General features: G+C 68.7%; 56 protein-coding genes (2 of these 56 running past the window's edge). 19 read left to right on the plus strand and 37 right to left on the minus strand.

Annotated elements, in window-relative coordinates; all coding sequences use genetic code 11:
- The 3 genes in view from ACIBTM_RS42570 to ACIBTM_RS42580 are tightly spaced (at most 54 nt apart) and all read right to left on the minus strand, a layout consistent with a single transcriptional unit that may run on beyond the window.
- Nucleotides 1–102, minus strand: the 5' end (the start) of a protein-coding gene (locus tag ACIBTM_RS42570) for a sensor histidine kinase (RefSeq protein WP_395882815.1). 1,188 nt of this gene lie to the left of the window's left edge; only the first 102 of its 1,290 coding nucleotides appear in the window; it begins with the start codon at nucleotides 100–102; its stop codon lies beyond the left edge, outside the window.
- 54 nt (nucleotides 103–156) lie between these two features.
- Entirely contained in the window at nucleotides 157–966 is an 810-nt protein-coding gene (locus tag ACIBTM_RS42575; protein ID WP_395882816.1) for a uroporphyrinogen-III synthase, read from the minus strand.
- Nucleotides 959–1,927 (minus strand): helix-turn-helix transcriptional regulator, encoded by a 969-nt coding sequence (locus tag ACIBTM_RS42580; protein WP_395882817.1) that lies wholly within the window; start codon nucleotides 1,925–1,927, stop codon nucleotides 959–961. The genes ACIBTM_RS42575 and ACIBTM_RS42580 overlap by 8 nt, the downstream gene beginning before the upstream one ends.
- 60 nt (nucleotides 1,928–1,987) lie before the next feature.
- Between ACIBTM_RS42580 and ACIBTM_RS42585 the strand changes: the two genes are divergently transcribed.
- From ACIBTM_RS42585 to ACIBTM_RS42595, 3 genes are all read left to right on the plus strand, one after another.
- Entirely contained in the window at nucleotides 1,988–2,383 is a 396-nt protein-coding gene (locus ACIBTM_RS42585) for a DUF3224 domain-containing protein (protein ID WP_395882818.1), read from the plus strand.
- A 9-nt stretch (nucleotides 2,384–2,392) separates the two neighbouring features.
- The gene (locus tag ACIBTM_RS42590; RefSeq protein WP_395882819.1) at nucleotides 2,393–3,511 is read left to right on the plus strand and encodes a DNA glycosylase AlkZ-like family protein; all 1,119 of its coding nucleotides are present in this window, start codon (nucleotides 2,393–2,395) and stop codon (nucleotides 3,509–3,511) included.
- Nucleotides 3,512–3,604: 93 nt separating this feature from the next.
- Nucleotides 3,605–4,786, plus strand: a complete 1,182-nt coding sequence (locus ACIBTM_RS42595; RefSeq protein WP_395882820.1) for a Kelch repeat-containing protein — start codon at nucleotides 3,605–3,607, stop codon at nucleotides 4,784–4,786.
- A 59-nt stretch (nucleotides 4,787–4,845) separates the two neighbouring features.
- Here the strand turns inward: ACIBTM_RS42595 and ACIBTM_RS42600 are convergent, their stop codons facing one another.
- The 6 genes from ACIBTM_RS42600 to ACIBTM_RS42625 are packed head-to-tail and all read right to left on the minus strand — an operon-like array spanning nucleotide 4,846 to nucleotide 13,675.
- Nucleotides 4,846–5,949, minus strand: coding sequence for a uroporphyrinogen-III synthase (locus ACIBTM_RS42600; RefSeq protein WP_395882821.1), 1,104 nt, complete (start codon nucleotides 5,947–5,949; stop codon nucleotides 4,846–4,848).
- Nucleotides 5,946–6,293: a nitrite reductase small subunit NirD gene (gene nirD, locus ACIBTM_RS42605; protein WP_395882822.1), complete on the minus strand. Its 348-nt coding sequence runs from the start codon at nucleotides 6,291–6,293 to the stop codon at nucleotides 5,946–5,948. Before nirD ends, ACIBTM_RS42600 begins: the two co-directional genes overlap by 4 nt.
- Nucleotides 6,290–8,794 (minus strand): nitrite reductase large subunit NirB, encoded by a 2,505-nt coding sequence (gene nirB, locus ACIBTM_RS42610; protein ID WP_395882823.1) that lies wholly within the window; start codon nucleotides 8,792–8,794, stop codon nucleotides 6,290–6,292. Before nirB ends, nirD begins: the two co-directional genes overlap by 4 nt.
- The gene (locus ACIBTM_RS42615) at nucleotides 8,794–10,152 is read right to left on the minus strand and encodes a nitrate/nitrite transporter (RefSeq protein WP_395882824.1); all 1,359 of its coding nucleotides are present in this window, start codon (nucleotides 10,150–10,152) and stop codon (nucleotides 8,794–8,796) included. The genes nirB and ACIBTM_RS42615 overlap by 1 nt, the downstream gene beginning before the upstream one ends.
- Before the next feature lie 29 nt (nucleotides 10,153–10,181).
- Nucleotides 10,182–11,609: an FAD-dependent oxidoreductase gene (locus tag ACIBTM_RS42620; RefSeq protein WP_395882825.1), complete on the minus strand. Its 1,428-nt coding sequence runs from the start codon at nucleotides 11,607–11,609 to the stop codon at nucleotides 10,182–10,184.
- The gene (locus tag ACIBTM_RS42625) at nucleotides 11,606–13,675 is read right to left on the minus strand and encodes a molybdopterin oxidoreductase family protein (RefSeq protein WP_395882826.1); all 2,070 of its coding nucleotides are present in this window, start codon (nucleotides 13,673–13,675) and stop codon (nucleotides 11,606–11,608) included. Before ACIBTM_RS42625 ends, ACIBTM_RS42620 begins: the two co-directional genes overlap by 4 nt.
- Before the next feature lie 194 nt (nucleotides 13,676–13,869).
- Here ACIBTM_RS42625 and ACIBTM_RS42630 point away from each other — a divergent pair, with 194 nt between their 5' ends.
- The 3 genes from ACIBTM_RS42630 to ACIBTM_RS42640 are packed head-to-tail and all read left to right on the plus strand — an operon-like array spanning nucleotide 13,870 to nucleotide 17,330.
- Complete coding sequence (locus ACIBTM_RS42630) at nucleotides 13,870–14,394, plus strand: PadR family transcriptional regulator (protein WP_395882827.1); 525 nt, start codon at nucleotides 13,870–13,872, stop codon at nucleotides 14,392–14,394.
- Nucleotides 14,395–14,409: 15 nt separating this feature from the next.
- Entirely contained in the window at nucleotides 14,410–15,090 is a 681-nt protein-coding gene (locus tag ACIBTM_RS42635) for an ABC transporter ATP-binding protein (RefSeq protein WP_395882828.1), read from the plus strand.
- Nucleotides 15,087–17,330: an FtsX-like permease family protein gene (locus ACIBTM_RS42640; protein WP_395882829.1), complete on the plus strand. Its 2,244-nt coding sequence runs from the start codon at nucleotides 15,087–15,089 to the stop codon at nucleotides 17,328–17,330. Before ACIBTM_RS42635 ends, ACIBTM_RS42640 begins: the two co-directional genes overlap by 4 nt.
- 1 nt (nucleotide 17,331) lies before the next feature.
- On the opposite strand, the gene ACIBTM_RS42645 is transcribed toward ACIBTM_RS42640, so the two are convergent.
- Nucleotides 17,332–18,129 (minus strand): TIGR02569 family protein, encoded by a 798-nt coding sequence (locus ACIBTM_RS42645; protein ID WP_395882830.1) that lies wholly within the window; start codon nucleotides 18,127–18,129, stop codon nucleotides 17,332–17,334.
- A 105-nt stretch (nucleotides 18,130–18,234) separates the two neighbouring features.
- On the opposite strand from ACIBTM_RS42645, the gene ACIBTM_RS42650 reads away from it, so the two are divergent.
- Entirely contained in the window at nucleotides 18,235–19,203 is a 969-nt protein-coding gene (locus ACIBTM_RS42650) for a hypothetical protein (RefSeq protein WP_395882831.1), read from the plus strand.
- 134 nt (nucleotides 19,204–19,337) lie between these two features.
- Here the strand turns inward: ACIBTM_RS42650 and moeZ are convergent, their stop codons facing one another.
- The 3 genes from moeZ to ACIBTM_RS42665 form a co-directional block, all read right to left on the minus strand.
- On the minus strand, nucleotides 19,338–20,516 hold the full coding sequence (gene moeZ / locus ACIBTM_RS42655) for an adenylyltransferase/sulfurtransferase MoeZ (RefSeq protein WP_016331501.1): 1,179 nt from the start codon (nucleotides 20,514–20,516) through the stop codon (nucleotides 19,338–19,340).
- Nucleotides 20,517–20,633: 117 nt separating this feature from the next.
- Nucleotides 20,634–21,806, minus strand: a complete 1,173-nt coding sequence (locus ACIBTM_RS42660) for a DUF3152 domain-containing protein (RefSeq protein WP_395882832.1) — start codon at nucleotides 21,804–21,806, stop codon at nucleotides 20,634–20,636.
- Between the two features lie 81 nt (nucleotides 21,807–21,887).
- On the minus strand, nucleotides 21,888–22,745 hold the full coding sequence (locus tag ACIBTM_RS42665; protein ID WP_395882833.1) for an alpha/beta fold hydrolase: 858 nt from the start codon (nucleotides 22,743–22,745) through the stop codon (nucleotides 21,888–21,890).
- Between the two features lie 244 nt (nucleotides 22,746–22,989).
- Between ACIBTM_RS42665 and ACIBTM_RS42670 the strand changes: the two genes are divergently transcribed.
- Complete coding sequence (locus tag ACIBTM_RS42670; protein WP_395882834.1) at nucleotides 22,990–23,613, plus strand: TetR/AcrR family transcriptional regulator; 624 nt, start codon at nucleotides 22,990–22,992, stop codon at nucleotides 23,611–23,613.
- A 72-nt stretch (nucleotides 23,614–23,685) separates the two neighbouring features.
- Here the strand turns inward: ACIBTM_RS42670 and ACIBTM_RS42675 are convergent, their stop codons facing one another.
- Nucleotides 23,686–25,107, minus strand: a complete 1,422-nt coding sequence (locus ACIBTM_RS42675; RefSeq protein ID WP_395882835.1) for an amidohydrolase family protein — start codon at nucleotides 25,105–25,107, stop codon at nucleotides 23,686–23,688.
- A 35-nt stretch (nucleotides 25,108–25,142) separates the two neighbouring features.
- Nucleotides 25,143–26,183 carry an amidohydrolase family protein gene (locus tag ACIBTM_RS42680; protein ID WP_395882836.1) on the minus strand — a complete coding sequence of 347 codons (1,041 nt, stop codon included), beginning with the start codon at nucleotides 26,181–26,183 and terminating at the stop codon, nucleotides 25,143–25,145.
- Nucleotides 26,184–26,285: 102 nt separating this feature from the next.
- On the opposite strand from ACIBTM_RS42680, the gene ACIBTM_RS42685 reads away from it, so the two are divergent.
- Nucleotides 26,286–26,822 carry a carboxymuconolactone decarboxylase family protein gene (locus tag ACIBTM_RS42685; RefSeq protein WP_395882837.1) on the plus strand — a complete coding sequence of 179 codons (537 nt, stop codon included), beginning with the start codon at nucleotides 26,286–26,288 and terminating at the stop codon, nucleotides 26,820–26,822.
- Between the two features lie 217 nt (nucleotides 26,823–27,039).
- On the opposite strand, the gene ACIBTM_RS42690 is transcribed toward ACIBTM_RS42685, so the two are convergent.
- Together ACIBTM_RS42690 and ACIBTM_RS42695 are read right to left on the minus strand one after the other, a co-directional pair.
- The gene (locus ACIBTM_RS42690; RefSeq protein ID WP_395882838.1) at nucleotides 27,040–27,963 is read right to left on the minus strand and encodes an alpha/beta fold hydrolase; all 924 of its coding nucleotides are present in this window, start codon (nucleotides 27,961–27,963) and stop codon (nucleotides 27,040–27,042) included.
- Entirely contained in the window at nucleotides 27,960–28,868 is a 909-nt protein-coding gene (locus ACIBTM_RS42695; protein ID WP_395882839.1) for a diiron oxygenase, read from the minus strand. The genes ACIBTM_RS42690 and ACIBTM_RS42695 overlap by 4 nt, the downstream gene beginning before the upstream one ends.
- Nucleotides 28,869–28,918: 50 nt before the next feature.
- On the opposite strand from ACIBTM_RS42695, the gene ACIBTM_RS42700 reads away from it, so the two are divergent.
- A complete protein-coding gene (locus ACIBTM_RS42700) occupies nucleotides 28,919–29,686 on the plus strand; it encodes a TetR/AcrR family transcriptional regulator (RefSeq protein ID WP_037332089.1) in 768 nt (255 codons plus the stop codon).
- On the plus strand, nucleotides 29,683–30,009 hold the full coding sequence (locus ACIBTM_RS42705; protein WP_016331491.1) for a DUF4873 domain-containing protein: 327 nt from the start codon (nucleotides 29,683–29,685) through the stop codon (nucleotides 30,007–30,009). The genes ACIBTM_RS42700 and ACIBTM_RS42705 overlap by 4 nt, the downstream gene beginning before the upstream one ends.
- Nucleotides 30,010–30,121: 112 nt before the next feature.
- Here ACIBTM_RS42705 and ACIBTM_RS42710 read toward each other — a convergent pair whose 3' ends face one another.
- The 3 genes from ACIBTM_RS42710 to ACIBTM_RS42720 all read right to left on the minus strand — a co-directional run bounded on the left by ACIBTM_RS42710 (nucleotide 30,122) and on the right by ACIBTM_RS42720 (nucleotide 32,461).
- On the minus strand, nucleotides 30,122–31,402 hold the full coding sequence (locus ACIBTM_RS42710; RefSeq protein ID WP_395882840.1) for a heparan-alpha-glucosaminide N-acetyltransferase domain-containing protein: 1,281 nt from the start codon (nucleotides 31,400–31,402) through the stop codon (nucleotides 30,122–30,124).
- Nucleotides 31,403–31,516: 114 nt separating this feature from the next.
- Nucleotides 31,517–31,747 carry a DUF3107 domain-containing protein gene (locus tag ACIBTM_RS42715; RefSeq protein ID WP_005167610.1) on the minus strand — a complete coding sequence of 77 codons (231 nt, stop codon included), beginning with the start codon at nucleotides 31,745–31,747 and terminating at the stop codon, nucleotides 31,517–31,519.
- Between the two features lie 60 nt (nucleotides 31,748–31,807).
- Entirely contained in the window at nucleotides 31,808–32,461 is a 654-nt protein-coding gene (locus ACIBTM_RS42720) for a ferritin-like fold-containing protein (protein WP_034313407.1), read from the minus strand.
- Between the two features lie 462 nt (nucleotides 32,462–32,923).
- On the opposite strand from ACIBTM_RS42720, the gene ACIBTM_RS42725 reads away from it, so the two are divergent.
- Together ACIBTM_RS42725 and ACIBTM_RS42730 are read left to right on the plus strand one after the other, a co-directional pair.
- Nucleotides 32,924–34,510, plus strand: coding sequence for a DEAD/DEAH box helicase (locus ACIBTM_RS42725; protein WP_395882868.1), 1,587 nt, complete (start codon nucleotides 32,924–32,926; stop codon nucleotides 34,508–34,510).
- 35 nt (nucleotides 34,511–34,545) lie between these two features.
- Nucleotides 34,546–35,940 carry a hypothetical protein gene (locus tag ACIBTM_RS42730; protein WP_395882841.1) on the plus strand — a complete coding sequence of 465 codons (1,395 nt, stop codon included), beginning with the start codon at nucleotides 34,546–34,548 and terminating at the stop codon, nucleotides 35,938–35,940.
- A gap of 27 nt (nucleotides 35,941–35,967) precedes the next feature.
- Here the strand turns inward: ACIBTM_RS42730 and ACIBTM_RS42735 are convergent, their stop codons facing one another.
- The 7 genes from ACIBTM_RS42735 to ACIBTM_RS42765 all read right to left on the minus strand — a co-directional run bounded on the left by ACIBTM_RS42735 (nucleotide 35,968) and on the right by ACIBTM_RS42765 (nucleotide 40,488).
- Entirely contained in the window at nucleotides 35,968–36,633 is a 666-nt protein-coding gene (locus ACIBTM_RS42735) for a hypothetical protein (protein ID WP_395882842.1), read from the minus strand.
- A gap of 118 nt (nucleotides 36,634–36,751) precedes the next feature.
- Complete coding sequence (locus tag ACIBTM_RS42740) at nucleotides 36,752–37,090, minus strand: hypothetical protein (RefSeq protein ID WP_395882843.1); 339 nt, start codon at nucleotides 37,088–37,090, stop codon at nucleotides 36,752–36,754.
- A 34-nt stretch (nucleotides 37,091–37,124) separates the two neighbouring features.
- Nucleotides 37,125–37,985, minus strand: coding sequence for a RecB family exonuclease (locus tag ACIBTM_RS42745; RefSeq protein ID WP_395882844.1), 861 nt, complete (start codon nucleotides 37,983–37,985; stop codon nucleotides 37,125–37,127).
- A 216-nt stretch (nucleotides 37,986–38,201) separates the two neighbouring features.
- Complete coding sequence (locus tag ACIBTM_RS42750; protein ID WP_016331481.1) at nucleotides 38,202–38,831, minus strand: MarC family protein; 630 nt, start codon at nucleotides 38,829–38,831, stop codon at nucleotides 38,202–38,204.
- Nucleotides 38,828–39,691, minus strand: coding sequence for a PHP domain-containing protein (locus ACIBTM_RS42755; RefSeq protein ID WP_395882845.1), 864 nt, complete (start codon nucleotides 39,689–39,691; stop codon nucleotides 38,828–38,830). The genes ACIBTM_RS42750 and ACIBTM_RS42755 overlap by 4 nt, the downstream gene beginning before the upstream one ends.
- Nucleotides 39,692–39,742: 51 nt before the next feature.
- A complete protein-coding gene (locus ACIBTM_RS42760; RefSeq protein WP_016331479.1) occupies nucleotides 39,743–40,303 on the minus strand; it encodes a PH domain-containing protein in 561 nt (186 codons plus the stop codon).
- Between the two features lie 23 nt (nucleotides 40,304–40,326).
- Nucleotides 40,327–40,488 carry a hypothetical protein gene (locus ACIBTM_RS42765; protein WP_005167589.1) on the minus strand — a complete coding sequence of 54 codons (162 nt, stop codon included), beginning with the start codon at nucleotides 40,486–40,488 and terminating at the stop codon, nucleotides 40,327–40,329.
- A 185-nt stretch (nucleotides 40,489–40,673) separates the two neighbouring features.
- Here ACIBTM_RS42765 and ACIBTM_RS42770 point away from each other — a divergent pair, with 185 nt between their 5' ends.
- Nucleotides 40,674–41,087, plus strand: a complete 414-nt coding sequence (locus ACIBTM_RS42770) for an NUDIX hydrolase (protein WP_395882846.1) — start codon at nucleotides 40,674–40,676, stop codon at nucleotides 41,085–41,087.
- A 262-nt stretch (nucleotides 41,088–41,349) separates the two neighbouring features.
- Here ACIBTM_RS42770 and ACIBTM_RS42775 read toward each other — a convergent pair whose 3' ends face one another.
- Both ACIBTM_RS42775 and ACIBTM_RS42780 read right to left on the minus strand, forming a co-directional pair.
- Nucleotides 41,350–42,453, minus strand: a complete 1,104-nt coding sequence (locus tag ACIBTM_RS42775; protein ID WP_395882847.1) for a DUF2332 domain-containing protein — start codon at nucleotides 42,451–42,453, stop codon at nucleotides 41,350–41,352.
- Between the two features lie 33 nt (nucleotides 42,454–42,486).
- A complete protein-coding gene (locus ACIBTM_RS42780) occupies nucleotides 42,487–43,065 on the minus strand; it encodes a MaoC family dehydratase (protein ID WP_395882848.1) in 579 nt (192 codons plus the stop codon).
- 250 nt (nucleotides 43,066–43,315) lie between these two features.
- Here ACIBTM_RS42780 and corA point away from each other — a divergent pair, with 250 nt between their 5' ends.
- The 3 genes from corA to ACIBTM_RS42795 all read left to right on the plus strand — a co-directional run bounded on the left by corA (nucleotide 43,316) and on the right by ACIBTM_RS42795 (nucleotide 46,065).
- Nucleotides 43,316–44,404: a magnesium/cobalt transporter CorA gene (gene corA, locus ACIBTM_RS42785; protein WP_395882849.1), complete on the plus strand. Its 1,089-nt coding sequence runs from the start codon at nucleotides 43,316–43,318 to the stop codon at nucleotides 44,402–44,404.
- A 177-nt stretch (nucleotides 44,405–44,581) separates the two neighbouring features.
- Nucleotides 44,582–45,229 (plus strand): metallophosphoesterase, encoded by a 648-nt coding sequence (locus tag ACIBTM_RS42790; protein WP_395882850.1) that lies wholly within the window; start codon nucleotides 44,582–44,584, stop codon nucleotides 45,227–45,229.
- Complete coding sequence (locus ACIBTM_RS42795) at nucleotides 45,226–46,065, plus strand: chromosome partitioning protein ParB (RefSeq protein ID WP_395882851.1); 840 nt, start codon at nucleotides 45,226–45,228, stop codon at nucleotides 46,063–46,065. Before ACIBTM_RS42790 ends, ACIBTM_RS42795 begins: the two co-directional genes overlap by 4 nt.
- 222 nt (nucleotides 46,066–46,287) lie before the next feature.
- Here the strand turns inward: ACIBTM_RS42795 and ACIBTM_RS42800 are convergent, their stop codons facing one another.
- Nucleotides 46,288–47,811, minus strand: a complete 1,524-nt coding sequence (locus ACIBTM_RS42800) for an MFS transporter (protein ID WP_395882852.1) — start codon at nucleotides 47,809–47,811, stop codon at nucleotides 46,288–46,290.
- Nucleotides 47,812–47,933: 122 nt separating this feature from the next.
- On the opposite strand from ACIBTM_RS42800, the gene ACIBTM_RS42805 reads away from it, so the two are divergent.
- A complete protein-coding gene (locus ACIBTM_RS42805) occupies nucleotides 47,934–48,614 on the plus strand; it encodes a TetR/AcrR family transcriptional regulator (RefSeq protein ID WP_395882853.1) in 681 nt (226 codons plus the stop codon).
- Nucleotides 48,615–48,638: 24 nt separating this feature from the next.
- On the opposite strand, the gene ACIBTM_RS42810 is transcribed toward ACIBTM_RS42805, so the two are convergent.
- Nucleotides 48,639–49,565 carry a hypothetical protein gene (locus tag ACIBTM_RS42810; protein WP_395882854.1) on the minus strand — a complete coding sequence of 309 codons (927 nt, stop codon included), beginning with the start codon at nucleotides 49,563–49,565 and terminating at the stop codon, nucleotides 48,639–48,641.
- 203 nt (nucleotides 49,566–49,768) lie between these two features.
- Here ACIBTM_RS42810 and ACIBTM_RS42815 point away from each other — a divergent pair, with 203 nt between their 5' ends.
- A complete protein-coding gene (locus ACIBTM_RS42815) occupies nucleotides 49,769–49,969 on the plus strand; it encodes a PspC domain-containing protein (RefSeq protein WP_063774594.1) in 201 nt (66 codons plus the stop codon).
- A 9-nt stretch (nucleotides 49,970–49,978) separates the two neighbouring features.
- Here the strand turns inward: ACIBTM_RS42815 and ACIBTM_RS42820 are convergent, their stop codons facing one another.
- The 6 genes from ACIBTM_RS42820 to ACIBTM_RS42845 all read right to left on the minus strand — a co-directional run.
- Entirely contained in the window at nucleotides 49,979–50,740 is a 762-nt protein-coding gene (locus ACIBTM_RS42820; protein ID WP_395882855.1) for an NPP1 family protein, read from the minus strand.
- 141 nt (nucleotides 50,741–50,881) lie between these two features.
- On the minus strand, nucleotides 50,882–52,060 hold the full coding sequence (locus tag ACIBTM_RS42825) for an ABC transporter ATP-binding protein (protein ID WP_395882856.1): 1,179 nt from the start codon (nucleotides 52,058–52,060) through the stop codon (nucleotides 50,882–50,884).
- A gap of 3 nt (nucleotides 52,061–52,063) precedes the next feature.
- Nucleotides 52,064–52,906, minus strand: a complete 843-nt coding sequence (locus ACIBTM_RS42830) for a carbohydrate ABC transporter permease (RefSeq protein WP_395882857.1) — start codon at nucleotides 52,904–52,906, stop codon at nucleotides 52,064–52,066.
- Entirely contained in the window at nucleotides 52,906–53,856 is a 951-nt protein-coding gene (locus ACIBTM_RS42835; protein WP_395882858.1) for a carbohydrate ABC transporter permease, read from the minus strand. Before ACIBTM_RS42835 ends, ACIBTM_RS42830 begins: the two co-directional genes overlap by 1 nt.
- Nucleotides 53,853–55,175, minus strand: a complete 1,323-nt coding sequence (locus ACIBTM_RS42840; protein ID WP_395882859.1) for an ABC transporter substrate-binding protein — start codon at nucleotides 55,173–55,175, stop codon at nucleotides 53,853–53,855. Before ACIBTM_RS42840 ends, ACIBTM_RS42835 begins: the two co-directional genes overlap by 4 nt.
- Before the next feature lie 241 nt (nucleotides 55,176–55,416).
- On the minus strand, nucleotides 55,417–55,838 hold the 3' portion of the coding sequence (locus ACIBTM_RS42845) for a general stress protein (RefSeq protein ID WP_395882860.1). 94 nt of this gene lie beyond the right edge of the window; 422 of the gene's 516 nt are visible here — the last part of the coding sequence; its start codon lies beyond the right edge, outside the window; it ends in the stop codon at nucleotides 55,417–55,419.

The raw sequence follows: 55,838 nt of genomic DNA on the forward strand, positions 1-55,838 counted from the left end.
CGAATCCGGGTCGGGTGCTTCGTCGGCCGGGCTCGCGCCCAGTACCGAAGAACCCTTTCGCAACATCGCACGCACGAAGGTGACCGATTGAGACTCGGACATCCGCCGCCCTCCCCGCGTCCGATGTGACGAGCCTGGCAAAGCGGACTTCCCGCGTCAAGACGGCCGAATGCGCAGTTCCGCGACGAGAAGTTTGACCAACGCGCCGAGCCGCTGACGTTCGGGCTGGACGGTCGGTACCCCGGCGGTTTCCAGCGGCGCCGCGGTCACCGGCCCGACGCATGCGCACAGCACCGGACCTCGCAGTGCGGCGAGGAGTTCCTCACGGCGCGGGCCCGCCAGCGTGAGCAGGTTCGCCGCCGCCGGAGCGGAAGTGAAGGCCAAAGCGTGCACCCGTCCGGCGATCACGCTTTCGACGAGTTCGTGCACAGGTGCGACGTCCTCGGGCGAAAGCCAGCGATACGGCTGCGCCTGGACGACATCCGCGCCCGCGTCCCGTAGCGACGCGGTGAGTTCGGGCAGCAGGGTGCCGTGCAGCTGGACCGCGACCCGTTGGCCGCGAACCCCGGCGTCGCGCAATCCTTCGAACAGTTCGGCGTTGCTCTCCTCCGGCGCGGAAAACTCCTCCCGGAGGCCGAACCCACGCACCGCGCCCACCGCTTTCGGCCCGCGCGCGAAGATCCGTGACGCCGCCAGCCGGTCCAGCAGTCGTTCGTGCAGTCCCCAGCCTTCGGCCGCCGAAAGCCAGCCACGGAATCCGGCGCCGGTGGTGACGGCGGTGAACCCGACCGGCCCGGCCAGCACGGCGTCCGTCGCCGCACGCAGTTCGGTGTCATCGGGCAGCGGGACGATCCGGATGGTGGGCGCGTGCAGCACCGTCGCGCCCTGCCGGGTCAGCGCGCCGATGAAATCGTCGGCCCGCCGCTCCGCGGTGATCCCGATCGTGATGCCGTCCAGGTCAGCCATAAACCGCGCCCATCTTCCTGATCTCCTCCGCCAGCCGCTCGCGCAGCTCCGGCGGTTCGAGCACTTCGAGGTTCCCGCCGAACCGCAGTAGTTCGCCGACGGCCGGTTCTCCCGGTTCCACGGGGAGTTCCATCGTCAGCCAGCCGTTTTCGTCCGGCTCCGCGGCTGTTTCCCGCAACGCCCGCGCTCCGACGGCCCCGAGGTAGAACGGCAGCAGTATGCGGGCGAACTCGTTCAGCCGCACCACCGCCGTCCGCGAGTACATCCGCTTTTCGAACTGTTCCGACCATTCGTGCCAATAGCGTGCGAGGTCGAAATCCGACGGCCGCTCGAAGGTCTCGCCGAGGTCTTCGAGCCGTTCGATGCGGGAGATCCGGTATGTCCGGTCGGTCCCGTCGCACCGTGCCGCGAGATACCAGTTCCCCGCCTTGAGGATCAGGCCCAGCGGATCGAGGATACGGTCGACCTTCCGCTGCCCCCAGCGTTCGTACCGGACCCTGATCCGCCGCCCGTGCCAGACCGCGTCGGCCAGTTCGGCCAGTCGCGGCAGGCTTTCGATCCCGCGATGCCAGCCGGGGACGTCCAGGTAGAACCGTTCGGCGATCTTGGTCGCCCCGGCACGCAGTTCCGACGGCATGGCCGCGTGCAGTTTGAGCTGCGCGGCGGCGAGGACCGTGCCGAGCCCGAGTTCGGTGGCCGCGCCGGGCAGACCCGCCAGCGAAAGCGCTTGCGCCTCCTCCTCGGTCAGCCCGGTCAGCCGCGTGCGATAGCCGTCGACCAGCTGATACCCGCCCGTACGCCCGCGATCGGCGTACACCGGCACGCCGGCCGCGGACAGCGCCTCGACGTCGCGGTAGACCGTCCGGACCGACACCTCCAGCTCGGTCGCCAGCTCCTCGGCCGTCATCCGGCCGCGGTTCTGCAGCAGGAGGAGGACCGACAGGAGTCTGCTCGCGCGCATGGATCCAGTATCCCCTGAAACCTGACACATCCTGACAGGTATCGCTGTCAGGGTGAACCCATGAACACGTTCGCCATGAAGAACTGGGAAGAAGCCATCGTCAGCGGCACGGAGGGCGCGCCGCGAGTCGCTTACGCGCACGCCACGCTCGCCTACAGCGGGCTGATCGAAGGTGAGTCGGTCATCGACTACCTGCTGTACTACGCGGGTGAGGGCTACGACGGCGGCCACACGACCTCTCCCGGCCTCGAACGGATCGAAGGCAGCCTGGACGGACGTAGAGGAAGCTTCGTGATCAAGCACGACACCGGATTCGACGCACAGGGGATCACCTCGACGTTCACGGTGGTCGAGGGCTCCGGAACGGGTGAACTCGCCGGGATCACCGGCGGCGGCACCACGACCGGTGTCCTCGGCGAGCCGACGATGTCCTACACGTTTGATTTTTCGCTTTGAGGAGGGCAAGTGCTCGACGTCGATCGCAAGCAGGTGCTGGCGTACCGGATCGCCGCGCACGGCCTGCACCGTGAGGAGACGGATCCGGCCGCGGCGGCCGTATTCGACCTCGGGCTGCAGGATTCCGTGCGTGACACCGCCCTGCTGGGCCTCGCCGCCCGGATCGACGGCGACATCACCCCCGGCGTCTGGGACGACGAACGTTTCGTACTCGCGTGGACGCATCGCGGCGCGCCGCATTTCCACCGCCGCGCGGAGCTGGACGCGATCCGGGCCGCACTCGTGCCTCTCGACGAGAAGGACGCGATGGCCCGGATCCTCTGGCAGCGCAAGCAGGTCGACGCCGCGGGCATGTCCGCGACGGACGCGCTGTTCACCGCTGCGAAGGCGATCCGCGAAGTCGTCACCAGTACCCAGACCAAGGGAACGGTGAGCGGCGCGGTCACGAAACTGCTCCCCGGCGGCTTGTCGTACGCCTGCCGCGGCTGCGGTGTCGTGCACATCTACGAGCAGTTGATGCGGGTCGCGTCGATCCACGCCGGGGTCCGGCTGGAGGCGGGCGCGACCCCGGCGACGCTGGCGCCGCTGGAAAGGCGCGGCAGGCTCAAGACGTCGCCGGACGCCGAGGCGGCCGCCCGCGTGGTCGAGGGCTACCTGCGGATCAGCGGCCCCGCCGCTCCCGGCGACGCCGCCGCCTACGTCGGGACGACCCGCACCGGCGTCGACGCGATGTGGCCGGACGGCTTGGCCGAGGTCCGCGTCGACGGTAAGAAGGCCTTCCTGCCGGAAGACCGGGTGGCGCTGCTGGAGAATCCGCCCGAACCGGACGTGGTGCGGCTGCTGCCGCCGCTCGACCCGTTCGTCCAGGCGCGCGACCGCGCCGTGCTGGTACCGGACAAAGCCCGGCAGAAGGAGATCTGGAAAATCCTCGGCAGCCCCGGCGCGCTGCTGGCCGACGGCGAGATCGCCGGCGTGTGGCGGGCCAAGGCGAGCGGGAAGAAGCGGCTCGATTTCACCGTCACCCCGTTCGACGCCTTCCGCCCGGCCGTCCGGAAAGCGGCCGAGGAGGAGGCGGCCCGCGTCGCCGCCGCCCGGGAATTCCCCGGCTTCCGCGTCACCTGGTCCTGACGGCGGTCCGATCGGTCCCATTCCTGGTGCCCAAGAGGTAGGCCATCGCGCAACCGCTTGCCGCCGAAGATCACGGCGGCGACCGTCGGAGATATGAGCACACAGACGGGACCCCGGACGACCGCGAGCGGCTGGGCGGCCACCGGTGACCTGCCATGGGCGCGTCAATGGGACGGTATGAACGAAGGTCCGGTCCTGCTGCCGGACGGACGTGTCCTCGCCGCGGGCGGTGGCAACAACCGAGGTGCGGTGACGTACGCCGACGCCGCGCTCTACGACCCGGGCACCGGCCAATGGACGGTCACCGGATCGCTCGCGACCAGTCGCCGCCTGCACTCGCTGACCGTCCTGCCGGACGGCAAGGTGCTGGCGGCGGGCGGTTTCCACGGCCATCCGTCCACTTCGCCCAACATCCTCACCTCGGCGGAGGTCTTCGATCCGGCGACCGGGACCTGGAGCCCGACCGGCTCGATGCACACCAGCCGCTGCAACCATCACGCGATCTCGCTGGCGGACGGCCGGGTGCTCGTGATGGGCGGCGGGAGCGAACTGCCGTCGATCGATTCCGTCGTGATCGCGTCGGCGGAGATCTACGACCCGGCGACGGGAGCATGGACCGAAACCGCGCCGATGATCCATGCCAGGGCGGCGTTCCCCGCGGTGCTGCTGCCGGACGGCAAGGTGCTCGTCGCGGCGGGCCTCATCGAAACCGGCGGCGACCTGGTCGGCTTGACCTTCTGCGAGCTTTACGACCCGGCCACCGGCACTTGGAGCCCCACCACGCCGATCGGCACCCCGGCCCCGCCCGAAAAGGGGCTGCCGCGCGTCGGCGCGCAGATGGTCGCGCTCGCCGACGGGACCGTGCTGCTCACCGGCGGCCACACCGGCGGGCCGCAGAACTGGAACTACGCGCCCTTCAGTCTCGGCGAATCCGAACGCTACGACCCGGCCACCGGCAAGTGGACCGACGCGGCGCCGATGCAGATCCCGCGCGACGAATTCCGCCTGATCCGCCTGGACTCCGGCAAGGTGCTGGCCATCGGCGGCCTCGAATACGGCGGGTACGACGCCGGATACCAGAACTCCGAGATCTTCGATCCCGCGACCGGGCACTGGGGACCGCTGCTCGGGCTCACCATCGGGAGGGCGAAGTTCGGCGCGGTCAAGCTCGCCGACGGCCGCGTCCTCATCGCGGGCGGCGCCGCCGTGCTGGCCAACGCCGGCCCGGACGGCAACCACGTCCTCATCACCAAGACCGACCTCTTCACCCCGTGACCCATCCCCCGCATTTCGTCCTCTGAACGCGATCGCGTTCAGAGGACGAAATGCGGGCGTCAGGGGTCGACGGCCAGGCGGTAGCCGCGTTTCACCACCGTCTGGACCAGTTTCGGCGTGCCCAAAGAACTCCGCAGGCGCCCGATGGCGGTCTCGACGGCGTGTTCCTCGCCGCCGTCGGGGAGCGCGGAGACCAGTTCCCGCCGCGAGAACACCCGCCCCGGCGATTCCGCCAGCGCCCGCAGGATGCCCATCGGCGCGGGCGCGATATCGCACCACTGCCCGTCGACCAGCGCCGCCTGACCCCGTAGTTCGATACTCCGCCCGCCCGCGGTCAGCCGCGGCGAACGGGATTCGAGCGCGTCGGACACCGTCCGCGCCAGCGCCCCGATCCGCGACCGCACGGGCTGCACCGTCGGGATCCCGAGCGCGGCCAACGGCGCCGCGGTGATCGGCCCGACACAGGCCGCCACGACCCGTTTCTCCAGTGCCCGCACGACTCCCGGCAGCCGCCCGGTCCGCTTCGCCACCGCCAGCATGGACGCCGCCGCGGGCGCGCTGGTGAACGGCAACGCGTCCACCGAACCGTCGAGCACCCCGTCCAGCAGCCGGTCCAGCGGCCCGGGATCGGACGGCCCGACCCACCGGTACACCGGCACCTCGATCACTTCGGCGCCCGCGGCGCGCAGACTGTCCACAAAGTACGGAAGCGGCTCGCCGTGCAGCTGCACCGCGATCCGCTGATCCTCCACACCGGAATCGAGCAGATGTCTCAGCACCTCGGCGTTGCTCTCCGAGGCGGGCGAGTAGTCCTCCGAAAGCCCGGCCGCGCGGATCGCGCCCTTGGCCTTCGGGCCGCGGGCGAGCAGCGACGACGTCCCCAGCCTGTCCAGCAGCTCCTCCCCCAGCCCCCAGCCTTCGGCCGCCTCGACCCAGCCGCGGAAGCCGATCCCGGTCGTCGCGACGACGACGTCGACCCGGTCTTCCAGCAGGCGCATGGTGGCCGACCTCAGCTCGGTGTCGTCGGCGAGCGGCACGATCCGGATCGCCGGGCCGTAGCGCACGCTCGCCCCCTTGCGCACGAACAGCGCGCCGAGCTCGTCAGCCCGTCGCGCCGCTGTGATCCCGATGACGAATCCCGCCAGGGGAAGGACTTCTGTCACGGCGAGAATTCCACCTCCACCACGCCCCCGGTGACCCGGACCCGATACGCTGCGACCGAGACTCCTTCCGCGTCGAGGCAGGCGCCGGTCCGCAGATCGAAGCGTTCCTTGTACACCGGCGAAGCCACCACGGGGACGCCGCCCGCGTCACCGACGATGCCACGCGAAAGCACCGCCGCGCCGCTGATCGGGTCCACATTGGACAGTGCGTACCATCGGTCGCCGGAGAGCCGGAAGATCGCCACCTGCGTCCCGCCTTCGAGCAGGGCGGCGACACCGGACCATTCGGCGACGGCGCCCGCCGCGCAGACGGCGGTCCAGGTGCGCTCGATCGACGTCGTCACTTCTTCACCTCCGGGATGCCCAGCAGCACGGGCACTTTCTGGTCGCGTTCGGTGCGGAACGAGATCGTCGGATCCGGGGTGCCCGGCGCGTTGACGAACGAGCTGAACTTCGCCAGCTTCTCCGGGTCCTCCAGCACGCCGCGCCATTCGTCGGCGTAGTCGCCGACGTGTTTGGCCATCGCGGCGTCGAGGTCCTCGCAGATGCCGAGCTTGTCGTCGACGATCACCGCGCGCAGGTGGTCGAGGCCGCCTTCCATTTCCTCGACCCACGGCGCGGTGCGCTGCAGGCGGTCGGCCGTGCGGACGTAGAACATCAGGAACCGGTCGATCGTCCGGATCAGCGTCTCGGTGTCCACTTCGGACACCAGCAGATCCGCGTGCCGCGGGGTCGCGCCACCGTTCCCGCCGACGTAAAGGTTCCAGCCCTTGTCGGTGGCGATGACGCCGAAGTCCTTGCTCCGCGCCTCGGCACATTCCCGTGCACAGCCCGAAACGGCCGACTTCAGCTTGTGCGGCGAGCGCAGGCCGCGATAGCGCAGCTCCAGCTCGATCGCGAGCCCGACGCTGTCCTGCACGCCGTAGCGGCACCACGTCGAGCCGACACAGGATTTGACCGTGCGCAACGACTTCCCGTACGCGTGCCCCGACTCGAACCCGGCGTCGACGAGCCGCCGCCAGATGAGCGGGAGCTGGTCGACGGTGGCACCGAAAAGGTCGATCCGCTGCCCGCCGGTGATCTTGGTGTACAGCCCGAAGTCCATCGCCACCTGCGCGATCACCATGAGCTTCTCCGGCGTGACCTCGCCGCCGGGGATCCGCGGCACCACCGAGTAGGTGCCGTTGCGCTGCAGGTTCGCGAGGAACTTGTCGTTGGTGTCCTGCAGGGTCGCCTGCTCGCCGGCGAGGATATGCCCGTTGCCCAGGGTGGCCAGGATGGACGCGATCGCCGGTTTGCAGATCGCGCAGCCGGTTCCGGTGCCGTAGCGGTCGATCATCTCGCTGAACGTGGTGATCCGGGTGGCCTGCAGGATCTGGAACAGCTCCGCGCGCGACTGCGTGAAGTGTTCGCACAACGCCTTCGACTGCTCGACACCGCACGCCGTCAGCAGCTTGCCCAGCAGCGGGACACACGATCCGCATGCCGTGCCCGCCCGGGTGCAGCCTTTGATCTTGGCGACCGAATCGCAACCCTCTTCGGTGATCGCGTGCGTGATCGCACCCTTGGAAACCGCGTTGCACGAACAGATCTGCGCCGCGTCCGGCAGCGCGTCGACACCGACGGCGGCCCCGCCACCGGCCGGGGCGAGGATCGCGCCCGGTTCGGCGGGCAGCGGCCTGCCGACCATCGCGCGCAGCGTGTTGAACTCGCTCGCGTCACCGACCAGCACACCGCCGAGCAACGTCTTCGAGTCGTCCGAGACGACGAGCTTCTTGTACGTCCCGGCGACGGCGTCGTTGAACGCCACCTCCAGCGCGCCCTCGGTCGCCGCGTGCGCGTCACCGAAACTGGCGACGTCGACGCCCATGAGCTTGAGTTTCGTCGACATGTCCGGCTCGGGGAACGTGCCCTCGCCACCGGTCAGCCGCGCCGCGACGATCTCCGCCATCGCGTAGCCGGGCGCCACGATGCCGTACACCTTGCCGTCCACGGCGGCGCATTCCCCGATCGCGTACACCGCGGGGTCGGACGTCCGGCAGGTGTCGTCGACCAGGATCCCGCCCCGCGCGCCGACCTCCAGCCCGGACGAGCGCGCCAGATCGTCGCGCGGCCGGATACCGGCCGAGAAGACGATCAGATCGACGTCGAGCTCCGTGCCGTTGCCGAGCCGCGCGAGGTAGCGTTCGCCGTCCGCTTCGATCGCGTCGGTCGACGTTCCCGTGTGGACGGTCACGTCGAGGTCGGTGATCAGCCGCCGGAGCAGGCCGCCGCCGCCCTCGTCGACCTGCAGCGGCATCAGGCGCGGCGCCATCTCGACCACATGCGGCGAAAGACCCATGTCCCGCAACGCCTTCGCGGCTTCGAGCCCCAGGAGCCCGCCACCGATGACGACCGCCGAACGACGGCCGCGTCCGGGACGCTGTGCGGCTTCCCGGATGGCGTCGAGGTCCTCGATCGTCCGGTAGACGAAGCAGCCAGGGAGATCGTGACCCGGCACCGGCGGGACGAACGGCCGCGAGCCGGTCGCGAGGACGAGCGTGTCGTACGGCTGCTCGTGTCCGGCCTCGGTGACGACGATCTTGCGGTCACGGTCCACCGAAGCGACCGTGTCACCGAGCCGAAGCTCGACCAGCGGGTCGCCCGCGTAATCCGCTCCCTCCAAAGCCAGGGAGGCCGGATCCCAAGTGTCCACATAGGACGTCAAAGCGACCCGGTCGTACGCGGGGCGCGCCTCCTCGGCGAGCACCACGACCTGCCACTGGCCGGTCTTGTCCTCGGCGCGCACGGCCTCGACGAGCCGGTGCGCGACCATGCCGTGTCCGACGACGACGAGTTTCCGCATCAGACCTCCGCTCCGGCGAGCGCCAGGCCTCGGGTGCTCGCCACCTCCGACTGCTGTTTGCGCAGATACACCGCCCACGTGACGGCGAAGCACAGCCCGTAGAAGACGAGGAAGGCGATGAAGGCGGGCACCCCGCTCTTGGTTTCCGCGAAGGACTGCCGGAAGGCCAGGTTGATGAACAGCCCGCCGAGCGCGCCGATCGCCCCGGCCAGCCCGATCAGCGCACCGGAAAGCTTGCGCGCCTTCAGCAGTTCGAGGGCCTCGTCGGCACCCTCGCTGATCGCGACCTTCGCCTTGGCGCGGAAGATCGCCGGGATCATCTTGTAGGTCGAGCCGTTGCCGATGCCGGTGAGCACGAACAGCACGATGAACGCGACGGTGAACAGCGCCAGCGAGTTCGACGTCGACGCCAGGATCAGCACCACCGTCGCCGCGCCCATGCCGACGAACGTCGCGAAGGTGACCTTCCCACCGCCGATCCGGTCGGCCAGCCAGCCGCCCGCCGGCCGCGAGAACGAACCGAGCAGCGGGCCGAGGAACGTCACCGCGGCCGCCTGGAGCGGCGTCCGGCCGAACTGGTTCTGCAGCACCAGGCCGAAAGCGAAGCTGTAGCCGATGAACGAACCGAACGTGCCGATGTAGAGGAACGACATCACCCAGGTGTGCGGATCCTTCATGACCGCGCGCATCGCCTTGGTGTCACCCTTCACCGAGGCGAGGTTGTCCATGTAGAAGTACGCGCACACCGCCGCGACGACGATCAGCGGAATGTAGATGTAGAGGACCAGCCTCGGTGCCGTCGCACCGGCCGTGCCGATGATCAGCAGCCCGATCAGCTGGATCGCCGCCACCCCAAGGTTGCCGCCACCGGCGTTGAGGCCGAGTGCCCAGCCCTTGTGCTTCTCGGGGTAGAAGGTGTTGATGTTGGTCATCGACGACGCGAAGTTACCGCCGCCGACCCCGCCGAGCGCGGCGACCAGCAGGAAGGTGCCGAGCGAAGTGCCCGGCTCCAGCACGATCGCGGCCAGGATGGTCGGGAGCAACAGCAGACCGGCGCTGATGATCGTCCAGTTGCGACCACCGAACTTCGCGACGGCGAAGGTGTACGGCAACCGCATCAGCGCACCGACCAGGGTCGGCGTGGAGACCAGCAGGAACTTGTCCGCCGCCGAGAATCCGTACTGCGGGCCCATGAACAGGACCATGACCGACCACAGTGTCCAGACGGAGAAGCCGATGTGCTCGGCGAGGATGGAGAACCAGAGGTTCCGCCGGGCGACCTTCTTCCCGGTCTCCTCCCAGAACTGCTCGTTCTCCGGGTCCCAGTGCTCGATCCAGCGCTTTCCACGAGCCTGCATGAGGTCCTCCTTGGTGGATACGTTCGGGTTCACTGGGCGGCCAGCCATTTCGCGACCCCGCCGACGGCGTCCTTGCAGCCGCCGCAGCCGGTCGTGGCACGGGTCGCCCCGGCGAGGGCGGGGACGTCGGTGGCGCCGCCGCGCCACGCTTCGACGAGCCGCCCCTTGGTCACCGCGTTGCAGCGGCAGATGACCGCCGACGCGGGCAGATCGGCCGGGCTCGCCGCGGACGGCGCTCCGGGCGGCAATGAGCGTCCTAAGAGGACAGCCAGCCGGTCTTCGGGTACCGGGGTGCCCCGGTCGTAGAGTTGCGTGATCGTCGCGGCCGCGTCGGGCAGGCCGAGCAGGATCGCGCCGGCCACCCGGTTCTCGCGGACGACGAGCTTGCCGTAGCGGCAGCCGGCCGGGTCGCTGAAGGTGAGCACGTCGGCGGTCGGGTCGTCCGCACCGGTCATCGTCTCGCCGAGCGCGGTGAGGTCGATGCCCCGTGCCTTCAGCCTCGTCACCGCTTGCGTGCCGCGGTACCGCGACGCGGATTTCGTGCCGGTGACCAGATCCGCGACGACGGCGGCCTGTTCCCACGCCGGCTGTACGAGACCGCCGAACGAGCCAGGATGCTTCGCGCAGTCGCCGATCGCGTGGATCCGGCCGTCGCTGGTACGCAACAGATCGTCGACGACGATGCCGCCTTCGACGGTCAACCCGGCGTCCACGGCCAGTTTCGTCTCGGGCCGCACGCCGGTCGAGACGACGATGAGATCGGCGGGCACGTGCGTGCCGTCGTCGAGTTTCAGCCCGTCGCCGCTCACATAGCGGGCGGCCCCGACACCGAGCCGGAAGGCGACGCCGAGTTCTTCGAGCTTCCTGGTCAGCACCCGCGCCGATTCCGCGTCCAGCTGACGTTCCATGATGTGCGGCATCGGATGCACGACGGTGACGAGATTCCCGCGTCCGGCGAGGCCTCGCGCGGCTTCCAGGCCGAGCAGCCCGCCGCCGAGGACGGCCACCGGCGCGCCCAGTTTGGCGGCGTCGAGGATACGCGCGCAGTCGTCGAGGGTGCGGAACGCGACGACGTCCGGGCCGGGTTCGAGCCCTTCGACCGGCGGCATCCAGGGGTTGGCGCCGGTGGCGAGCACGAGCGCGTCGTAGTCCACAGTGGACCCGTCGTCGAGGTGGATCCGCCGCTCGTCACGGTCGATCGACGTCGCGGCGACACCCCGGCGCAGGTCCGCGCGGGTGCGGGACGGCCATTCGTCGTCGTGCAGCCGGACGGCCTCCGGCCGCATCGTGCCGGCGACCACCGACGAGAGCAGCACCCGGTTGTAGGCGGCGTGTTTCTCCGCGCCGACCACGGTGAGCCGCACGCGCTCGCCCTCGGGATCGCGGCGCTGGATCTCGTCCGCGAGCCGCGCGCCCGCCATCCCGTATCCGGCGATGACCACCGACCGGGGGCTCACGCGACGACCTCGGCCGGGGCGAGCGCGACCGCGCACACCTTGAACTCGGGCATCCGGCTCGTCGGATCGAGCGCCGGGTTGGTCAGCAGGTTCGCCCTGCCCTCACCGGGGAAATGGAACGGCAGGAACACCAGGTCGGGGCGCAGCGACGCCACACAGCGGACGCGTGCGACGGTCTCCCCGCGGCGCGAGCGCACGACGGCGAGGTCGCCCTCGGCCAGTCCCGCGCGGGCAGCGGTGTCGGGGTGAACTTCCACGAAGGCCTCCGCCACGACGTCGTTGAGTTCCTTGACCAGCCGGGTCTGTGCCCCGGACTGGTAGTGCTGCAGGACCCGCCCGGTGGTGGCCTGCAAGGGGAATTCGGCGTCCGGCGGTTCGGCCGGGCCGACGTGGTCCACCGGCACGAACCGCGCGCGGCCGTCCGGGTGGGCGAAGGAATCGAGGAACATCCGCGGCGTGCCGGGATGCGATTCCGCCGGGACGGGCCAGTAGAGGGCTTCACCGTCGCGGAGCCGGTCGTAGGTGATGCCCGAGTAGTCGGCGACACCGCCCTTGGACGCCCGGCGGAGCTCGGTGAAGACGGTCTCGGCGTCCGTCGGGAACCGCCCGTCGGGCTGACCGAACCGGCGGGCGAGTTCGGAAAGCACCTGGAGATCGGTCTTCGCGCCGGCCGGCGGGTCGATCGCCTTGCGCCGCAGGAGGATCCGGCCTTCGAGGTTGGTCATCGTCCCGTCCTCCTCGGCCCACTGGGTGACCGGCAGGACGACGTCGGCCATCGCGGCGGTCTCCGAGAGGACGAGGTCCGAAACCACCAGGAAGTCCAAAGAGGACACTTTGTCCTGGATGTTCCCGGCGCCGGGCGCGGAAACGACGACGTTGCTGCCGAACACCATCAGCGCGCTCGGCCCGTCTTCGGTGCCGAGCGCTTCGAGCAGCTCGACGGCGGAACGACCCGGCCCCGGCAGGGATTCCGGCGGCACGCCCCAGACCCCGGCGACGTATTCGCGGGCGGCGGGATCGTCGATCTTGCGGTAACCGGGCAGCTGGTCGGCCTTCTGGCCGTGCTCACGACCACCTTGGCCGTTGCCCTGCCCGGTCAGGCAGCCGAAGCCGGATCCCTTGCGTCCCGGCAGCCCGAGGGCGAGCGAGAGGTTGATCCAGGCGTTGACCATCGCGGTGCCGTTGGCGTGCTGCTCGGTGCCGCGGGCGGTGAGGACGTAGGCGTTGCGGGCCGCGGCGAGCTTGGCGGCGACACGGCGCTGGTCGGCGGCGGAGACGCCGGTGATCTGCTCGACGCGTTCCGGCCACCAGGCCGCGACCGACCGCCACAGTTCTTCGAAACCGTTCGTGCGTTTGTCTATATAGGACTGATCGAGCAGGCCATCGGCGACGACCGCGTGCAGGATGCCCTGCGCGAGCGCGAGGTCGGTACCCGGCGCGGGCTGCAGGTGCAGTCCGGCCAGTTCGGCGGTCGGCGTCCGGCGCGGGTCGACGACGATCAGGTCCGCGCCCCGCAGGTGCTGAGTGAACGGCGGCATCGTCTCGGCCGGGTTCGCGCCGATCAGCAGTACCGCGTCGGCGTCGGCGAGATCCGTGACCGGGAACGGCATACCGCGGTCGGCGCCGAACGCCTTGATCCCGGCGGCGGCCGCCGACGACATGCAGAACCGCCCGTTGTAGTCGATCTGCGAGGTGCCCAGCGCGACCCGGGCGAACTTCCCCAGCAGATACGCCTTCTCGTTGGTCAGCCCGCCACCGCCGAAGACGGCGACCGCGTCGGCCCCCTTGGCCGCGCGGATCTCGGTGAGCCGCCGGGCGACGAGGTCCAGTGCCTGTGCCCAGGTCGCCGGCCGGAGTTCGCCGTCGACCCTGATCAGCGGTGTCGTCAAGCGGGACGGCGAGGTGAGCAGCTCCCCCGACGTCCAGCCCTTCTGGCACAGGCCGCCGGCGTTGACCGGAAAGTCGCGCGGGGTGACCCGGGCGCCGTCGAGGCTCATCCCGCACTGCAGGGCGCAGTACGGGCAGTGCGTGTCCACCGCGGTCACGGTGGGGGCGGCGAGTGGCACGGGCACCTCCTCCAGGCGTCGATAGCGCTTGAAGGTAGGTAGGCCGTGTTACCTGAAAACTCCCGAATGTTTCAGGCGTTTGACATTGCCCGCCGTCGATGGACGTCACACCGTGAGGTCGGGAGAGCAGCCCTCGGCGAACTATTCACCATGTGTATAGACCGTGCGTATACACACTGTGTATAGTCGCCCGCATGTCCATCGGGAACACCCTGCTCGGCCTGCTCGAAGCCGGTCCGAAGCACGGTTACGACCTCAAACAGCTCTACGACAAGCAGTTCCGCCAAGACCGCCCACTGCACTACGGCCAGGTCTATTCGACGTTGAACCGGCTCCTGAAGAACGGCCTCGTCGAGGAGAACGGCGTCGAAGCGGGCGGCGGTCCGGACCGGAAGCGGTACGCGATCACCGACGCCGGCGTCACCAACGTCGAGGAATGGCTGAAGAGCCCGGAAAGCCCTTCGGTCTACCTGCAGAACACGCTCTACACCAAGGTCGTGCTCGCGCTCCTGTCCGGCCGCGGCGCCCAGGATCTGCTCGACGCGCAGCGAAGCTCCCACCTGCGCGCCATGCGCGAGCTCACCGCCCGCAAGACCGACGGCGACCTCGCCGACCAGCTGATCTGCGACCACGCGCTGTTCCACCTGGAGGCGGATCTGCGGTGGCTGGAGCTCACCGCCGCCCGCCTCGACGACCTCGCGCGCCAGCTGACGCGCTGATCTGGGGACCACACAGTGGAAACACCGTTGTTACACGGGCTGGGCCTGCACAAGGCCTTCGGCCCGAATCAGGCGCTGGCCGGGGCCGGGTTGACGCTCGAACCCGGCGAGATCGTCGCGATCATGGGGCCATCGGGGTCCGGGAAATCGACCCTGCTGCATTGCCTGTCCGGAATCGTGCGGCCTGATGACGGCCAGGTGCTGTTCCGCGGGCGTGACCTCGCGAGCATGTCCGACACCGAACGCAGTGCCCTGCGGCGCACCGAGTTCGGTTTCGTCTTCCAGTTCGGTCAGCTCGTGCCGGAGCTGACCTGCCTGGAGAACGTCGCGCTGCCGCTGCGGCTGGGCGGGATGAAGCGCCGCCCCGCCGAGCGGATCGCGCGCGGCTGGCTCGACCGGCTGACGATCGGCGACGTCGACGACAGCACGCCCGGCCAGGTTTCGGGCGGGCAGAGCCAGCGGGTCGCCATGGCCAGGGCGCTGGTCACCGAACCGTCGGTGATCTTCGCCGACGAACCGACCGGCGCGCTGGACACGCTCAGCGGGGAACTGGTCATGCGCCTGCTGTCCGAGGCGGCGAAACAGACCGACGCCGCCATCGTCCTGGTCACCCACGAACCACGGGTGGCCGCTTACTCCGATCGGGAGGTCATCGTGCGCGACGGCCGGACACGTGAACCGGTGGTGACCCGATGACCGGACGTGAAGACCTGATGCTCGGGTTCCGGCTGGCCGTCGGGGGCGGCCGGGGCTCGATCGTCAGGCTCGTCCTGAGCACCGCCGGTATCGGGCTCGCGGTGGCGATCCTGCTGCTCGGCGCCTCCGCGGGCACCATCAAGGAGAACCGCGACCAGCGGACGTTCGCCGCTTCCGTGCGCAGCGAACCGATCCCGGGCGTCGACCCGCTGAACTACGCGGCGACGACGACCGACTTCCGCGGTCAGGCGATCGCACTCGTCCACTTGCGGCCGACGGGCCCGAAATCGCCGATCCCGCCGGGGGTTGACCGGCTGCCCGCACCGGGCGAGGTCTTCCTTTCACCGAAGCTGGCCGAGCTCGTCGCGTCCGAATCCAGCGGCCTGTTGCGGCCTCGTCTGCCCGGTGAACCGGCCGGGCTCATCGCCGCGGAGACCACGCTCAATCCGAACGATCTGGTCGCCTACGTCGGCACGGACGCGATGCGGGACGCACGCACGATCTATGGCTTCGGCGCCGAACCCGGCTATCACGACGTGATCGAAAACGGGATCCTGATCCTCCTGCTGCTCGGGCTCTTCGTCCTCCTCACGCCGGTGTTCATCTTCGTCGGAACGGTCTCCCGGCTCGGCGGCGCCGCCCGGGACCGGCGGCTCGCCGCGGTGCGGCTGGCGGGTTCGTCCCTCGCGCAGCTGCGCCGGATCACCGCGGCGGAATCCCTCGCGGGCGCCGTGGCCGGCCTGGTCGCCGGTAGCGCGCTGTTCCTGCTCTTCCGCGGCGCAGCGGCGGACTTCCAGGTGTTCCGATTCGGGGTGTACCCGGACGATCTGACGCCGTCGTGGCCGCTGGTGGTGCTGATCGTGCTGGCGGTCCCGGCACTGACCGTGGCGACGGCTTGGGCGTCCCAGCGGCACCTGATCGTCGAACCGCTCGGCGTCGTCCGCGAGACCGCACCGCCGAAGCGCCGGTTGTGGTGGCGGCTGCTGCCCGTCGTCATCGGAATCCTGTTGATCGCCCCGGATCTCGGTGTCGCGAGCGAACTCGGCCGCTGGGCGCTGATCGGTGGCGCGGCACTGCTGATGCTCGGGATTCCCGCGCTGCTGCCGTGGCTGCTGGAACGCGCCGTTTCCCGGATCAAGGGCGGGCCGCCGTCGTTCCAGCTCGCGATCCGCCGTCTGCAGAGCGACAGCGGGACCCCGTCACGGGTGGTCGCGGGCCTCTGCGTGGTCCTCGCCGGGGCGATCGCGTTGCAGAGCCTCCTGGCGGGACAGGCCGCGATGGAGGCCGATCGTCACGACAGGACGGGAGGCCGGATCACCGTCTACGCGGACGGTCCCGTGGCCGATCGTGCGATCGCCTCGGCCCGCGCGGTCCCCGGCGCGGCCGATTTCCAGGCGCTGCGCTCGTTGTTCGTCGACGCGAATCGCGAGGACGGCGCGCTCGTGCAGGTCGGCGTCGCCGACTGCGCCACGATCGAGGTGACGACCACCGCGACCGGTTGCCGTGACGGCGACGTGTTCGCCGACCCCTCGTTCCTCCACATAGGACAGTCGGCGAAGATCACGGGCAACGACAAGCGGGAACAGCCCTGGACCGTTCCGGTCACACCGCGACCGTTCGAGGTGAAGCCATCGAGCGTCGCCGAGTCCCTGAGGCCGCACGTGCTCGCGACGCCCGCCGCGATGGCGGGTGTCGACCTGGCCGCGGCCTCGGTCACGGTGAGCCTGCGCGGGACGACCGGGAATCCGGATTTCGTCGAACTGGTGCGGAATTCGGTGGCGCCGTACAGCGGACAGGTCACCGTGGCGGCCTTCAACGGGGAGCGGGCCTCCACCGAGGCCCGGATGTTCGGCGACGCGCGGAACATCCTGCTCGGCGGCGCGCTGTTCGTCCTGCTGCTGGCCGGGGTGAGCCTGCTGGTGCTCGCCCAGGAACAGGTCCGGGAACGGCGACGGGCCCTCGGCGCGCTGTCCGCCACCGGTGTCCCGGTGCGGGTGATCGTCCGATCTCTGCTGTGGCAGAACGGGATTCCGCTGCTGCTGGGCATCGTGGTCGCGACGGCGACCGGGATCGCCGTCGCCGCGCTGGGCAAGCGGCTGTTCTGGGACGGGCTGTACGTCGACTGGTCCGCGGTCGCGCTGCTCGCCGCGGCGGCGGTCGCGATGGTGCTGCTGGTGACGGCGTCGACGGTGCCGTCCGTGCGCTCGGCGGCGAAAACGGAGAACCTGCGCACCGAGTGACCTACAGCACGGCGCTCACGTCCCGGGCGGCGGCACGGAGTCCATCGTGCGCCGCCCGGGTCGACCGCGGGTCGAGGGCGTTGGCGGCCAAGCGGAAGAGGACCGCCCGCAGGAGAAGCTGAGGCCATTCGGGCAGATGCGCCCAGCGTTCGAGAAGATCGATGGTGGCGCCGCCCCAGGCCAGCGCGTCGACCGCGACGATCGCGGCGCCCCATTCACCCGGCCGGTAGTACGGCACGAAATCGACGATGCCGGGGGCCGCGTCGCCGTCGAACAGCACGCCGGCGAGAAGCTCCCCGTGGACGACCTGGTCCGGCAGTTTGACCGGTCTTCGTGACCCTGCCAAGACTTCGAACCAGCGGCCGCCCTTGTTCTCGTCGAGGGACATGTCCGCCTCGCCCCAGGCGAGCTTGTCGGCCAGCGCTTCGAGATCGGTGCGCCGTCCCAGGAAATCCGGCCGGGGCAGATCCGCCGTCGCGCGGTGCAGTTTGACCGCCGCGTGCACGACCTCGTCGTAGCGGTGCTCGGCCGTGCCGGATACGAACCGGTTCGCCGACCAGCCGCCGACCACCCAACGGCCGTCACTGGACCGGACCGGCTTCGCGACCCGCAAACCCGGCTCGTCGACGGCTTCCAGCGCACGGGCCGTCCACAGGGTCCGCGACTTGTCCACGACCGGTTTGAGCACGAGATCGTTGTAGCGCCAGGAATCGGTGCCTGGCATCGGTTCCGCGTCACCGGTACGTCCGCCGAACGCCGAACAGACGTGTTCCGGAGGGCTCTCAAGGGTGGCACGCACGGCTCGGCACGTTACCCCGTCTTCCGCGCCACGAACGAGAAGACGCGCTGGTCTTGAGTAGCGATACTCATGACACGGTCGCTTCTGACCTGCCATTCTTCGACCGTGATCCCCCGAACGGCGCAGCGCCGCCTCACTGACGGGCAACTAGCCGCCCTCGCGCTCGGCTCACTGTGGCTGCTCGGAACGCTGGGCGCGCTCACCGTGGGCCTGTTGCTCCCGCTCGCCGCGTTCCTGCACCTCCCGTGGATCGCGCTGCCGGTTCCGCTCGTGTCGATCGGGATGGTCTACCTCGTCGGTTTCGCGGCGCCAGAGGCCTTTCCGTCCGTCGCGAAGCCTTGGCCCCGGCTGGCGTGGGCTTTCGTCGCCGGGACTTCAGGCGTCTTCGGCGCGATCTTCGTGCTGGAGGTGGCGAAGGCGTTCGATCCCTGGTTCGCGGTGCCGTTTCTCGGCGTGCCGGTGCTGCTCGTCGCGGGCCTGTTCGCGCGAGGGCCGGGCGTCCGCGTGGGCGCGGGAGTCCTCCTGATCGCGCTGGTCGCGGGCGGGATCGCCGTTCCCGCGTCGCTGCCTCTGGACACCCCCGAACGGCGCCTCGCTTCGACCGGCGTCCCGCACGACCGCACCCTCGCGGCGGACCTCGGCACTCATCGGCTCCCGACCAAGACGACCGAAGACTCCGGGTCGCTGATCGTCGAGTACGCGCCTCAACTGTGGGTCTCGCCCGTCTGGACCTTCGCGACCGACGTCGTCGAGAGCTGCGAGACAGCTGTGAAGACCGCTTGGCGCCTCGAAAACGCGACGTGCACCCAAGTCGGCGAAGGCGAGTTCGTGCGGCGGAACGCGGACCGGATCGAGTTCGTCCAGCGGCGCGGCGCCCTGTCGGTGCACCTCGCGGGCAACCACAACTGGAAACCCGAGGAACTGCGGGAACTGGCCGCCAAAACCCATCCGCTGACCGACGCCGAGATCATCGCCGCCGTGCCGAAGTCGCGCGGCGGGAACCGGACCGACGTCTTGGCGGAGTTCGCGACCTTCGTGCGGGCGATCTTCACCGGCCGCTCACTCGGCTACTGACGCCCGGAGAGCAAGGGACCTTTGCTACCAACCTTGGGCACCCAAGAGTCCGCGCGTGCAATGAAAGGGTCTTTCCTTGCAAAATTTGCAAGGAAAGACCCTTTCATTGCATCGGCCACCGGACGCGCGAAACCTCAGTAGGTCGGCAGGCTCTGGTCGATCTGCCGCGCCCAGGCCAGCACGCCGCCACCGAGGTGGGTCGCGTCCTTGAACCCGGCCTTGTGCAGCGCCGCGAGCGCCTCCGCCGAACGCGCGCCCGACTTGCAGTGCAGCACGATCGGCTTGTCCTGCGGCAGTTCCGACAGCGCCTCGCCCGAGAGGATCTTGTCCTTCGGGATGAGCGTCGCGCCCTTGATGTTCACGATCTCGTACTCGTGCGGCTCGCGGACGTCGATGAGGGCGAAGTTGTCGCCGTTGTCGAACTTGGCCTTGAGCTCCGCCGGAGTGATCGTGCTCCCCGAAGCGGCCGAAGCGGCTTCGTCGGACACGACGCCACAGAACGCTTCGTAGTCGATGAGCTCGGTGATCTTCGGGGTCTCCGGATCCTTGCGGATCTTGACCTCGCGGTACTTCATCTCGAGCGCGTCGTAGCTCACGAGCCTGCCCAGCAGCGGCTCACCGATACCCGTGATCAGCTTGATCGCCTCGTTGACCATGATCGAGCCGATCGACGCGCACAGCACGCCCAGCACGCCGCCCTCGGCGCACGACGGGACCATGCCGGGCGGCGGCGGCTCGGGGTAGAGGTCGCGGTAGTTGAGGCCCTTGCCGTTCGGCGCGTCCTCCCAGAACACGCTCGCCTGTCCCTCGAACCGGTAGATCGAGCCCCACACGTAGGGCTTGCCGGTGAGCACGGCGGCGTCGTTGACCAGGTACCGCGTCGCGAAGTTGTCGGTGCCGTCGAGGATCAGGTCGTACTGCTCGAACAGCTCCAGCGCGTTCGACGATTCGAGCCGGTCGGTGTGCAGATGCACCTTCACGAACGGATTGATCTCGGCGATCGTCTCCTGCGCCGACGCGGCCTTGAGCTTGCCGATGTCGGACTGGCCGTGGATGACCTGGCGGTGCAGGTTCGATTCGTCGACCTCGTCGAAGTCGACGATGCCGAGCGTGCCGACCCCGGCCGCGGCCAGGTACAGCAGCGCCGGGCTGCCGAGGCCGCCGGCACCGATGACCAGCACCTTGGCGTTCTTCAGCCGCTTCTGCCCGGTCACCCCGACGTCCGGGATGATCAGGTGACGGCTGTACCGGGCCACCTCTTCCTTGGTGAGCTCGGCGGCCGGCTCGACGAGCGGCGGCAGCGTGCCTGACATCGGGTCCTCCATCTCGCGTGGATCGCGGTCGCATCCCAGTATCTACAACACCGACAGGCGGAAACGACTTCCCCCGTTTCATATCCTGGGAAGTTTCAGCAGGTGAGACGGCCTGGACTAAGGTGTCTGATTCGGCCAGGAGCCCGGCTTGCAGACCTTGCCGTCCGCGGGCACCTTGCCGCGGTCGCCGCCGGGGAGATTGTTCAGCTGCGCCACGAAGTCGTTGGAGACGCCGAACGTCTGCTGCATCATCACCGGCGCGATCCCGCCGTTCACCGGGCAGCCCACGTGCTTTCCGCCCAGAGCGTGCCCGACCTCGTGATTGATGGCGTACTGGCGATAGCCGGTCATGTCGCTCTCGAAGGCCATCGCCCCGCGCACCCAGCGGGCGAGGTTGATCACCACGCGCTTGTCGAAGCTCGAGCGGTAGCACGACGTCTCGTAGGTGATCTGGAACATGCAGACGTCCGCGCGATGCGTCGTGTTCGGTGTGGTGAGACTCACCCGGAAGCTCGGATTCGGGAAGGTCGCGTCGACGCGCTGGAGCGCTTTCTTGCCGTCCCACGTCCAGCTCTTGGGATTGGACAGGGTGCCCTCCACCATCGCGGCGAAGCTGTCGTCACCGAGGTAGCTGGTCGCGTCGATACCGTCCTCGACCTCGATGGTGTACGTGTACAGCTGGCCCGTCCCGACCTTTTCACCCTTGCCGGGCACCACGTGATAGGTGCCCTTGCCGGACTCGGTGAACGGGCCGCCCTTGGGCAGATCGGCGGTCGGGATCTTGAGGTCGACCGGTTTGGCCGGGTTCTCCGGGAGGACGTCGCCGCCCCCGTCCACACCCGCGCCCGGCTCGCCGCCGTTGCCCGCGGAACCATCGGCCGCGGGGGAAGTCGTCCCGTCGGAAGCGATCGGCTCGGCCGGGCCGGTGGCGGTGTTGAACACGACCAGCGCGGTGATCACCACGAGGATCGGCAGCGCGTACACCCGCCAGCCGTAGGTCTTGGCGAACTGACCGATGCCGCCTTTGCCCTTGCGCTTGGCGGTCTTGGCCTTGGCCGCGCCGGTCTCGTGCGGCTTCCAGGACGCGCTGAGCGGCTGGGCGCTGGTCCGGCGGCCGCCGGGCCGGTAGCGGTCCTCGTCGAGCCGCTGCGACGGCGGCGGCGTCGGCCGGTACTGGCCCGTGCGCGGCGCGTCGGAGGGCCGGGGCTGGGCGCGCGGCGGACGACGGGCGGATGCGGAGTACTGAGACCGCCGACCTTCGCCCTGCGCGCCTTGCTTTACCCGATCCACGCGCACCAGGGTGCCATAACCGAACTGTGATGTTGTGAGCGACCGGCGCTTCGCGCGGCGTGTCCTACCCACCCGAATGGGCTACCAGGTGCCCGATTCGACCGATTCCCACATCCCCAAAACGGCCTTCGCTACGACATTCGGGCGTTCCATCTGCGCCACGTGGCCGGTTCGGGGCAGCACGAGCAACCTGGCGTGCGGAAGCAGCCGAGCGGTGCGTTCGGCGCGCCGGACGGAGATCACCCGGTCGTGCTGCCCCCATACGACGAGCGTCGGCGCGTCGACGGTCGGCGCGACCGCCCACAGCGACGCGGGGCCGCGCGCGGACCACGTCCGGAAGATGCCGAACGTGCTGCGGGCCAGCGCGGGAGCGGCCCAGGCGAACCCGGCGCGGGCGCTGTGCTCCTCTTCGAGCTCGTCCAGCCTGCTTTGCGCGAACCGGCTCGGGTCGGCGAAGCACAGCTTGATGACCTGCATGGCGCGTTCGCGCGGGCCGAGCGCGGCGAGCCGTCGGCGTACACCCGGGCCGATCAGCGGCAGGTACGCGAACGCCATCCGCGGGTCGGACAGCCGCTTCATGCTGGGGCGGAGATCCGGCATCGCGGGCGAGATCAGCGTCAGCGTCTTCACCAGTTCCGGGCGGCGGGCCGCGACGAGCAGCGCGACGGCGCCGCCCATCGAGTTGCCGAACAGGTGCACCGGCCCCGCTTCGAGGCTCTCGATGTCGCTCGCCACGACCTCGGCGTGCGCGTCGAGGCTGAAGTCGAAGCCGTCGGGCGGCTCCGAGTAGCCGAATCCCGGCAAATCGACCGACGTGCCCCCGGCCTGGGGTGCCAGGAGGGCGGCGAGGTCGGTCCAGTTCGTGGACGAACCACCGAGGCCGTGGACGTAGACGGCCGTCTCGGGACCACCCGCTGTCCGGCGGATGTGCAATTTCACCCCGCCGACACCTATTGTTTCCCCGGGCCAAGGGGGCGGCGCCGGGTCCAGCGACGGCAATGACCTGCGTGACAACGGCACATGGGTCAGCGGAGGGCGGCCCCCGGCGGCACGGGAAACTGAAGAAGACACAGCATCAAGGATGCCCGCCCCTTGGCGGTCCGGCCGTACCGGCGAGTAATCTCGAGCTCACTTCACGCGGCGGTGACCCCGCCCCGCGGAGCCCGCGGCTACTGGAGGAACGATGACAGAAATGGCGCGACTGCAGGCGCGAGGTGTCCGCCTGCCCAGAACGGAACGCCGCGCCCAGCTGCTGGCCGCCGCGCAGCGGGTGTTCGCCGCGAACGGATACCACGCCGCCGCGATGGACGAGATCGCCGAAGAGGCCGGAGTCAGCAAGCCGGTCCTCTATCAGCACTTCCCCGGCAAGCTCGACCTCTACATCGCGCTGCTGGAGAGCCACGTCGACGAGCTGGTGCGGCGGGTCAAGGACGCGCTCGGCTCCACGTCGGACAACAAGCAGCGCGTGCCGGCGACCGTCGGCGCGTTCTTCGACTTCGTCAACAACGACGCCGGCGCCTTCCGCATGGTCTTCGAGTCCGACCTGCGCGGCGAGCCCGCCGTCCAGGAGGCGGTGGACCGGGCGACGTCGGCCAGCGTCGACGCGATCACCGAGACCATCACCGCCGACGCGGGCCTCGACGAGGACAAGGCCCGGCTGCTCGCCGTCGGCCTTGTGGGCCTCTCGCAGGTCAGCGCGCGGTTCTGGCTGGCGCACCACAAGTCGATGAGCCGCGAAGAGGCCGTCGCGCTCACCGCCAACCTCGCCTGGCGAGGCATCGGCGGTGGCTTCCCGCTCCAGCACTGACCCGCGTTTCGTCCTCTGAATGCGGTCCTTGCGCGGGGCAACTACCGCATTCAGAGGACGAAATGCGTCAGGTCATTGGGGCAGGAGCTTCTTCAGGCGGTCGGCCGCGAGCTGGGCGTCCGCGACGACCTTCGCGGTGTCGATACCGACAACGCGGCCTTCGCGCTTGAGGGCGCGACCGTCGACGAACACCCAGGAGACGTTCGCGGGCTGGGTGTTGAAGACCAGCTGATTCACCCAGTCGACCTTCGGCGCGAAGTTGACCGCCTGGGCGTCGACCAGCTGGAGATCCGCCCGTTTGCCCGGCGTCAGTGACCCGATCTCCTTGTCCATCCCGAGCACCTCCGCGCCACCGAGGGTCGCCATGCGCAGGACGTCCGCCGTGGTCGGGTAGACCGCCGGATCCGTCGTGGTCGCCCGCTGGAGACCGACGGCCGCGCGCATCACGTTGAACATGTCGCTCGTGTCGTTGGTGCCGCCGTCGAGGCCGAGCCCGACCTTCATGCTCCGCTTCTTCATCTCCGGCAGCCGGATGACGCCCGACGCGAGCCGCATGTTCGACAGCGGGTTGTGCGCCACGCCGACCCCGGCGGCCGCGAGCTCGTCGAGGTCCGCGTCGGTGGTCTGGATGACGTGGTTCGTCACCAGCCCGGAGTGCAACGCGTTCGCGCGCCGGAGCGCGTCCATCTGCCCCGCGGTCAGATCGGCCTTCGATTCGAGCAGGTGCACGTTCAACGAGACGCCGAGCTCGCGCGCGAGCTTCTCCGAGGCTTCGACGCTCGGGAAGTTCCCCGTCGACGGATGCGTGCCGATCTGCAGGCGTGCCAACGGGTTCGGATCGATGACCTCGCGTTTCACGCGGCGGATCTCGTTCTGCAGCGCGGGATCGGTGGTGCCGTTGTAGGAGTAGAGGAACCGCAGCTTCGACTCGCCGAGCGCACGGAGACCGCCCTTGGCGAAGTCGGTGTTGAACGCGTGCGACCAGTCGGTGACCGTGGTGATCCCGGTCGAGACGACGTCGGCGGCGGCGAGTTTCGTGCCCGCGTACGCGTCCGCGTCGGTCACGGGGGCGCGGTACAGCGGGATGACGCATTTGCCGAGCCAGCCGATGAGTTCCTTGTCGGCCGCGCAGCCGCGGATGAGCGACTGCCACAAGTGGTTGTGCAGGTCGACGAAGCCGGGCAGCACGATCTTGCCTCGGCCGTCGACGACTCTCGCGGCACCCGCGTCGAGGTCCTTGCCGACCTGCTTGATCTTGGTTCCTTCCAGCACGACGTCGGCGTCGGCGAGGGCGCCGAGCGGTCCTTCGCCGAGGCTGGGATCCATCGTGAGCACCATCGAAGCGTCGCGGATGACGACCCGGCCGGCACCGGTGAATTCCGCGTCGCTCCCGGCTTCGGTGGTCTCGCCGCCCAAGTTGCTGAGCAGAGCCGCTCCGAGGACCACGGCGATGGTGAGGCTGAAGACGGACAGGATCGATCTGTTTCGTTTCATCATTCCAACTCCCCAGTCGAAAAGATCACGCTAGCTCATCTGACGCGGACGCCCCGGAGAATCACCGCGATGGGATGTTCCAGCTGTGCCAGGTCTTCGCGCGGATCCTCCGCGTAGACGACGGCGTCGGCGGGCGCGCCCGGAACCAGCCCTGGCAACCCGAGATATTCGCGCGCGGCCCACGAACCCGCGGCGAGGGCGTCGTGCGTGCGCAACCCCGCTTCCGCGAGGGCGCGGATCTCGGCGCCCACCTGACCGTGCGGCCGGGAATCGGTCCCGGCGAGGATCTTCACCCCGGCTTCCGCCGCCGCCACGACCAGCGCGGGATGCGCCTCCGCCCCGCCGGTGAACCAGCGTTTCCGGGGACTGTCCTCGCGGTTCCGCGCCCTCCCCAGCGCCGCCTGGAACACCGAAAGCGTCGGGGTGAGCGCGGTTCCGCGGGCCGCCATGTCCGGCAGGTATCCGGGATCGAGCCACATCCCGTGTTCGACGGAGTCGACGCCCGCGGCCACCGCCGCTTCCCCGCCGGCGGCGTGCTGCGAGTGCACCGCGACCCGGCCGCCGACCGCGTGCACGGCCTCGACGACGGCGGTCATGACGTCCGACGGCACGGCGTCCTCCCCGGCCCGCCAGTCGGCGATGATCTTGGCCCAGCCGGTGCGTTTCGCCTGCGCCGCGGCCAATCCGGGAAGTTCCGCGTGCGTGGCGCGGCGGCCCCAGCCGTCGAAGAAGTGGCCGTGCTGGGCGATCCACGGCCCGGCGTGCACCGCACGGGGCAGCCCGGGTTCGGTGCCGAACCACCCGGGTGGCTCACCGGGCAGCCCCGGCGAGCGGATCATCGTGACCCCGGCGTCGACGTGCCGGTGCAGATCTGCGCGCAGGATCTCTTCGTCCATCGGATCGCCGGGCTCCTCGGCCCCGGGATGGGTGTGGGCGTCGACGAGACCCGGCAAGAGCCAGCCTTCGGCGACCAGGTCCGCGCCCGGGACCGGGTCGGTGGTCCAACGGTCGCCGTCGGCGTAGAGATCGGCGTACTCCCCGGCGGGAAGCGCCCGGCCCCGGATTCTGATGATCACAATGCCCCCTTGCTCTCGTGTTGAGCAATCCAGCGGATCGCGACCAGCCGGGTTTCGGCTATGAATCAGAGTGACCGCGTTGCCGATCCGCGAGGAGTCACCATGCCCCATATCGCGCTCGACGAGAACCTTCCCGGTATCACCGCCTTGTTCGCCTACCGGCCGGAGACGGCGGCGCCGCTCGGGCAACTCGCCGAGGTCCTGCTTCGCGGGCCGAGCAGCCTCAGCGTGGGCGAACGCGAACTGATCGGTGCGGTCGTCTCACGCGGCAACGACTGCACGTTCTGCTCACGCAGCCACGCCGCCGTCGCGGCCGAAGCGCTCGAAGGCGGCATGCCGGTCGTGGAGGCGGCTTGGAAGGACGTCGACAGCGCGCCCGTGCCTGCGAAGGTGAAGGCGCTGCTGCACGTCGCGCTCGCCGTTCGCGAAAGCGGGAAGTCGGTGGGCGAAGACCTGATCGAGATCGCCCGCGCGGAGGGCGCGACGGACGTCGAAATCCACGACACGGTCCTGATCGCGGCCGCGTTCTGCATGTTCAACCGCTACGTCGACGGGCTGGCCACGCTCGCCGTCGACGACCAGGACGCCTATCAGGAGGTCGGCGTCCGTCTCCTGGCGAACGGCTACACGGCTCTCTGAGGAGAGCAAGGGACCTTTGCTACCACCCGCTGCTACCACCGCGCCGACCACACGTCGCGAAAGCCACTTTCGCGACGTCTGATGTCCCGAAAGTGGCTTTCGCGACGTCCCCGAGCGCCGCACACGAGACCTTGACCTGCGAAAAGAAGCAAGGGACCTTTGCTACCACTTGTCTCAATGTCGAGAGAAGTGGTAGCAAAGGTCCCTTGCTCCCCTTTCAGACCCTCGCGGCGCGGCGGACGAGTGCCGCGATGCGATCCGAAACCTCCTGAGCCCGTTCCTGCGGAAGCATGTGCCCAGCCCCCGGATAGCGCACGAACTCGGCCTCCGGCAGCTCGTCGGCGATGACCTTGGCGTGCGGCGGCGGACAGAGCCTGTCCCGCTCCCCCGCCAGCACGATCACCGGTTTGCCGTCCAGCGCGGCCAGCGTGACCCGGCAGTCGTGCCGCGAAATCGCGTCCTGGAATCCCGCGACACTCGCCGGATGCGCGCACAGCAACTGCTCGGCGACCGAGTCCACGTCGGCCCGCTGAGGCCGCCGCCCGAAGACGAGCAGCCGCGCACCGGGCCGCACCACCGACAGCGGCAGCGGCAAGGCGTCACGGCGGTTCTTCGCGAGCAGCTTCGCGAGCCTCCGTTCGAACCTCGCCGCGCCGCTGCCCGCGATCCCCGGCAGGCCGAGGGTGATCCGGTCCATCTCACCGGACGACGTGGCGACGAACGCGACCCCTGCGACGCGCCGGGCCACGAGATCGGGATGCCTGCGGGACAGCTCCATGATCGTCATACCGCCCATGGAGTGCCCGGCGAGCACGATCGGCCCGTTCGGGACGCGGTCCTGGATCAGCTCGGCGAGGTCGTCGGCGAGGGTCGGGATCGTGGCCGTTCCCGGTTTCGCCGGCGCGGAACCGCCGTGGCCGCGCAGGTCGTAGCGCAGGGTCCGGACGGAGTCGCCGAGCCGCGACACCACGCCGTCCCAGGTTCGGTGATCCTGGGTCCAGCCGTGCACGAGGACCAGCGTGAGTTCGGAATCGGCCGGACCGCTCAGCTCGACATGCAGTGCGGTGCCGTCGCCGGTCACGAACCGATGTTGCCGCGACGGGTCCCACGAGACGGCGTCGCGCTGCTTGACGCTCCTCATCGCTTCCCCGGCAGCAGGAAGGACTTGCGCCAGAAGTACATGCCCGGCTTGCCGACCAGGCCGGATTCCTGAAGGAACGGCATGATCTTCTCGCCTGCCCACTGGATGCTTTCGCGCCAGTGGGGGTTGTTCAGCGCGGCCTCGACGCCGTCACGCGGACGGATGCCGACGGCCTTGTAGACGTTCGGGTTGATGAAGGCCCGCGTCACGAAGTACGAAATGAGCGCGATGATGAACTGCTGATAGAGGATTTCCTTCTTCGACAGTTTCGCCATCCCGCGAGTCACCTCTTCGCGGGCGAAGGTGACGTGCCGGGCTTCTTCGAGCACGTGGATCCGGTTGACCATCCGCACCAGCGGCTGGATGTCCGGGTCGTTCATCTGCTCGCGCTGAAGCCGGTCGAGGACCTCTTCGGCGACAAGGATCGCGCCGTAGCGCGCGGGGCCGTAGCTGATCGTCGGCATCAGTTTCGCCAGCCGCCGCAACCACGGCACCGGCCCGTAGGACGGGCAGCCGATCCGCGAAGCCATCCGCGCGAACATCGTCGAGTGACGGCATTCGTCCGCGATCTCGGTCAACGCGTACTGGGCGTGCGAACTGGTCGGGTCCTCGTCGTAGACCTCCTTGAGCAGCATCTGCATCAGGAGGATTTCGAACCACAGCCCCGTCGTCGCCACGCTCGCGACTTCGTGCTTGCCGAGTTCGATGCGCTGTTCTTCGGACAGCGAGTCCCACAATTTCGTGCCGTAGAGCGAAGAACGGTGTGCCGGGATGAAGCGCTTCCCGTCGACGAGCGGGGCGGTCCAGTCGATGTCGACGTCGGGATCGTAGAACTTGTTCGCGGAGGACTTGAGCAGCCGCTCGGCCGTCTTCTCCCGGTCTGTTTCCTTCAGCGCCCGCGTCATTGCCGACACACCCCTATCTGTAACTCGTGGTAACAGTTACCTCTGGTAGCATGACTTGGGTGATCGAACGTGTCAAGCGCAACAGCAAGCAGTCGAGCAAGCACCCCACGGCGGGTGAGGCCGACACGGGCGACGCCCGCCGCGACCGCTGGCGCAAGCACCGGATCGCACGCCGTGCGGAGTTCGTCGAAGCCGCCCTGCGGGCGCTCGACACACACGGCCCGGACCTCGGCATGGAAGACGTCGCCGCGGAAGCGGGCGTCACGAAACCCGTGCTGTACCGGCATTTCGACGACAAGGCGGATCTGTACGTCGCGCTCGGGCAGCGCGGCACGGAGATCCTCTTCCAGCGGCTGATCCCGGCCATCAACTCCGAACTGGCCCCGGTCCCCCGGATCCGGATGGCACTCGACTCCTTCTTCAGCGTCATCGAGGAGCACCCGAACCTGTACCGCTTGCTCGCGCGCGGCGGCCTGCAGGAGAAGGTGGTCGTCAAATCCGACGTCGTCGCCGAGGACAAGGAACTGATCGCCACCGCGCTGACCGCGCTGCTCGGCGACTACATGCGGATGTTCAACATGGATTCCGGCGCCGCCGAACCGTGGGCGCACGGCATCGTCGGGATGGTGCAGAGCACCGGCGAATGGTGGCTGGACCGGCGCTCGATGGGCCGGGACAGCGTCGTCGAGTACCTGACGCAGATCATCTGGGCCGCGATCGACGGCCTCTCCCGGCAGCAGGGCATCGTCATCGACCCGAACCTGCCGCTCGAAGAGAACAAGGTCGTCCAAATGCGGAAGGAATCGGAGGCACAGTGAGCGAGCACGACGAAGACGGTTACGCCGGCGAAGCGGTCCTCGTGATCGACGGGACCGAGATCGCGACCACGGTCGACCTGCGGGGCTACTTCCAGCCCATCGACGGGTATTACCGCTGGTACGGCCGCGTCGCCACCAACGAGCAGGTGTCCGCGGCCGCGGGCGGCAAGAAGACCGCCGTCGAGATCCGCGCGGGCGAGTACAGCGCGAAGGGCGAACTCTCCGACCCGGATCCGTGGGACCGCTACCGCATCATGGGCACCAGCACGCCGCCCTTCCACGTGCCGACCAGCCTCGAAGAACTGAACGAACTCAACGCCTGACCAGGCGGAAGTACATGAAGGCCCCCTTCCTTGCGTCTAGCGCAAGGAAGGGGGCCTTCATGTACTTTCCGTGAGCGCGGGGAGCAAGGGACCTTTGCTACCACTTCGCAGGTCAGCCCCGTCGTTGAGCGGGCACCCGAGCAGCGGGCAGCAGGTACTTCGGCCAGCTCGACAGCTTGTTCATCGCCCATTCCAGCGGCCCGCGCCCGACGAACTTCCGCCACAGCACCGCGGCGGTCAGCGCCACCATCGAGAACTCGACGAAGTGCAGCACGCTGAAGATCGAATCGCCGTCGCTCTCGTCCCACAGCAGCGCGATCGCCACGAAATGCAGCACGTACGCGCTCAGCACCCGCCCGCCCAGATCCGACAGCGGCCGCAGCACCCGCTCGAATTTCGGCATCAGCAGCTGGCAGCCACCGATCACCGCCGCCGCGATCCCGATCGAGATCAGCAGGTCGAACGGCGTGTACGAGGTACCCGTCGGCAGCAGCTCCCAGGCCCAGCTGGTGGTCGGCGGTGTGCCGTGGATCCAGGTCTGGTGCAGCCGCAGGAATTCCGGCGGGGTCATCCCCATCCGCGCGGCGGCCGGTTCCAGCGAGCGGTAGATGGCCTGCATGCCACCGAGCGGTCCGGTCGCGAGCCACGACACGAAGTAACCGCCCACCGCCAGCGCCGAACCGCCGAAGAACAGGCGCCGGCACACGCTGCGCGACGTCAGGTCCATCCGGCCGATCGACATCCCGGCGAACACGTACGCCATCAGCGTCAACGCGGGGAAGGTGCCGGTCAGGACGAGGACGGTCGCGGCCTTCAGCAGTCCGGTCGAGGTGACGTCGTCCGCGGTCAGGTCCGGCGCGAAGAAGAGCAGGTCACGGGGAAGCACCTGGGCCCTGATCAGATGTGAGAGCAGCGGGCCCGCCACGGCGACGGTGACCGACGCGATCGCGAGCGCCTTCGCGCCCGCGCGCAACCACGGGATCGCGAAGAGGAAACAGGCCCCGTAGTAGGCCAGGATCACCATGTAGCCGGTCTCGAGGCTGGTCAGCCACAGCCCCAACGCCACCAGGAGCGGGGCGCGGGTCGCCAGTTTCAGCGCGACGCGGGTCCGGTCGCGGCCCTCTTTGGGACGGCGTCCGCCGGACATCAGCGCGATCGAGACCCCGGCCAGCACCGCGAACAGCGCGGCGGAATGGCCTTCGAACGGTTTGAACAGCACCCCGACGCCGCCTTTGGCCGGATCGGGGCCGACATGCACCGCGTACATGCCGAGTACGGCCAAGCCGCGGGCGACGTCGATACCGGTCAGCCGCCCCGCGACCCGTTTGCCTTGTTCGGGAACAGTGCGCGCGCCGTCGACCAGCGCGCGGTCCATCACAGTGACGCCGTCCACCTCATTTCTCGGCTAGCCCCCTGCCGTCCCCGCCTTAGCGTGACGATCAAATCTGAGAGCTGGCTGAGACGTGGCGGTGACGCCACTGTGACATCCGACTACAACCCGATCGGGTTAGCCACCAACAGCGAAACCGACCTTGCGAACATCCGACGGCGCGATCTCGACGTAGGCGATCCGGTCGGTGGGCACGATGTACTTACGGCCCTTTTCGTCGTCGAGGCGGAAGATCCCGTCGCCGGCCCTCAAGGCGTTCGCGACCAGTTCCTCGACCTCGTCGGGCGACTGGCTGCTGGACACCACGAGCTCCCGCGGCGTGTCCTTGATGCCGATCTTGACCTCCACGTGGGACCTCCGCTTGAAAGTTCGAAATCTACTGGTGCGCCAAGGCTAGCCGAAGCGACCTCAGCCGAGGCCCAGCACCTGCATGCGCTTGGTGTGCCCCTGCTGCAACCGGCGGAACAGCGCGGCGATTCCCGAAAGGTCGCCCGAGCCTTCGACGATCAGCTCGGCGAGCCCGTCCCGCTCGGCGACGACGTACTGGGCCTGCGTCAACGCCTCGCCCAGCAGGCGGCGGCCCCACAGCGCGAGCTTGTCGCGCGCCTTCGGGTCGGCCTCGATACCGGCCGCGACTTCGCGTTCGGCGAACGCGGAATGCCCTGTGTCGGCGAGCACGGTGAGCACCAGGTCCTTGGTCTCGGGGTCGAGCCAGCTGGCCATCTCGCGGTAGAGGTCCGCGGCGAGCCCGTCGCCGACGTAGGCCTTCACCAGGGACTCAAGCCAGGAACGGGGCGCCGTGGAGGCGTGCCAGGCGTCGATGTGGCCGACGAACGGGCGCATCGCGTCCTCGATCGCGACGCCGTGCCCCGCGAGGTGCTTGGTGAGCAGGTCGTAGTGCCCGATCTCGGCGGCCGCCATGGACGCCAGCGCGGCCCGGCCCGACAGCGTCGGCGCGGTGCGCGCGTCCTCGGCCATGCGATCGAATGCGGACAATTCCCCATAGGCGAGTACGCCGAGCAAATCGACTACGCCCTCACTGATCTGCTTTGCCTCCGTCACGGCGGAAAGGGTATCGCCGAACACACCCGGACGGTCGGGAAGAGACCGATCCCACCCTCGTCGGCGCGCCGGGGGCTATCGAAAAACCGCAGATCAGGTAGACTGCCGACGGATACGACGGATCTTCCGTCCCGGATCGGGACGCCGCTGCGGCTGAAGGACAGCCGGTGTGGCCCCGGTCAGCACAAGAATGATGTGCGTGCACGCCATCCTGCGGCATTCCCACGAAGGGCCGCTCCAGCGCCAGTAGCGCGGAGCCCGAGCGAAATTTCGTGGTCGAGTGTCGATCGGTGACCAGGGCAGTGCGCGCTGGTCACGAGAGAGGCGAGCACCCTGACCACGAACGAAATCACAACCGAAGAGAACACCACCACCGCCGTCCCGGAGGCCGTCGCGCTGGAGCACAGCGAGACAGGCCCGGCGGCGTTGGACACGTCGCACCCGCTGCAGGCGGGCGCGCCGGTGGAGCCCGAATCCCCCACCTTCGCCTCCTTCGGCGTCAAGCCGGAGATCGTGAAGGCCCTCGGCGAGGCCGGCATCGAGCGCACCTTCGCCATCCAGGCGCTGACGCTGCCGCTGGCCATGGCGGGCGACGACCTGATCGGCCAGGCCCGCACCGGCATGGGCAAGACGCTGGGCTTCGGCGTCCCGCTGCTGCACCGCGTCGAGGTCCCGGGCGACGGCACCCCGCAGGTGCTGGTCGTCGTGCCGACCCGTGAGCTGTGCATCCAGGTCGCGAACGACCTCAAGGGCGCGGGCAAGCACCTCGGCATCCGCACGCTGGCCATCTACGGCGGCCGCCCGTACGAGCCGCAGATCGAGGCGCTCCGCAAGGGCGTCGACGTCGTCATCGGCACGCCCGGCCGTCTGCTGGACCTGGCCGAGCAGCAGCACCTGGTGCTCGGCAAGATCCGCGGCCTGGTGCTGGACGAGGCCGACGAGATGCTCGACCTGGGCTTCCTGCCCGATATCGAGCGCATCCTGCGGATGGTCCCGGACGCGCGCCAGACGATGCTGTTCTCGGCGACCATGCCGGGTCCGATCATCACGCTGGCCCGCACGTTCCTGAACCAGCCGACCCACATCCGCGCCGAGGAGAACGACGCCGGCGCCATCCACGAGCGCACCACCCAGTTCGTCTACCGGGCGCACTCGATGGACAAGCCCGAGCTGATCGCCCGCGCGCTGCAGGCCGAAGGCCGTGGCCTGACGATGATCTTCACCCGCACCAAGCGCACCGCGCAGAAGGTCGCCGACGATCTCGTCGAGCGCGGCTTCGCGGCCGCCGCCGTGCACGGTGACCTCGGCCAGGGCGCCCGCGAGCAGGCGCTGCGCGCGTTCCGCTCCGGCAAGGTCGACGTGCTGGTCGCCACCGATGTCGCCGCCCGCGGTATCGACATCGACGACGTCACGCACGTGATCAACTACCAGACGCCGGAGGACGAGAAGACCTACGTCCACCGCATCGGCCGCACCGGCCGCGCGGGGCGCACCGGCGTCGCGATCACCCTCGTCGACTGGGACGAGGAGCCGCGCTGGAAGCTGATCTCCGACACCCTCGGCCTCGACAAGCCCGAGCCGGTCGAGACGTACTCGTCGTCGAAGCACCTGTTCAGCGACCTCGGCATCCCGGAGGGCACCACCGGGCGCTTGCCGCTGTCGAAGCGGACCCGCGCCGGTCTTTCGGCCGAGGCCGAAGAAGACCTGGGCGGCAAGCGCCGTGGCCGTGGCCGGGGCGCGAGCGACGAAGAGGCTCCCCGCAAGCGCAACCGCGCACCGCGCAAGCGGACCCGCGGCGGCGCGGACGCGGCCGCCAAGATCGAAGCGGCGGACGCCGCGGCGGCTTCCGCGGAAGGCACCGAGGGCGAGTCCCCGGCGGAGGCCCGCACGCGGACCCGTCGCCGCAGCCGCGGCGCCGCGAAGCCGAGCCCCGAGGTCAGTGGCCCGGCGGTCGAGAAGGAGGCAGGCGACAGCGCCGAGCGTCCGGCTCGCCGACGCCGCCGTCGCCGTCCGTCGGCGACTTCTGATACACCTGCGTCGGCAGACTGAGCTTTCATACTGCGGACATGGGGAGCTAGGGGCACGTGAGCGAACGCTGGAACTCCGCGCCGGACAACGAACCGGCGCGGCCCGTGCCCGCCGATCCCGAGCAGCCGAACGGCAGCGTGCCGGAGACGGTTGAAAACGCGATCGGCACCGAGGACGTGCTGGACGCCGAACCCGCTCAGCCGGTGGCCACCGAGCCGCCGCTGGGCGGGAAACGCGCCCGGCCCTCGCCGTGGAACCGCAAACGGGATCGTGTCATCGCCGCGGCGATCGTGGTGGTCGTCGCGGTCACCGGCGTCGTCATCGGCGTGACCAGCGACAACGCGGCGACCGTCGCCCAAGTCGCCACCACCCTGCCGCCGGGGCTTCCGCCCGCGCCGGCGCAGGTTCCCGGCTCGTTGAGTGAACTGTGGCAGGCGCCGAGCTCGTCGACACCCGTCCCGATCGGCGAGGCCAACAGCGTCGTCACCGCCGACAAGGGCGAAGTACTCGGCCGGGATCCGTACACCGGCGAAGTCCGCTGGCGCTACTCGCGCGATCTCGAACTGTGCACCGTCGCGCTCGCCGGGATCAAGGTGGACGCGGTGTACCGCAAGGACACCGGCTGCAGCGAGGTCACCCAGCTCGACGCGGGCACCGGGCGCCGCACGGCGCAGCGCAACGGCGACGCCGAGCTCGGGACGAGGCTGGTCGTCGACGGATCGCACACCACCACGACCGGCAAGAAACTGCTGAACACCTGGCGCGACGACCTGGTCAAAAGCATGGAGTACGGCCAGGTCCCCGCCATCGTGAACCCGGAAAAGCAGCCGAGGACGGGCTGCACCTACGGCACGGTTGCCGCCGCGGCGGGCAAGATCGGCGTGATCGAACGCTGCCCCGGCGACCCCGCCGACCGCTTCACCGTCTACCGCGCGACCAACGACGAGGCCGACGACCCGAAGGTCGACTACAGCACCGTGCTCGCCGGGAAGAACGCGAAGGTCGTCGCGATGTCCGGCGATCTCGCGCTCATCGTGCTGCCTGAACAGAAACTGCTGGTCATCTACGGCGGCGACGGCCTGCAGAAGTCGGCGTACCCGCTCGACGTGCCCGACGCGGACATCGCGCAGGATCCGGTGGGCGGCGTCATGACGACCTCGTGGACCGCGCAGGGCGTCTACTGGTTCACCGGCTCGAAGACCATGGCGTTCTCACGGGACGACCTCACTCCGCGCTGGACGCTGAACAACTCGGCCGGTCCGGGCGTGACCTTCGGAGAGCAGCTGGTCGTGCCCATCCAGGGTGGGCTGGCCGTGCTCGACGAGACGACCGGCGCCACCATCCGCACCGTCGGTGTCGACAGGCGCGGCTACACCGGCCCGGTCCTGCTCTCCTCGGTCGGGCCGGTGCTGCTGGAGCAGCGCGGCCCCACTCTCGTCGCCCTCAAGTGACCGGCGGGTGGTAGCAAAGGTCCCTTGCTACCGGCTCCGCGTCGTCGAGGTCTTGCTCCGAAGCCGGCCGATTTCCTTCCAGCACCATTTACCGCTCTCGTCGACGAGCGTGCCGGCGGCGGTCCGGGATCGCCCTTCGATGCTCAACGTGACGGCCACCGTGTACTCGGTTTCGGAGACCTTCGTGACCCCGTCGAGCGTGGCGCTCGAAACATCGTTGACGCGCTCGATGGCCTGGACGACGTCCTCTTCCGCGTTGCCGCACTTGAGCGCCGTCAAGGCCGCCTTGTCGTGGGCGTTGATACCGTCGACGACCGCCTGCGCGGTGCCCTCGGGGCCGGATGACTTGCCGGGCTTGTCGTCACCGAGGAAGAACCCGGGAGCGACGAACCCGGTGATACCCAGGACGACCAGCACCACGGCAGCGGCGGTGATGCCCACGATCAGGCCGGTCTTGTTGTTCTTCGGTGGCGCGGGCGGCCCGCCGAAGCCCTGGGGGTACTGCTGGTTCTGGCTGTACTGCTGCTGCCCGTAGCCGGGGTACTGCTGCTGCGGGTACGCGCCGCTCTGGTCGTAACCGCCGCCCTGCTGGGGCTGCTGGGCCGGGTATTGCTGGCCCGGGTACTGCTGGCCTGGGTACTGCTGCCCGCCTTGGCCGTGGTCGGGCTGTCCTGGCTGGGGTGGGTAGCTCATCAGTGACGCCCTTCATCCTCGCTGCTGGGCAGCGTGGTTTTCCACGACGTGCCCGGTGAGCCTCAGTTTCGCAGGGAGGAGACACTTCTTCCTGGCGAATGGCACTTTCCTGCCGTGTTCAGCTCCACCAGAACAGGCTCAGCGCGGCCGTCACACTCACCACGACACCGAGACCCGCGAAGCCCGCTACGCGGCCATTACGCGTATCGGCGACCCGTTGTGCCAGCAAGGCGACGACCGCCGCGACCGGATGGCCGATCAGCATCAGCGGCCCCGGCCCCGGCGCACCGGTGAGCAGGCAGATCCCGGCGATCACGAGGACGCACACCGCGAGCACGACCATCCCGGCGGCGAGCGACCCGGTCAGGCCTCGCCAGAACCGGCCGCTTTCGGGCGTCTTGGGCTCGTCCGCGGGTGGCGGGGTGGTCGCGAGCTCTTCGGTGTCCGGTGACGACACGTCCTCGCCTGTCCAATCGTCGGATCCGGGGAATCTAGGGCGCCAGCAGCTCCCACGGCTGAGCCGCGGGCCCGGCCTCCTGGCCCGCCGCGCAACTGGGCCGGAAGTCGCACCATGAGCAACGGCGGCCCGGGCGCGCCGGGAACAGGACGTCCTCGTCGCCGCCTGCGTCCAGGGTATCCGTTGCCAGCCGCAGGTCCCCGGCGGTCTCGTCGGCGCGTTGGAGATGCCGTTCGAGGCTCTGCTCGGTGTGCTCGGCAGCCGCGATGGTCCCGGTGGGCACATGGTGCAGCTCGACCTGGTAGCACGGCGTCCGCAGTGTCCTGGCGGCCGCGACGGCGTACAGCGCCAAGGCCTGCGACGAACGCGCCTCGTACTCGTCCGGCTCACGGCGGCCGGTCTTGTAGTCGATGATCACCAATTCCCGGCCGCGCTGGTCGATCCGGTCGGCGCGGCCCTCGATGATGAGGCTGGGCCCGCTGCCCGGCTCGAGCGTGACCGGCGCCGAAACCCAGCGCTCCAGCCCGACCGGATCGACGGTGACGTCGTTGTGCTCGACGTACTCCGCGACCCAGCCCTTGGCCCTGGCGCGGTACCGGGCGGCCTGCTCGGCGTCCTCGAACCCGGCGTCCTTCCAGTGTTCGGCGACGAGCGCCATCGCCCGCTGCGGTACCCGCTTGAGCACCGGCAGGTCGAACAACGCCCGCAAAGCGTTGTGCACCACCGCGCCCAGCGTGCTGTGCGCCCACGCGCCGGTGCGTACCGGGGACGGACGGTCCAGATACGACATGCGGTAGCGGCGCGGGCAATCTTCGAACGTCGCGAGGCGCGCGGGCGAGACCTTCGTCAGCTTGCGCGGCGCTTCGACGCCGAAGTCGAAACCAATCTGCTCCATCGGATCACCCCGCCCGCAACGCTACGCACCCCCACCGACACTTTTCGAGGGGATCCCCAGGAAGGGAGCAAGGGACCTTTGCTACCACCCGCGGCCGGCGCCCGGTTCCAGTGCGGCCTCCGTCCCGGCCCCGCGTGCAATGAAAGTGTCTTTCCTTGCAAATTTTGCAAGGAAAGACACTTTCATTGCATCGGCCGAGCGAGCCCACGGGCGACGTCACGTGCCCGAGATGAAGCCCTTCACCGAATTCGCCACCAGCTCGACCGCGATCGCGGCCAGCAGCAGACCGGCGATCTTCGCCAGCAGCGTGATCCCGCTTTCCTTGATCAGCCGGATGACCACGCCCGAGTACCGCATGCACAGGTACAGCACGAAGTGCACCGTCACGATCGAAAGCGCGAGAGCCACGTACGCGCCGACGTGGCCATCGGCCTGCCGCACGAAGACGATGGTCGCGGCGATCGCGCCGGGGCCGGCGAGCAGCGGCGTCCCGAGCGGGACGAGAGCGACGTTGACGTCGTCGCCGGCCGCCTCGGCCTCGCCGCCGGTCTTGCCGGTCAGCAGCTGCAGCGCGATGAGCAGCAGCAACAGCCCGCCCGCGCCCTGCAACGCCGGGATCCCGATGCCGAGGTAGGACAGGATCGCCTGTCCCGCGACGGCGAACAGCGAGATCACCAGCAAGGACACCAGCACCGCCTGCCGCGCGGCCTTGGCGCGGAACGCCACCGACTTGCGGCCGGTCAGGCTCAGGAACACCGGCACCGTGCCGGGCGGGTCCATGATGACGATCAGCGTGATCGTCGCGCTCATGAACAGGCGCGCGTCGAAGAAGTCCGTGATCGTCACCGGGTCACGACCTGATAGCCGGTGGCACGCGCGACGAGCTCTTCGAGCGCGAGCGGATCGGTGGTCTCGTCGCCGAGGTCGATGGTCTTGTTCGTGCCGTGGTAGTCGCTCGACCCGGTGCGCACGAGCCCCAGCTCCCCCGCCAGCCCGTGCAGCCGGACGCGGGTCTCCTCGTCGTGGTTCGGGTGGTCGACCTCGACACCGGTGAGCCCGTGCTCGGCCAGCCCGGCGAGCACGTCGACGGTGATGGTCGCGCCGCGCGTGTAAGCGAAGGGATGCGCGATGACGGTGACCCCGCCCGCCGCCGCGATCATGTCGATCGCGTCCTCCACGAGCGTGTCCTGCCGCGCCACGAAGTACCCGCTGCCGTTGCCGAGGTAGCTCCCGAACGCCTCGTTCACCGACGAGACGACACCGGCACGCACCAAGGCCTGCGCGAGATGCGGCCGTCCGGCGGAACCGTCCTCGGGCAGCAGCGACATGACCTCGTCGGGATCCACCGGGAGACCGTCGGCGGCCATCCGTTCGGCCATCACCCGCAGCCGCCATCGCCGCTCCGACCGCAGCCGGGTCTGCTCGGCGACGACCGCCGTCGACTCGGGGTCGAAGAGGTACGCGAGCAGGTGGACGCTGATGTGCCGCCCGGTCACCGGGTCGACGGAGATCGTGGACAGCTCGGCGCCGGGCACCAGGGTGAGGCCCGGCGGAAGTGCCTCGGCGGCCGGGGCCCAGCCGGCCGTGGTGTCGTGATCGGTGATCGCGACGACGTCGAGGCCCGCCTTCGCGGCGGCGGCGACCAGCCCGGCAGGGCTGTCGGTACCGTCGGAGGCGGTGGAGTGGGCGTGCAGGTCGATGCGCATCGCGGATCAGTATCGACGATGCGCCAGGTCACAGCGACCCCGGGACCTGCGCTAACCGACCTTCTTCTTGCCGCGGGCCGCACGCTGCGCCTTGATCATCGAAAAGCGCTCGGCCTGCTTCTGTTTGTCGCCGAAGACCAGCTCGGAAATCGTGTCGTAGAACTCTTCCGGCTTCGGCAGGTAGTCGATGCGGTTCAGCGCCTGGATCTGACCGGCGGACTCGACCACCATCGTCCCGTACCCCATCATCCGGCCCCACGCCGAACGTTCGTAGGTGAGGTCGGTGACCTTGGTGATCGGCATCATCAGCACCTTGGTGGTGTAGACGCCGGTCGTCATCACGAACCGTTTGTCCGTGACGACCAGTCGCTCGACCCACCACTCCATCACCACGTACGCGAAGCGCAGGATGACGAGCAACGCGGCATACCAGAGGATGTTCTGGATGACCCACGCGGCGGGCGGCAGCAGGTAGGACACCAGGACGCAGATGGCCAGCAAGGCCACCGCCTCGAAGGTGTCCCACAGGAGCACCGCCCAGTGACGGCGGATCCTGATGACCCGCCGCTCGGTGTCGAGGAGATACTCGTCTGGATCGCGTGGGGCGAACATACCGATAGAGTATCCGCCGTCCGCTAGCTGAAGACGTTGCTGACGAAGGTGATCACCGATTCGGCCGAGTCACGCAGGAAGCCGATGATGTTTCCCACGAGGCCCGCGGCCTGACCTGGCTGCGCGATCACGAAGAACAGCACCAACGCGATTCCTGCGAAAGTGAGGAGCTTTTTCGCGTTCACAGCGATCAATCCTGTCTCTTACGGTGACTGACTGCGGATACTGACATTCATTTTGTACCGCACCTTCCACCCGCGCGGGAGTGAAGTCCCGCGCTTGGGTCAGCCGGCAGGGGGAAGTGTACCGCACGGCTACTCTCCGTGTACAGGACAGTCATTGTCAGGAAGCCCGCGTCTACCATTCGGGAATGAACACCGTTTCGGACAGCACCGTCCGCTGTGTCGGCGGCATCGTCCACGACGAACTCGGCCGGATTCTGCTGATCCGGCGCGCGAATGAACCCGGACGTGGACTGTGGTCGGTTCCCGGCGGGCGCGTTGAACCAGGCGAAACGGACGAAGCGGCCGTCATTCGCGAGATGCGCGAAGAGACCGGGCTCGACGTGATACCGGGCACACATGTCGGCAACGTCCGCCGCGGCCCGTACGACATCCACGACTTCGCCTGCACGGTCACCGGCGGCACTCTCCGTGCCGGGGACGACGCCGACGACGCCCAGTGGATCGACGCCGAAACCTTGATCGAACTCGACAAAGGCGGCCGCTTGGCCGAACTCCTGTTCGTCACTCTCCGCGACTGGGGAGTGCTGCCGACCGGGTAACCCGCGCCTCCCCGCTAAAGAGGCGGGGATAAAGCAGCGCGAGAGGTGAAAATTATCCTCGCCGAGGCTTTCCCGTCACCTACGAAGAGCCAGCCGGGCCCTCGGTTGTGTAACTGAGTTCCTGCCGCGAGACGTCCGGCTGGACACGCGTGTCGTCCACTCAATCACCTGTGTCGTCCGTCTGATCACACGTGCTGCCCGACAGTAGGTATCCAAGACACGATCGGCTCTGACCCGAAACGCCACGCACGACCAGCGGGGCTTAAACCGGCAGCCAGGTCATCCGCTGCCCGTGCGGGGCCGTCCTGGCCAGCGCCCGCACGTCCGGGACGCCGGAATCCCAGCGGACGAGCCCGAGCACGGCCTGGTCCACCGGTTCGGCCAGCTCGGTCCTGCCGGGTACCAGCGGCTCCAGCGCGGCGGCGTAGAACTCCTCGCTGACCCACCACAGCGGCCGGTCCGCGGCGAGCTTCCGGAGCGCTTCGAGGAAGTCGGCCCGCCGCTCCCCCAGGTACGCCAGCACGTGGCTGGTCAGGACGACGAGCGGGGCGTCGGCGGGCAGGGTGGCGGCCGCCGAGGCGAGATCGTCGACGGCGTCGCCGGCGATCAGCTCGGGCCGCTGCTTGCCCTGTGCCGCCGCGGCCGTGCGCAGGAGCCGGATCCGGTCCGGCTGGTCGGCCCAGACGCAGGCTTCGAGCCAGGCCAGCTCATCCTCGTCGGCCAGGTCCACCGGGGCGCGGTCGAGGCCGGCGCGGGCGGTGATCGTCAGCTTCTTCGGCACCTTCGGCGTGACGGCGCCGGGCGCGAGGTCCAGCGCGCAGTGCAGGCCGACGGCGGTCTTCGCGGGCCCGGCGGTGAGCTGTTCGCCGCCGTCGCACTGGTAGCGGTAGGCGTACTTGTCCAGGCCGAGGAGCAGCCCCGCGCTACAGCCGACCTCCAGCAGCGCGATCTTGCCGCCCGCCTCCTTCGCCGCCGCGGTCACCGCCGGGTAGAGCAGCGCGGCACGGCGGACCTCGTTGGTCTGCGTGTACCGCGAGGAGATGATCGCGCGCGCCCTGTCCGCCCGCTCCAGCAGGAACGAGCGGAACAAGGGCCACGTCTCCGAGTCCACGCCGTCGAAACCGCCGACGGACGGGTAATACCGCGAGAGCGGGTGGATGGGGTCGGCCTGGATGAGCCGGTGCGCGGTCGCCATGAGCAGCGTTCCGCGTGCTTCACCACCGCGGGCGCCGGTCAGCAGCCCGGCGACGTCGTCGTCCTCGGCCGCCTTCGCCGTCAGGTGCTCGTACAGCGGCGAAACACCGGCCGCTTCGACCGTCGCGAACTTCCGCAGGCGGCTCTTGATCTCATCCAGCCCGATGGGCATCGACGCGCTCCCTTTTCCCGTTCGTGACACCCATTATTCGTGCGGCACGGGACGGCCGGGCTGTTCACCGCCCCTGGTGTCACCGTAAGACCGCTTCGGCACCATCACCTTGCGACGGAACACGCAGACGATCGTGCCGTCCTGCTTGTAGCCGCGGGTCTCGACGTAGACGACGCCCCGGTCGTCCTTCGACTTCGACGGCGTCTTGTCCAGCACCTCGGTCTCGCCGTAGATGGTGTCACCGTGGAAGGTCGGCTTCACGTGCTTCAGCGATTCGACCTCGAGGTTCGCGATCGCCTTGCCGGACACGTCCGGCACCGACATCCCGAGCAGCAGCGAGTAGATGTAGTTGCCGACCACGACGTTCTTGCCGAAATCGGTGGTCTCCTCGGCGTAGTGCGAGTCGAGGTGCAGCGGATGGTGGTTCATGGTGATGAGGCAGAACAGGTGGTCGTCGTACTCGGTGACCGTTTTGCCCGGCCAGTGCTTGTAGACCGCACCGACCTCGAACTCTTCGTAATAGCGACCGAACTGCACCCATTCCTCCTGCACGAGTAACGCGGCGTGAGCCTGGAACGACAGGCCTTCGTGTTGAGGAGTACCCTCGACCATTGGTGTCGGGTCGTCAACGCGACCCACACCACTGCGTAACCGTCCGCCGAGCCGAAGGAGGTGAGGAACCCGATGTCCAGTGGCGATAGTCCGCTTCCTAGTAGTCGCAGCGTTTCCGCCTTCACATCTCGCCGGATCCCCACCTGGCAGGGCTGACGAAACCGGGAACGCTGGCCTAGCCGAGCGGCCCCCCGACCGCTTGGCCCGTCGTCTTCGCGCACCAACGCACGACGTCTGCCCAGGAGATCCCATGCCTGCCATTCCCTCGCTCGGCGGCCTTCGCGGCCGGAGCAACGGCCGCGCCAAGAGCGTCCCCGAACGCCCGCTGCCCGTCCCCCTTTCGGCGTACGTCGTCGACTGCGCGGTGTATGTGGAGGGCAAGCGCCTGCCCGGCCGCTGGACGCACGCCGAGGCCATCAAAGAGGTGCGCAAGCGGCACGCCGGGTTCGTCTGGATCGGGCTGCACGAGCCCGACGCGGTCCAGATCCAGGGCATCGCGGAGACCTTCGGCCTGCACGAGCTCGCCGTCGAGGACGCGCTCGAAGCACACCAGCGGCCCAAGCTGGAGCGCTACGACGACACGCTGTTCATGGTGCTGAAGACCGTCCGGTACGTCGAGCACGAGTCGCCCGCGACGGCGAACGAGATCGTCGAGACCGGTGAGCTGATGGCCTTCCTCGGCCGCGACTTCGTGATCACCGTGCGGCACGGGAACCACTCGGGGCTCGCGAGGCTGCGCCGCGAACTCGACCAGGACCCGGAGCGGCTCGACCTCGGGCCGTCCGCGGTGCTGCACGCGATCGCGGACCACGTCGTCGACCACTACCTCGACGTCACCACCGCGATCGAGTCGGACATCGACGAGATGGAGACGCACGTCTTCGCGCCGCGCTCCAAGGTGAGCGCCGAACAGATCTACTTCATGAAGCGCGAGGTGCTGGAGCTGCGCCGCGCGGTCATGCCGCTCGGCACTCCGCTGCAGCGTCTCGCGGAGGGCTACACGCGGCTGATCCCGGACGAGGTCCGCTCCTACTTCCGCGACGTCTCCGACCACTTGACGACCGTTTCGGAGCGGGTCTCGAACTTCGACGAGCTGCTGACCACCCTGGTGGACGCCACACTGGCGAAGATCACGCTCCAGCAGAACACCGACATGCGCAAGATCACCGCGTGGGCGGCGATCATCGCGGTGCCGACGGCGCTGGCCGGCATCTACGGGATGAACTTCGACTACATGCCGGAGCTGCATTGGCGGTTCGGCTACCCGGTGGCGATGACGGTCATCTTCGGCGTCTGCATCCTGCTCTACCGAATATTCAGGAAGAACCGCTGGCTCTGATCTTTCTTCCCCTTCGGTAGTTCTGGAGTTCCCTCATGCCAAGGATCCTGACCAACCTCAAGTTCTGGGCGCTGGCCTTCTGCGTCGTCTGGCTCGGCATCGTCGTCGCGATCATCGCGAAGGACCCCGCGTTCGCGCACGGCCCGAAGTAGCGTCCCCGGGCTTACCCTGGAGCGTATGAAAGCGCTGGTGGTCGCGGACGAGGTCGAAGAGCGGCTGTGGACGTCCGCCGTCCGCAACCACCCGGCCGACCTCGTGATCGGCGCCGGCGACCTGCCGTACGACTACCTCGAGTTCCTGGCGGGCGCGCTCGACGTACCGTGCGTGTTCGTCCCCGGCAACCACGACCCCGACCTGTCCGGCTACACCCGCTACGGCGGACTGTCCATGAAGGACGGTTTCCCCACGGTGTGGCCCGGGCCGGCGGGCGGGGTGAACGCGGACGGCCGGATCGTCGACGTCGGCGGGCTCCGGTTCGCCGGGCTCGGCGGCTCGGTCCGCTACAACGACGGCCCCAACCAGTGGACGCAACGTCAGCAGGCGCGGCGTGCCCGAGGGCTGGTGCGCCGGGCCCGGCTCCGCCGTTGGCGGGACGGGCGGGACGTCGACGTCCTGCTCACGCACGCGCCGCCGCGGCACTGCGGCGACCGGGAGGATCCGCCGCACCGCGGGTTCGACTGTCTCCATCGCACGATCGAGTTGTTGCGGCCGAAATGGTTGCTGCACGGGCACATCCACCCGCACGGTGAACCCGTGCCGGACCGGGTGGTCGGCGGCACCACGGTACGCAATGTGGTCGGGCACCGGATCATGGAGTTCCTATGAAGGACACCGGTTTTCCCCGTGCGGACGCGGAACACGACTTCCTCCGCGCGCGACGGCGTCAGGTGTTGTCGCGGCTGGCGAACTGGCTGCGCCGCGAGCCCGACGACGTCAACATCATGCTGCCGTTCCACGAGGTGGTCGACGCGCTCGGCTATCTCGGCGAGCGGAAGATCGGGGCTCGGGTGATCCGGCTCGACTCGATCGTCGGCAGCGTCGACCGCGGCCGTGACTTCGACCGCCGCTTCCGCCCGACGTCCGGGCGGGTGCGCGAACGCTGGGAACGGCTGGCGCTCGCCACCCGGCGCGGCGAGTCGATCCCGCCGATCGAGGTGTACCGCGTCGGCGAACTGCATTTCATCATCGACGGGCACCATCGCGTCTCCGTGGCGCACGCGATGCGACTGTCCACAATAGAGGCCATGGTCACCGAGGTGCGGACCAAACTGGACCCGAGCGGGATCCGGTACCGCGGCGACCTGATCGTCAAGGACTACCGGCGGCTGTTCCTGGAGCGGGTCCCGCTTTCGGGGCCTGCGCGGGCTTCGGTGGTGTTCACCGATCCGTGGGACTACGCGCGGCTCGGCGAGCACGTGGAGGCGTGGGGTTTCCGGCTGATGCAGGACGAAGGGGCGTACTCGGACCGGGCGACGCTGGCGCAACGGTGGTTCGACGAGGAGTTCGTGCCGGTGGTGGCGATGCTGCGGCAGGCGGACCTGATCGGCGCGCGGACGGACGCCGAGGCGTATCTGTGGGTGGCGTGCGAACGGTACCGGCTGATCCGGACGCACCGGTGGGACGACGAGGTCTTCGAGGCCGTGCGGTCACAGTCCCGCTGACGGGTCCCTCAAGTGTCATGAAAGGGTCGTTCAGGACATTACTTGTCCTGAACGACCCTTTCATGACATCCGGCGGCGGGTTCCGCACAACCACGCCGCGCGAAGGACGCGTTCCCCTCATGCCACGCGGGGAAAGTCCCCTTGACACCCCTCCCCGTGCTAGGAAAGGACCGTTCCTGGCAAATTTTGCAAGGAACGGTCCTTTCCTAGCGTTTGAGGGACCTACATGTGCACAGCCACCGGCGTAGCGTCCGAAGCGCCTTCGGGAGCCTTCGCCGGAGCACCCGACCGCAGCAGCAGCCCGCAGATCACCGCACCGATCACGAAGATCCACCCGCCCCACACGAAAGCGGTCGTGTAACTGTGGACGGCGGCTTCGGCCGCGAGCTGCGGCGTCGGCACCTTCCCGGCCACGAACGACGTCGCCGCGTTACCGGCCAGCGTGCTCAGCAGCGCGGTCCCGATAGAGCCGCCGACCTGCTGCGCGGTGTTGACCGCCGCCGACGCGACACCGGCGTCGTGCGTGTCGACGCCGAAGGTAGCGACGCTCATCGCGGGCGCCATCGCGAGGCCGATGCCGACGCCCATGACCATCAGCGGGAACAGCACCCCGCCGGCGTACGTGCTGGTGACGTCGATGGCCGAGAGCCAGAACAGCCCCGCCCCCGCGATCAGCATTCCCAACGACACCAACGGTTTCGCGCCGAACTTCGGCAGCAGCACGGCCGTCGCCGAGGTCGCGCTGGCCATCAGGGTGGCCACCATCGGCAGGAACGCGACCCCGCTCTGCACCGGCGTGAACCCGAGGTTCAGCTGGATGTAGAAGGTGAGGAACAGGAAGATCGAGAACATCCCGATGGCGAGCAGGAACATCGCGAGGTACGAGCCGCCGCGGTCGCGGTCGAGCAGTACGCGCAGCGGCAGGAGCGGATGCGAAACCCGTTGCTGGATCGCCACGAAAGCGGCCAGCAGCACGACACCGGCGGCGAGGAAACCCCACACCGAGATCGAGGACCACGAGTCGCGCTCGGCGTTCGCGAAGCCGTAGACGAGTGCGAAGAGACCGGCCGACGCGGTGATCGTGCCGGGGATGTCGAGCTTCGGGCGCGGGCCGTCGGTCTCGGAGTTCTTCAGCAGCACGGCCGAACCGGCGAACGCGATCACCGCGAAGATGATGTTGACGTACATCGACCAGCGCCAGTCGAGGTACTCGGTCAGCACACCGCCGAGCAGCAGGCCGATCGCCGCGCCGCCACCACCGATGGCGCCGAAGACACCGAACGCCTTACCGCGCTCCTTCGGATCGGTGAAGGTCGTGGTCAGCAGCGAAAGAGCCGCCGGAGCGAGAAGCGCGCCGAAGATACCCTGTGCCGCACGGGCGACGAGCAGCATTTCGATGCTGCCCGCGGCGCCGCCGATCGCGGACACGATGGCGAAGCCGGCGAGCCCGACGAGGAACGCGCGTTTGCGGCCGAAGAGATCCGCGAGCCGCCCGCCCAGCAGGAGCAGGCTGCCGAACGCGAGCGCGTAGGCGGTGACGACCCATTGGCGGGCGTCGTTCGAGAATCCGAGGTCCTGCTGCGCCGACGGGAGCGCGATGTTCACGACGGTGGCGTCGAGCACCACCATCAGCTGGGCGAGACCGATCATCACCAGGATCAGCCATCTCCTGGCGTGGTGCGGGTTGGCGTGCTGCGCGGCCGCGTCCCCCGACGGCGTGGCGACAGCGGTGGATGAGTCAGGCATACGGGCGGTTTCCTCACCGATAGTGACGAAGAAGCTATGTGGAGTAGGTATCTCCCCTTTCCGCGCCCAAGGTACACAAGAAGTGGAGAAGTGTCCTCTACTTCGTTTGTTAAGCTGGACGAATGGCTCGGGATCTCGCTCCCGCCGCACCGGCGCGGCCGCTGCGGCGCGATGCTGAACTCAATCGGCAACGCATCATCGCGGCGGCACGCGACGTCTTCGGCGAGCGCGGGCTCGAAGCGACACTCGACGACGTCGCGCATCACGCCGGCGTCGGCGTCGGCACCGTCTATCGCCGCTTCCCCAGCAAGGAACACCTGGTCGAGGCGATGTTCGTCGACCAGTTCGAGACGATCCGCGAGTTCGCCGAAGAAGCGCTTCGCGCCGAAGACCCGTGGGAGGGCTTCGCGGACTTCACCTGGCGCGCGGCCGAACTGCACGCCGGTGACCGCGGGTTACGGGAAGTCATGCTGTCGAACGTCTTCGGCCAGGAGCGCGTCGCCGAGGCGAAATCGCGCATGGTGCCGTTGATCACACAACTCGTCGAACGCGCTCAGACGGCGGGCGTCCTGCGCGCGGACATCGTGCCCACGGACATGCCGCTGCTGCACCAGATGATCGGCTCCGTCATCGAGTTCACGCATGGTATCCAGCCGGACCTGTGGCGCCGGTGCCTCGCGATGCTGCTGGACGGCCTGCGCGCCGAGCCCGGCCGCGCGACCCCGCTGCCGCATCCGCCGCTGGACTTCGAGGCCTTGGACGAGGCGATGTGCTCTTTCCGGCTGCCCAAGCTGCGCTCTTGACCCGCGTTTAGTCCTCTGGATTCGTCAGGGGAGCTTCGGGAACACGGCGGCGGCGACCTCCCGTGCCGCCGCGCAGGTGGCGTCCTCCGCCGCCCCGTCGACACCGACCACGGAAAGCGCGGCCTGCTCGACCCGGTCCGGGGTGCCCGGGATCGGCCGGTGCGTGGTCACCTGGCAGAACGCCCCGGAAGTGGCGACCTGGACCTGCCGCCCGCCCAGCGCCTCCGTCGCGCCCGGTGTGGTGTCCGCGCCGACCGACAGCGAGAAGCTGACCTTGCCGCGGATGCAGCTGTGCCCGGACAATGCCGGCGCCGGTTTGGTCTCCGCTCCGGCGGCGGCGTCGAGTTCGTGCTGGTCGAGCAGGGCGCACGGGGCGACCCGGCCCCACGAGCGCTGGTCCAGGTTCAGCCGCCCGACCTTGCGCGCGGCGATCACCCCGGCCACGCTGCCGACCGTCGCGTCGGCGGTCCGGCAGCGGTCGGCCTGATCGGCCGGGGCCTTGTCGTCGGAGGTGACGGCGATGGACAGCCGGATCCCGTCGGCGAAGGTGAGCAGCCGCGTGCAGGTGGTGTCCTCGTTGAACGTCGACCGCTGGACGCTGAGCCCCTCCGGCAACGGCCCGGCGTATTCGTACGGCTGATTGTTCGGATCCTGCCCGGAGGCGATCGGGCCGGTGGTCACGGTGTAGCGATTGGCACCCTCGACGAATTCGAGGCGGCAGAACTCGAAAGAGGTCAACGGCGGTTTGACCGCGTTTCCGCCGCCGATCACTTTCCGCTGGTCGACAAGGCTGCAGTAATCGAGCGACGAGTATTCGCCGAGCGCTTCGGCAGCGGTCAAGGCCTCGTCGCCCGCCGTGGCCGGCGAAGGCGTCACCGCCGGTTCCGGCGTGGCGCAGGCCGTGGCGAGGAACAGGCCGCAGAGTACCGCGCTCAGTCTCTTCGGGGGCACCGGAGCAGTATCGTCAAAAGATCCGGGAACACCACCCCCTACGGGCGAAGAACACAGGGCTCGCCCCGTTTCCCCAGGTGGGTCCTTTACCTCGATTTCACGCCCTTAGGGGTGCGTTTCGTTCCGCGGTGGGATGCGGCCGGGCCGCCGCGCGACGAAAATGGGTTTCACACACACAGAGTGATGACAGAGAGGGAAGACCCGTGACGAACCCCGTAGCCGCCCGCTTGACCCGACCGCGCCAGGGCCGCATGATCGGCGGCGTCTGCGCCGGTATCGCCAAACGTTTCGGCACCACGCCGGGCAAGGTCCGCCTGCTCGCCGTGCTGTCCTGCCTGCTGCCCGGACCGCAGTTCATCGTCTACCTCGTGCTGTGGCTCGCCCTGCCCGAGAGCGAGTACTGATCCCGGACCTCAGGCGTTGGGATCGAAGGGGATGCCCGCCGGTTTGGCCTTGCCGAGGTTGTATTCGAACGAGCCGTCCTTGATCGCCAGGCTCGCGCTGCCGAAGTCGGCGCGGACGAGCGTGTCGCGGATACCGGGCGGGAATCGGTCCCAGCTGACGAGATCCGGGTACTGCCAGGCGTTGTAATGATTCTCCGGCGGCTCGGTCGCGCTCGCGATGCGGAAGCAGTGGGTGCTCGCGCCGTCCTTGTGATAGACGATCTTCGGGTGGGTTCCCTCCCAGGAGACCTTCGAGCGGTCGTAAGTCGAGTAGTTACCGTGCGCGGACGTCGAGACGTACCGGGCCTGGCCCTCGTTGACCCAGACGACGACGTGTTCGATGTCGTGCCGGTGCCCGCAGCAGTCGATGCCAGGGACGGCTTGGTCCTTCTCGAAGTACAGGTCGTACAGGTGGGCGCACCAGCCGTTGTTGCACTTCGATCGCGCGTAGGAGTTGGTGTTGTCGAGGTCGGACTGGTCACGGCACTGACCATTGAGGGCTCCGGAGTTCTTGAGTCCGGTGGCCACCGCGCCGGTGGGTGAGATCGCGGGCGTCGGATAGCAGCCGTCGGTGTCGTAATCGAACGCCGGCTGCCAGGTGCTGTCGGCCTCGGTCGCGTTCGACGGCAGTGCCTGTGGGGGTTCGGCCCAAGCGACGGCCGGGGCGAGCGTGGTGATGAGGACCGCTCCGACCAGGCCCTGCAGGAGACGGCGTGACAGCTTCTTCGACAAGGCGCGCGCCCTTCTCTAGGTACCCGGAGGATTCCCGATCACCTCATGTGACGTAAACCGCCGAAGGTGGGGAAGCGCGTGAAGGCCCCCTTCCCTCGGCTGAGCCGAGGGAAGGGGGCCTTCACACGCTACAAGGACGAGCTAGTCGGTGTAGGTCAGGTTCTTGCCGCTGGCCCCGTCGAACAGCTTGATCTTGTCCGCGTCGAACCACAGCTCGACGTTCTGGTTCTCCGCGGCCGAAGACGCCGCCGAGAGGCGGGCGACGATCTGCGACTCGGCGCCCGGAACGTCCGCGGATCCGCTGTCGGCGGCGAGATCCGCGAGGTCGGACGACGCCGCGGCCTCACCTTCGACGGAGAAGTGCGCGAACTTCTCCGAACCCATCGACTCGAGGACGTCGACATGGGCGGTGAACGTCGCACCCTGACGGGCGGCGGCGTCCACCAGCGCGGCGTCCTCGAAATGCTCCGGCCGGATACCGACGATCACCTCACGCGGCGCGCCGGCGGCTTCGGCCAGTTGCCGCACCCGGTCGGTGAGCGGGATGTCGCCCAGCGCGCTGCGGGCCGTCCCGTTCTCCAGCGTGGCAGGCACGAAGTTCATCGACGGGCTGCCGATGAACCCGGCCACGAACAGGTTCGCCGGGTTGTCGTAGAGGAACTGCGGCGACCCGACCTGCTGCACGTAGCCCGCCCGGAGCACGACGACCCGGTCGCCGAGGGTCATCGCCTCGGTCTGGTCGTGCGTGACGTAGAGCGTCGTCGTGCCCAGCTGTTTCTGGATCTTCGACACCGAGGTCCGCATCTGGCCGCGGAGCTTGGCGTCCAAGTTGGACAGTGGCTCGTCCATCAGGAACGCCTTGGGGTTGCGGACGATCGCGCGGCCCATCGCGACACGCTGCCGCTGCCCGCCGGACAGGTTCGCCGGCTTGCGGTCGAGATGCCCGGTCAGATCGAGGATCTGCGCCGCCTCCTCGACCTTGGCCCGCACCGTCCGGTCGTCGACCTTGGCCAGCCGCAACGGGAACGCCATGTTCTCCCGCACGCTCATATGCGGGTACAGCGCGTAGGACTGGAACACCATCGCGATGTCACGGTCCTTGGGCGCCTTCTCGTTGACGCGCTGGCCGTCGATGCGCAGTTCGCCGGAGGAGATGTCCTCCAGGCCCGCGACCATGTTCAGGGTCGTGGATTTGCCGCAGCCGGACGGGCCGACCAGGATGATGAACTCACCGTCGGCGATCGTGATGTCCACTTCGGACACCGCGAGGGCGCCGTCGGGGTACTTCTTGGACACCTTGTCGAGCACAATTTCAGCCATGGGTCAGCCCTTCACCGCACCGGACGTCAGCCCCGCCACGATGCGACGCTGGAAGAACAACACGAACAGGATGATCGGGACGGTGATCACCACGGCGGCCGCGGAGATCGTCCCGGTGGGGTCTTCGAACTGCGAAGACCCGGTGAAGAACGACAACGCCGCCGGGACCGTCCGCGAGGCCTCGGTCGAGGTCAGCGAGATCGCGAACAGGAAGTCGTTCCAGCAGAAGATGAACACCAGGATCGCGGTGGTGAACACCCCCGGTGCCGCCAGGGGCGCGATCACCTTCCGGAACGCCTGCGCCGGGGTCGCGCCGTCCATCTTCGCCGCCTTTTCCAGCTCCCACGGGATTTCCCGGAAGAACGCGGAAAGCGTGTAGATCGACAGCGGCAGCGCGAACGTGATGTAGGGCAGGATCAGCCCCGGCCAGGTGTCGAACAACCCCAGCTCACGTTCGATGTTGAACAGCGGCGTCACCAGCGAGACCTGCGGGAACATCGCGATCAGCAGTGACATCCCGACCAGCACCTGCTTGCCGGGGAAGTCCAGCCGCGCGATCGCGTACGCCGCCATCGTGCCGAGGACGACCGCGATCACCGTCGCGATGATCGCGATGCCGATCGAGTTCACCAGCGCTCTGATGAACTCCGTGGTCTCGAAGATGTCCGCGTAGTTCTGCCACGTCCATTCCGACGGGATGAAGTTCCCGTCGTCCAAGGTTTCCTTGGTCTTGAACGAAAGCGAGACCACCCAGAGCACCGGGAACAGCGCGAACACCAGGACCAGGATGTCGACGAGACCCCATTTGACTTTGCGGCCGGGAGTGACCGCTCCACCGATGGCCATCAGCGCTTACCCCCATTGTCACTGCCGGGTGCGGCCGTGCCGAACACCTTGATGAAGATGAACGCGATGATCGCCACCGTGATGAAGATCAGCACCGCCATCGTCGACCCGATCCCGAGGTTCAACCCCTTGACCAGGTTGTTGTAGGTCTGCATCGACACCGACGACGTGTCCTGTGCCCCGTTCGTGAGCACGAAGATGTTGTCGAAGATGCGGAACGCGTCCAGGGTGCGGAACAGCAGCGCCACCAGGATCGCCGGCTTCATCACCGGCAGCATCACCTTCGTGAACCGCTGCCACGCCGTGGCTCCGTCCATCGACGCGGCCTTCAGCAGGTCGTCCGGCACCAGCGCCAGCCCCGCCATCAGCAGCAGCGCCATGAACGGCGTCGTCTTCCACACCTCGGCGAGCACGATGATCGCCAGCGAAGGCCAGTATTCGGTCAGCGGCGCACTGTCCGGGAAGAACAGGTTGGCCAGATAGCCCGTGTCCGGCGTCCAGGCGTAGTACCAGGAGAACGCGGCGACCACGGTCACGATGCCGTACGGGATCAGGGCGACCGTCCGCACGAGGCCCCTGCCGACGAGCGTCCGGTGCATGATCAGCGCCAGGCCCATGCCCAGCACGAACTCGATCGCCACCGAAACGATGGTCAACCCCATCGTCGTCCCGAACGCCGTCCACCAGTATCCGTTGGACAGCACCGCGATGTAGTTGTCGAGGCCGACGAACTCCTGCTGCGCCGGGAACCTGAGGTCGTAGCGCTGCAACGAGAGCCAGATCGAGTAGATGATCGGGTACCCGGTGACCGCGATCATCACGATCGCCGCCGGGGCGCACAGCCACAGCCCGAGCCTGCGCTCGGCCTTCTTTCCTTCGCTGAGAACGGGTTTCGCCTTCTTACCCGGTTTGCCGGCGGTCGCCGGACCGGCGGTCTCCTGCACGGTCACGGGATCACTCCCTTCGACTGGAGCGCGTCGGCGAGCTGTTCCTTCAGCTTCTCCGCCGTCTTCTGCGGATCGATTTCAGAAGGCGGGGAAAGCACCTTCGACAACACTGTCGAAGCGTTCTGGTACGCCGGGGTCAGCGGACGGACCGCCGCGTCCTTGAGCGCGTCCAGGATCGTCTCCCGCATCGGGTACTTCGTGTCCATGCTCGGGTTGTCGTCGCTCACGCCCGCCGTCGCGTCGAGGGGGACCGTGTCGGTGTAGAGCGATTCGATCGTCGGCGGGACACCGTCCTTGAGCGCGGAGAACTTCTGGTTCTTCTCGTTGCGCAGGCACAGCGCGGCCTCGTAGGCCTCGGCCTTGTGCTTCGAAGTCGAGCTGACCGCCAGGTTGTAGCCACCGATCGTGGTCTTGGCGGGCTTACCCGCTTCGAACTGCGGATAGGTGGTCCACTTGAAATGCTTCAGCTCGTCCTTCTTCTCCTTGGCGTAGGAGGCGTAGACGAACGGCCAGTTCAATTCGAAGGCGGCGTTGCCGCGCTGGAAGGACTGGCGGACCTCGTCCTCCTTCGAGTTGGTCAGCGACGGGTCGGTGATCCCGGCCGTGGTGACCTTCTTGAGCATCTCCAGCGCCTTGATCGCGCCCGCGTCCATCACGACCGATTTACCGTCGTCGGAAAGGATCTTGCCGCCCGCGGACTCGACGAGCGTGTTGTAGATGACGACGAGGCCCTCGTACTGCGCACCGGTGAACACGACGTTCGCCGGTTTGCCCTGCGCCTTGAGCGCCTTCGACTGCTCGATCATCTCGTCCCAGGTCTTCGGCGGCGTCGGCGTCAGCCGGTCGTCGTACCAGAGCAACTGGACGTTGGTGTTCTTGGTCGCCGCGTAGAGTTTTCCGTTCCACGTAGCGGTTTCGAGCGGCCCTGGCAGGACACCCGCGGTCGCCTCGGCCTTGGCCTCGCCCGTCCACTCGTCGACCCAGCCCGCCTCGGCGAACTCCGAGACCCACGTGACGTCCAGCCCCAGTACGTCGAGCGAATCGTCCCCGGCGGCCAGGCGGCGCACCATCTGTTCCCGCTGGCCGTCGGCCGGTCGCGGGAGCTTGTTGTAGACGACCTCGTAGCGCCCGCCCGAGGCCTTGGTGCAATCGTCCACAACGGACTGGAAATTGTCCTCGGGCGCGTAGTAGACGTTGATCTTCAGGCCGGCATCCGAACCGCAGCCCGCCAGCAGGCCGACCGTCAGCGCTGTCGCGCCGAGTAGCGAGCCGGTGCGGCCTGGTGAGCGGCCCCTCCGGCTCGCGCTCATCCTCTTCCCCATGAGGCCTCCTCACCCGCGCACACCGGGGAACGGCGGCACTAGGACGCGTTGAAGAAGCCCGCGCGCCAGCACCCCGACGTGCTAGTGCTCGGGCGGACACGCTGGAGTACATGACCGCCCGACTGGTGTTGTGCAACCTATTCCGGGCGATCACCGCCCGCAAGCAGTATCGGTAACGATTCAGCGGACTGCACGACGAACAGGTGAACGAGTACCGCCGAATGTCAGTGGCCCGCCCGCGTCAGCGGGTGGGGCGGCCGCCCAGCGCGAGCTGGGCGAGCAGCTCACGGCCCTGTTCGGCCGAACGCGGCTGACAGAGCACGTCGTAACGGCCTGCGACCAATTGGCTCGCGGAGGAGAAGTCGCGGCGGGACATGCTGTAGCTGATCGCCGCGAAGACCGTCCACGCCAGGATGCCGAGCACGAGCCCGCCGATCATGGGCTGCCAGGCGAAACCCTGGTTGTTGAACATGCCCAGCAGCAGCCCGATGATCAGGCCGAACCACGCGCCCGACACCGCGCCGGTGCCCAGCACGCGACCCCAGCTCAGCCTGCCGACGACGCGCTCGACGAGCATCAGGTCGACACCGACGATGGTCACGTCGGTGACCCCGAACTCCTTCTCCGCGAGGAAGCCGACAGCTTGCTGGGCTTCCCCGTACG

Origin of the sequence: Amycolatopsis sp. NPDC049868 (assembly GCF_044461365.1) — a bacterium.
Lineage (GTDB): Bacteria > Actinomycetota > Actinomycetes > Mycobacteriales > Pseudonocardiaceae > Amycolatopsis.

Bases quoted from the DNA above. Each gene is read 5' to 3' on its own strand.
- ACIBTM_RS42575 (WP_395882816.1), bottom strand. From the start codon at position 966: ATGGCTGACCTGGACGGCATCACGATCGGGATCACCGCGGAGCGGCGG.
- ACIBTM_RS42580 (WP_395882817.1), bottom strand. From the start codon at position 1,927: ATGCGCGCGAGCAGACTCCTGTCGGTCCTCCTCCTGCTGCAGAACCGC.
- ACIBTM_RS42585 (WP_395882818.1), top strand. From the start codon at position 1,988: ATGAACACGTTCGCCATGAAGAACTGGGAAGAAGCCATCGTCAGCGGC.
- ACIBTM_RS42595 (WP_395882820.1), top strand. From the start codon at position 3,605: ATGAGCACACAGACGGGACCCCGGACGACCGCGAGCGGCTGGGCGGCC.
- nirB (WP_395882823.1), bottom strand. From the start codon at position 8,794: ATGCGGAAACTCGTCGTCGTCGGACACGGCATGGTCGCGCACCGGCTC.
- ACIBTM_RS42615 (WP_395882824.1), bottom strand. From the start codon at position 10,152: ATGCAGGCTCGTGGAAAGCGCTGGATCGAGCACTGGGACCCGGAGAAC.
- ACIBTM_RS42630 (WP_395882827.1), top strand. From the start codon at position 13,870: ATGTCCATCGGGAACACCCTGCTCGGCCTGCTCGAAGCCGGTCCGAAG.
- ACIBTM_RS42640 (WP_395882829.1), top strand. From the start codon at position 15,087: ATGACCGGACGTGAAGACCTGATGCTCGGGTTCCGGCTGGCCGTCGGG.
- moeZ (WP_016331501.1), bottom strand. From the start codon at position 20,516: ATGTCAGGCACGCTGCCGCCGCTCGTCGAGCCGGCCGCCGAGCTCACC.
- ACIBTM_RS42670 (WP_395882834.1), top strand. From the start codon at position 22,990: ATGACAGAAATGGCGCGACTGCAGGCGCGAGGTGTCCGCCTGCCCAGA.
- ACIBTM_RS42675 (WP_395882835.1), bottom strand. From the start codon at position 25,107: ATGAAACGAAACAGATCGATCCTGTCCGTCTTCAGCCTCACCATCGCC.
- ACIBTM_RS42685 (WP_395882837.1), top strand. From the start codon at position 26,286: ATGCCCCATATCGCGCTCGACGAGAACCTTCCCGGTATCACCGCCTTG.
- ACIBTM_RS42690 (WP_395882838.1), bottom strand. From the start codon at position 27,963: ATGAGGAGCGTCAAGCAGCGCGACGCCGTCTCGTGGGACCCGTCGCGG.
- ACIBTM_RS42695 (WP_395882839.1), bottom strand. From the start codon at position 28,868: ATGACGCGGGCGCTGAAGGAAACAGACCGGGAGAAGACGGCCGAGCGG.
- ACIBTM_RS42700 (WP_037332089.1), top strand. From the start codon at position 28,919: ATGACTTGGGTGATCGAACGTGTCAAGCGCAACAGCAAGCAGTCGAGC.
- ACIBTM_RS42735 (WP_395882842.1), bottom strand. From the start codon at position 36,633: ATGAGCTACCCACCCCAGCCAGGACAGCCCGACCACGGCCAAGGCGGG.
- ACIBTM_RS42745 (WP_395882844.1), bottom strand. From the start codon at position 37,985: ATGGAGCAGATTGGTTTCGACTTCGGCGTCGAAGCGCCGCGCAAGCTG.
- ACIBTM_RS42755 (WP_395882845.1), bottom strand. From the start codon at position 39,691: ATGCGCATCGACCTGCACGCCCACTCCACCGCCTCCGACGGTACCGAC.
- ACIBTM_RS42760 (WP_016331479.1), bottom strand. From the start codon at position 40,303: ATGTTCGCCCCACGCGATCCAGACGAGTATCTCCTCGACACCGAGCGG.
- ACIBTM_RS42770 (WP_395882846.1), top strand. From the start codon at position 40,674: ATGAACACCGTTTCGGACAGCACCGTCCGCTGTGTCGGCGGCATCGTC.
- ACIBTM_RS42775 (WP_395882847.1), bottom strand. From the start codon at position 42,453: ATGCCCATCGGGCTGGATGAGATCAAGAGCCGCCTGCGGAAGTTCGCG.
- ACIBTM_RS42780 (WP_395882848.1), bottom strand. From the start codon at position 43,065: ATGGTCGAGGGTACTCCTCAACACGAAGGCCTGTCGTTCCAGGCTCAC.
- corA (WP_395882849.1), top strand. From the start codon at position 43,316: ATGCCTGCCATTCCCTCGCTCGGCGGCCTTCGCGGCCGGAGCAACGGC.
- ACIBTM_RS42790 (WP_395882850.1), top strand. From the start codon at position 44,582: ATGAAAGCGCTGGTGGTCGCGGACGAGGTCGAAGAGCGGCTGTGGACG.
- ACIBTM_RS42795 (WP_395882851.1), top strand. From the start codon at position 45,226: ATGAAGGACACCGGTTTTCCCCGTGCGGACGCGGAACACGACTTCCTC.
- ACIBTM_RS42800 (WP_395882852.1), bottom strand. From the start codon at position 47,811: ATGCCTGACTCATCCACCGCTGTCGCCACGCCGTCGGGGGACGCGGCC.
- ACIBTM_RS42805 (WP_395882853.1), top strand. From the start codon at position 47,934: ATGGCTCGGGATCTCGCTCCCGCCGCACCGGCGCGGCCGCTGCGGCGC.
- ACIBTM_RS42825 (WP_395882856.1), bottom strand. From the start codon at position 52,060: ATGGCTGAAATTGTGCTCGACAAGGTGTCCAAGAAGTACCCCGACGGC.
- ACIBTM_RS42830 (WP_395882857.1), bottom strand. From the start codon at position 52,906: ATGGCCATCGGTGGAGCGGTCACTCCCGGCCGCAAAGTCAAATGGGGT.
- ACIBTM_RS42840 (WP_395882859.1), bottom strand. From the start codon at position 55,175: ATGGGGAAGAGGATGAGCGCGAGCCGGAGGGGCCGCTCACCAGGCCGC.